Source organism: Nitrosomonas sp. Nm132 (assembly GCF_900100485.1).
Taxonomy (GTDB): domain Bacteria; phylum Pseudomonadota; class Gammaproteobacteria; order Burkholderiales; family Nitrosomonadaceae; genus Nitrosomonas.
In genome coordinates this window covers 1-57,671 of sequence record NZ_FNDH01000011.1, presented here as the reverse complement: position 1 = coordinate 57,671, position 57,671 = coordinate 1, and the positions used below count along the sequence as shown (strand labels likewise).

Here is a 57,671-nt window from a genome sequence, read left to right as displayed (position 1 = left end):
ACGATCCAGAAAATCGCTGAATACCGCAGGACTATTGGCACCACAAAGATTGAAGCGCTGATGCTTGGCAATATCCAGCGCTTCGAACAGACGCTTGACCAGATCGCTGAAACGCTTCTGGGCAAAATCGTTGCAACTGGCAGGCGTGACGGCAAGGCCGATGCCGATTTCGCCATAGGTATGCTCCAAGCACCAGTGATTGAACGTGCGCTGTACATTCTCAACCGCTTCACGCGTTTTTGCAGTATTGGGCGCAACAATGAGAAATTTACCAGCAGCATTGATGATCTGGCTGGTAGGGGGTAGTGCCAGCATATCCAGCAGCGTGAGCGCGGCGCATTCGGCCAGCAAGGCGACCTGGAAAGACCGTCCGCGCAACAGCTTGTGCGCATGTTTGTTGGTTTCGCCGCCTTCAGCGAAGATGAAATTCTGGATACCAAAGAAATCACCCTGGATGAGCAGGAATTTTTCTTTCTCCCAGCCATCTTTCAGATCGGCGACAGTTTGCTTATCCAGCTCATGATGCCAGCGCCAGAGCGCAGCAGCCAGCGCGGCGGTTGCCTTGGAGTGATCGTAAAGCGATACCTCCGGTTTAACGCCAAAGGCGGTAGCGGCCGGTATCGCGTGGCAGATGGCCAACCACAGCGTATCGAAATGATCGAGCCATAATGGCAGATTATCGCGGTGTGAGCGGGGAATGCGTTTTAAATCGTCTAGAAGTGCTTCCCATAATTGATGATATTGTGCACGGGCAGTGGCATCGTCGGACGGGGTGCAATCAGTGCGCGGAAACAGAAATTGGGGCGAGAGCAGTTCCAGCGGATAACGCCAATTAAGCTTTCCTTCTTCAATTTCTCTTTTGTCGATTTGCTCGAACAGGGTCAGCAAACGAGCACGATAATGGTTCTCACGTTCTCGTGCGCTGTTATATTGGCTATCGAATTCATCACGCTCGAAACCGGAGGCGACGCGGTCGGCGGTCGCTACCACCCATTGCAGGAAGGTATCCGGTTTATGATGTGCAGCCGCGGCATTGACAACCGAGTCTGGCAAGTTGGCATCTGTTTCGATCGATACAAAGGGAGGGCAGTTTCCCCTGAGATCAGGAAAATGACCGGTGGCTTCCAGCTCATCCCAGGCGATGCCGGTGTAGGCGGCATGGATATGGCTGTGATAGCCGCCATTATATTGCCAAGGGCAGTACAGGTTCTTGTGCGCATCAAGTCGCCCCTCATGATCGATGTTAGCGCGTTCCGCCAGCTTGCCCAGATCGTGCAAATATGCGCTTAGTGCTACGCGGGTAGTGGCATCAAGTAAATTCATGTTGCTTCCTTATTTGTTATTTTGCTCAGAATGCTTCTGGCGCGTTTTCCCTGCATTGTATTGCTTTGTTTTCCCGCATTATTAGGTGAATAGGCTGCTAGAAAGGTATTATTTGGAACGCCATCCAGTGATTTCCAGGTTAATTCAAGACTGCAATAACAAGCAATTCTGGCAAGCTTGCCACTATGGATCAGCCCGCAAATAGATTGAATTTCTTGCATTTTGCAAGTCTGATGATCTTTGGAAAAAGGTCATGCAAGAATACGAATTGCCGAGGAAGTTGGTTAAGCTACGCAGCGGTGAACAAAGCTTATTACACGCTGTGAAGCGCAAAGGGATGGCGAGGTTGGCGCCGTACAGACACAAATTTAGTATTTGATTTGCGATCAGAGGTTCGGCTTGTTTGAACGGTATGAAATGAAAAAAACCGCATGGTTAGCGGTTTTTGGTGGTTTTATGAAACTGGCTGATTCAGGATGAAATGCTATTCAATATTCTGAACTTGCTCGCGCATTTGTTCGATCAAGACTTTTAGCTCTACGGAAATTTTCGAAACTTCCGCGTCTACAGATTTGGAGCCGACAGTATTAGCTTCCCGGTTAAGTTCTTGCATTAGAAAATCGAGGCGCTTGCCAGCACGGCCGCCCTTAAGCAGCGTGTGTTCCACCTCATCCAGATGAGTTTGTAAGCGTGATAATTCCTCATCTATATCTATCTTGCTTGCAAATAGTATTAACTCTTGTCGAATGCGCTCATCATTACCATCTATTTTCGCTTCCTGTAAACGCGCCACTAATTTTTCCTGGAAATTTGCAAGTAACATTGGGATGCGCGGTGACAGTTCCGTAGTCAACTGACGTAATTGGCGCAAGCGTTCGAGTAGTGCATTTTTAAGTTTCTCTCCTTCACGCACCCGTGTAGCGGTAAATTCATTCAAAGTAGCTTGCAGTAATTCCATACAAGATTCATGCAATGCTGTAGTCGATAAGGTATCACTACTCAGTATGCCAGGCCAACGTAGAATGTCTGCTACAGTCAGGCTCTTCGCATCCGAAAGAGCTGATTTAACCGCATTGTTTAATTCCAGTAATTTGTTTAGTAACTGCTCATTGAATTTTTGTGGCAGATCTGTATTTGCGTAGGGTATGAAGGTCAAGCGGCAATCAACTTTTCCGCGTTTTAACTGAGTATTCAAAAGTTCTCGCATTGCGGATTCCAGTAAGCGGAATTCATCAGGTAAGCGGAACTGAATATCGAGATAGCGATTATTGACTGAACGTAGTTCTAGCGTTAAGGAGCCTTCCGGGATCTCCCTAGACATAACGGCATAACCTGTCATGCTGGCTATCATAGGTATTTCCTTTCCTTGAAAATAGTTTCGGCTAGAGATTAGAAATATGAGTATAGTGGGTTAGTCAATTGAAAGCCATGAATCTTTTGAGGTGTTTCTCAGGTACTCAGTTATAGCTGACGCAGAATTTTGACCGTAAGTTTAGCCCGAATATTTCATAAATTCGGGTTAGGGATTGGCTAGTTGTTGGAGGTAGCCGCGCCACCCGCCAAAACAACTGATATCTTTTGCATTTTCGATAGCGTAATGCTCGCAGAGAAAACCTTGCACTGTTTCACCATTTGCCAGGGTTAGGGTGCCGATTCCTAGCGGTGCTGGAATATTGGCCACAAAACTGCCCAATTCGTGCATCGGCAGTTCCCAGACCTCCACCTCGATCGCAACACCTTGCTCATTTGGATTGACTCGAATTAGCCCAGGGCGTTGCGGTGGTTCTCCTGGCAAAGCATAGAGTCTATAGTCTGCTGAGGTAGTGGTGCGTGCCACTAATCGCCCCTGGCGGCTGGTCAATTGTCGATTTAATGGCAAGCCAGATAAATGTGCGCCACAGACGGCTATTTGTACCTGACCAGACCGGGATGCGGCAGGAAAGGGAATGTTCTGAGGTAGTGCAATGCCTGTCGCACCCAGCGGGAGCGAATAAGCTTGCTGCAGCCGATGAGCAAGATGCAGCAACGGTTCGTCCTGGTGAGCCGGTGTTACCAGCGTGATGCCAAAAGGCAACCCATCATTCTGGAAGCCAGCAGGAACGGCAACCGCAGCATAGTCGAGCAGATTCATGAAATTGGTGTAGTAGCCCAAGTTGGCATTGAGGCGTATGGGATCTTGCTGTATGGCTTGAATGGGATAGATCGTCCCGGCAGTGGGCGTCAGCAGGCAATCAACATCTGCCCAAATCTGGTCTGTCTGTTGTTTGATTTGGCGTAATTGATAGCACCCATTGAAGGCGTCCGCGGCAGAGTGCCGTTTCGCAGTCGCGATGATTTCACGTACCGGTGCAATGACCTGTTCACTGTGCGACTCGAAGAATGATTGAATCGCTGCATAACGCTCGGCTACCCAGGGCCCTTCGTAAAGGAGGCGGGCAGCTTCGAGAAAGGGCTCAAAATCTATCTCGGTCGCTTCTCCACCCAGCACTTGCATGCGGGTTATTGCATCGTTAAACAAGCGTTCACTTTCACGATTACCAAAAAATTGCAGTTGCCGTTTACGCGGGATACCAAAGCGGAAATGTGGGGCAGCGCCAAAATCGAGGCCGTGTTCTTCTCTTTTCCTTGAATAGATATCCGCTGCGTCATAAGCAGCACAAATTGTCAGGACGCGCGCCGCATCCGCAGCAGTATATGCGAAGATGGATACTGTATCGAGAGAGCGGCAAGCCGGTACCATGCCATGCGCCGAAAGCCAACCTTTCGTGGGCTTATATCCGATCAGATTATTAAAAGCGGCGGGAACTCTGCCGGAACCTGCAGTATCGGTGCCGAGGCTGAAACATACCTGCCCCTTGGCGACAGCAACGGCCGAACCTGAACTGGAGCCGCCGGAAATATAAAGGGGATTGAATGCATTGCGGCAAGCCCCATAGGGAGACCGTGTGCCATTTAGTCCGGTGGCGAACTGATCAAGATTGGTTTTGCCGATGGGGATCGCACCGGCATCGATCAGTCTCTGCACGACAGTTGCGTTGCATGATGGCATGTAGGCAAAAGCTGGGCAAGCAGCCGTGGTTGGTATGTCTGCCAGATCAATATTGTCCTTGATGGCGAAGGGTACGCCATACAGCGGCAATGATGCCATCCCTTGTGCTTCCACCTTGCGAGCGTAACCTTGTAATGACTCCAGTGAAAGTGTGGCAATCCAAACATGATCTGGGTCATTTTTAATCTCGGCATGAATGGCTTCGACCATTTGGGTCGGGGAGAGTTTACCGCGCGCATAGCGTTGCAGCAAAGATGAAACGTCACCCAGCGGGAGAAGTTTTTGCATAGTTACTCCTTACTCCTGTTCCTGGATGATGAGCAGCACCTGCCCGGCAGATACATATCCGCCTTGTTTACAGAATAATTGCCGCACTGTGCCGGTGACAGAGGAATCTACCGAGAATTCCATTTTCATGGATTCGATCATGATGACAGGCTTGCCTGCTTCCACATGGTCGCCTTCCGTGACGAGTAACTTCCAAACCGTACCCGTTACTTGGGAACTGACAGCTTGTGCGCCTTCTGGCAAGTCCAGTTCACACTGTGTGTCTGCTTCATCCAGTGTATCTTCACTGACATAATGGGTCAGATTATTGGCTTGCCAGCGTTGCCGCTCGGCTTCGAAGGCAGCCTGTTGTCTGGCTTTGAATACATCAATGCTGGCAGCATGTTGTTGCAGGAAGGTATGGTATTGTTTCAGGCTTAGAACAGTCTCTTCCGTACGCAGCTTGAAGCGCCCGGCAATGAAATCTTTGCGCAGTTTGAGCAGCTCGCTTTCACTGACCGGATAGAAACGGATTTGATCGAAGAAACGCAATAACCACGGTTGGCCATCCTTGAAATCGGCTGTCTGGCGGTAACGATTCCACATTTGTAGGGTACGGCCAACAAATTGATAACCTCCCGGACCTTCCATGCCATACACGCAGAGATAGGCGCCACCGATCCCGACGGCATTTTCGGGTGTCCAGGTGCGTGCCGGATTGTATTTGGTGGTGACCAGGCGATGACGCGGATCGAGGGGGGTTGCCACGGGCGCGCCCAGATAGACATCGCCCAATCCCATGACCAGATAACTGGCTGCAAATACAATATGCTGAACCTCCTCAATGCTTTCCAGCCCGTTAATGCGGCGGATAAATTCGATATTGCTTGGGCACCAGGGGGCGTCGCTGCGTACCGATTGCATGTATTTTTCGATGGCTAATCGCGTGGCGGCATCATCCCAGGATAAAGGCAGATGGATGATGCGGGACGGGACTTCCATGTCATCGATCGCTGGCAGCTTGCTTTCACTTGCGATTAGAAGATCCAGCAAAGTATCGCGCGCCAGCCGGCGTGAATCAAAATGAATCTGCAGGGAACGAATGCCAGGGGTCAGATCCAGAATACCGGCAAGCTCGCCGCCGTTAATGCGCTGCTGCAGCCATGTCATCAGTGCATGAGCACGAAAGCGCAAATTCAGATCGAGTACGGGCGCTCCATACTCGATTAATAGGTATTTATCACCGGATTGACGGTAAGTCACCTGCACACGCTCTTTGCTCTCAGGAATGCAATGCAAAATAGGATTTTCTAGTTTTGCAGGTTGAGAATAGGTTGACGAGCTTCCATCAGCCCCCAGATGCTGGATCAATTGATTCTGTTGTTCTTCCAGTTTAAGCGCATCTTCCATCGATATCGGATGAAAGCGAATGCTATCACCGGGTTTGAGTTGTCCAATTTTCCACAACTCCGCATGAGCAATGGTGGCCGGACAGACGAAGCCACCTAGACTAGGGCCATCGGGGCCAAGGATGATCGGCATATCCCCGGTAAAATCGACTGCGCCAACTGCATAAGCATTATCGTGGATATTGGAGGGATGCAAACCGGCCTCACCGCCATCGGGACGCGCCCACTGGGGTTTAGGGCCAATCAAGCGTACCCCCGTTCGGCTGGAGTTATGATGGACTTTCCACTCAGCGGCAAAAAATTGTTCGATATCAGCTGCGGTAAAGAAATCAGGCGCGCCATGGGGTCCATACAATACTGCGATTTCCCAGCGATCCGTGTAATGAGGAATCGACTGCTGGGGTAGATATTGAGGTGCTGGGTGCTGGAAAGGCTGAATGGGTTGAATATGCAGCACATCCCCGGCACGCAGTACACGTCCTGCATGCCCGCCGAACTGACCTAGCGTAAAGGTAGATTTACTGCCAAGATAATCAGGTACCTGAAAACCACCGTGCACGGCTAAGTAAACCCGGTTGCCGGATTGTTTAACTTTACCAAACTGCAAGAGCGCACCCGCTTTGACGAAATGAGATTGCCACTGGGACAACGGTTCACTGTCCAGCAATATATCGATGGGCGCGCCGCAGATGGCAATGATGCTATCGCAATTAAAACGCAGCGTCGGGCCTGCCACGGTGATTTCCAGCCCAGCGCTATCTTCGGTATTGTTTACCAGCCGGTTGGCAAGACGAAAAGCCAAGCTATCCATCGGCCCAGAAGGGGGAACACCTACGTTCCAGTAACCAATTCGTCCCGGATAATCCTGTATCATGGTTTGCACCCCGGCATTCAGGATATCGATACTGTCCGCCAGATAATGAAACCCATTGAGGAATTGCGTGTTCGGTTGCCCACTACAGAACGCAGTGCTTTGCAGAATTTGTTTGAGGTAAGCCAGGTTGGTTTCAATCCCATGCAATGACGTGTTATCCAGTGCGGCGAGTAAGGTTGCGATGGCTTTTTCTCGATCAGGCGCATGCACGATGATTTTAGCCAGCATGGGATCATAAAATGCTGAAACTTCGATGCCGCGCTCGACCCAAGTTTCAATACGGGCTGCCGCAGGAAATTCTGCCGCAGTCAGTGTGCCGCTGGAAGGTTGGAAGTCTTTTGCAGGATTTTCCGCATACACCCGAACCTGGATGGAGGCACCGCTGGGTTTGATCGTGAAAGAATCGAGGGGAGGGAGATCCCCAGCTGCCTGACGCACCATCCATTCCACCAGATCTATGCCGGTGACTTCCTCAGTCACGCCATGTTCCACTTGCAGGCGGGTATTGACTTCGAGAAAATAAAACTGACCATTCGCGGCATCGAAAATATATTCGACCGTACCAGCGGATTGATAGTTGACGGCTTTGCCAAGGCGTACCGCCGTCTCAAGCAGTGCCTGGCGCAGATGCGGTGCAAGGTTGGGAGCAGGCGTTTCCTCGATGACTTTCTGGTTACGCCGTTGCATGGAACAATCACGCTCACCTAATGCGACAACCTGGCCTTTACCATCACCAAAAATCTGTACCTCAATATGGCGGGCCCGGTCGACATATTTTTCAAGAAAGAGACCGGCATCCTTGAAATTATTTTGTGCGAGCGTTTTGACAGATTCATAAGCGCCGATCAGCTCATCTTGATTCCAGCAGAGGCGCATGCCTATGCCACCACCTCCGGCGGTGCTTTTCAGCATGACGGGGTAACCAATATGTTTGGCTTGATGGCAAGCCGCTTCAATATTTTCCAGTAAGTCGGTTCCTGGCAGGAGCGGCACCTGATTTTCCAGCGCCAAGGCCCGTGCAGTATGTTTCAAGCCAAAGTTGCGCATTTGCTGCGGCGTAGGGCCGATAAAACAAATCCCATGCGCAGCGCATTGCTCGGCAAAATCGGCTTTTTCACTGAGAAAGCCATAACCGGGATGGATCGCTTGTGCACCGGTTTGCTGAGCAATCTCTAATATTTTGTCTGCGCGCAGATAACTTTCGGCTGCGAGACCACTGCCGATGCAGTAAGCCTCGTCTGCATCGGTGACATGTCGCGATAGGGCGTCGGCTTCCGTGTAAACTGCCACGCTTGTGACGTTCATGCGGCGGAGCGTACGGATAATCCGGCAGGCAATGGCGCCGCGGTTGGCAATCAGGATTTTATCGAACATAGCGTTATCCTCTTCCTAAGTGAAATGATCAGCCGAATTTAATTGCGCAGGGTATTGTCATTGCTGAGAATCCCAGATCAGTAAACGGATCGGTGTCGGGTTATAGGCATTACAGGGGTTGTTCAGCTGCGGACAATTCGAGATCAATACCAGCACATCCATTTCAGCTCGCATTTCAACGTATTTGCCGGGGGCGGAAATGCCGTCGACAAATTCCAGGTTACCTTCCGCAGTGACAGGAACATTCATAAAGAAATTGATGTTGCTCGGTATATCGCGCTTGCTCATGCCGAGCTGCTCGCAAGCAGCCTCGTGAGCCAGCGCATGAAGGAAGCTATCCCGGCAACTGTGCATGGGATATTTCTCCAGTGCATAACGTACCGTATTGCTTTCTGCTGCACAGGCACCCCCGAGTGTGTCATGACGCCCGCAGGTATCCGCGATGATCGTGAGCATGGCATTACCCAGATTGGAGCAGAGCTTGCTGCCGGTGGTCAGATACAGCTTATTCTGGGCACGTATCGTATCGGTTACGCTATAGCGCTCCAATGCGTGGTTGGCATTAAAAAATAGCGTATCGACAGCTTGATTGCCTTCCAGATCGACAATGCGGAAAATTTGCCCTTGTTTAACGATCTTGACCCAAGGCTCACCTGCCGCACAAATTTCATCGATGATGGCGAGATCGGGATTGAGTTTGCTTTCTATCAATAGAGACGTATTCATAATGCACCTCCACAGGGGTGATATAACCGATGAGTATTGTGTAATCCCCGTACGTTCTCAGCAATCTGCTGGCATTCCGAAACTGTTGCGACCGGTGTAGTAAATGCTACCAGATGGATATCGCCGGGTTGATAGGTTGTACTGGTATCAAGCGGATGAGGTGCAGCGGAAAGGATAACCAACGTATCCATTTCAAAACTCAGATTAACATAGTCGCCCGCTTTACTATGGTTACGATGAAACGTTAATTCACCCGCAGCGTTTGCGGATACTTTGCTGAAGAAATTAATGTTGGAGACGATGTCACGCATTCCCAATCCCCATTTACCGAGTTCGATGAGCATTCCATCCAGGCCACTGCGATACATTTGATTGCGATGCTCCTGGTAGCGGGCGGCACCATATTTTTGCTGGATCAGTTTGCGATCGCTCAGACCGCATGCGGTATCATGCCAACCTACCGTATCGGCAGTAATACAGCAGAATATTCGTCCCATATCGGAATAACAGGCATGCCCTTTAGTCAAACGGAAGGTATGCTGCGCCTTCAAGGTATCGGCCATGTTATAGCGCTCCAGTTTTTCTTCCTGGTTGAAAAACAAGACCGCAGCGTTAGCACCGCCAGCGACATCAGCTAAGCGTAAGGTTAGGCCACGGCGTATAATTCCTGACCAATGGCATCCGCCCGGGATATGTTCTTCCCACAGAAATACGTTATTTTGATTCATTTGCTCCTCCTTATCAGAATAGTCAATGTAGTTACTCCCAGAATGCTTCCCAAAACCAGTGGCACCGCCCAGAGCTGCCACCAGGGTGCATCAGGTGAAGCCAAATAGGTACGCGGCCAGGCTATGTTGATCAGCTCAAATAATGACCAGAGAAAGGCGGCAATGTTGATGATCAGACCCCATACCCCTAATCTCAGCTCACCGAGTGCCGGATCCCAGCGACCCGTCAGTCGAGTATATAAACCAACTCCCGTAGTCATGGAAAACATAGCATAGAGTCCTCCTGTACCAAAGGCGATGATGGTCGCGACGGCTTCATTATTCAGTCCAAACAACAGTCCCAGGCCTGCCAGAAATACTGTACAAAGAATCGCATTCCGGGGTGCTTTAGCAGCGGTTACGCGACTGAGCGATACAGGCATATTGCCTTCACGTGCCATGGAAAACACGATGCGCGAGGTATATTTGACGACGGACGCACCGCAAGCAAGAAAAGCGATTACGACAATCGCCAGAAAGGGCTTCTCGAACCAATCTCCAATATGCGTCGTAATTAGAGGAGTGATTGGATCAAACGTAGCACTGGTTTTTGCCAAGGTAGCATGATCAAATGACAATGTCAGTGCAGCAGAGTTGAAAACAACCACGGTACCTACCGCGCATAACGAGAAGAAAATTGCCCGTGGCACCATGCGTGTGGGTTGATGTGTTTCCTCTGAAGTCGTTGAACAAGCATCAAATCCGATGAATGCCCAACCGGCAATGGCAAGTGCAGCGAGAAAAGCAGATAGCTCATCTGGCGCTGTACCGGTACCCAGGTGCTGGAATAATTCAGAGAAGGGATGTTCTCTAAAGAACAGGAAAAGTAACAGAGCCATGCCGAACGATCCAATGATTTCGGCATATACACCGAGGGCAATGACCGACTTAAACACATTCACATGAGCAAGATTGAGCAGCATGCAAATGAGCAGAAAAGCCGCACCCCAAAGTACCATCATAGCGCCTGTTTCACTTGGAGAATCAAATAGAATGGCAAGCCAGATTCCCCCGGTGTAAGCGGTTGTTGTCAGCATAGCGATGGTTGAACTGATATAAATCGCGCCAGCATACTGGCCTAAAATGGTTCCACCGAGTTGACGCGCCCATTTGTAAGCGCCGCCAGCAATGGGAAATTGGGAAGATAATTCGGCATAGACGGTTGCAACCAGTAATTGCATGATTAAACAGCTCACGAGAGCTGGGAACCAGCCTCCACCAGTCACATTGGTTTGCACCCCCACAATGGCATAAAGTCCAACTACTGGAGAAACCACTGCAAAGCCAAGCGTAAAACTATTCCAGATACCCATGCTACGGTTAAGCATACTGGGATCAGCTGATTTCATTTCAGATGAAAAGCTTTTGGGATTTTGAGCGGTTGACATGCTATACCTCGTAAATGTAATGAAAGATTATTCAACCCAAGTCAAAACTTGCTGTTAACTGAGAACCTGATGGTCACTAAATGGCTTAGTCTTTATTGCCAGTGTTTCACAGGCATGAGGATAGTACGAGGAAAATTGATCGGTCAGGCACCGCTTATTGTTTCCTGACGAGCCATTAGCGCTGATTCGTATGAATAACCTATAAGCGGAAAATGTTAGCGCTTTTCCAGTGATACCGAGGGGAAGGTAGAAAAGAAATGAATATAAGATTTGCGCGTCCATAACGAAGTCTCCTTTAAGTCATCAGGTCAAGTACCGAGAGTTGTAATGTGCTGACACATTACACAATCTCCCGGGCTTTTATCCCTCCGTGGAGCTTCGTTATTACCGAAGCCAGAAACTCTTGGACCAGACACTCCTTATATAAGAAGTCGGAACCCTAGTTTGCTATTACATCAGCTGTATAGATCTATACAACTCAGTGACGCCTCTCAATAGTTAATAATACTAAGAAACGATTTCATAAATAAAACTAACATATCTTTTCTAGAAAAACAAATTTATATCGTTAAAAGGTATCTTATCAAGCTATAAGGGATAGCATGTTTTGGTATGATGATTACTTTCTTTATCTTGCTGAAGTGCAATGTTTCTAATGAAATAGCATTAGTGAAGAACGGAAATTTGTTGAATCAATACAGGGTTCTTTTGCATTAAAGCGATCACTTGATGAAGGATTAATGCTGGGTTCTTCAATTGACCGCTCCTCACATAATATGCTCAACCAGATAGATAAAGGTTAAGCAACACCATACTGTGCACGATAGCGTTTAATTGCCAGTAAATTATGCGCCATATCACTTCTGGTTTCTAGATAATCCGTAATATTATCTAGATTGATAATGCTGATGACTGGAATGCCGTGCGCCTGCTCAACCTCTTGTATGGCAGATGCCTGATGGCGACCTCGCTCCATACGGTCAAGTGCCACAACGACACCACAGGGCGTCGCCGCAGCAGCACGGATAAGATTGACGGATTCTTGTATCGATGTTCCAGCAGTGATGACATCATCGACTATCAGAACACGACCTGTCAGTGGCGCCCCTACGATATTGCCACCTTCGCCATGATCTTTAATTTCTTTACGATTAAAGCAGAAGGGGTGATTATGGTCGGTTTCAGCCAGTGCGATAGCAATAGCGCTGACGAGCGGAATGCCTTTGTATGCCGGGCCAAACAACATATCAAACGGAAGCTGGGCAGCCAAGATGGCTTTCACGTAGAATTGCCCGAGTTTATGTAATGAATTGCCATCATTAAATAATCCCGCATTAAAAAAATAGGGCGAAAGACGTCCTGCTTTGGTGATGAATTCACCAAAGCGAAGTACGTTGCGTTCAATGGCGAATTCAATAAAAGCTTGCTTAAAATCTAACATGGTTCTAATAACTCATAAAAATGCGAATTATAACGGCTAACTTGAATGGTATACGTGCTGCAGCTAATAAAGGTTTTTTTCAATGGATGCCTACGCAGCAGGCTGATATCGTGTGCGTTCAGGAACTGAAAGCTCAACCTGATGATATGACGAGTGAAATGAAAGTCCCAGATGGTTATCACGGTTACTTTCATTGCGCAGATAAAAAAGGCTACAGTGGAGTGGGATTGTATTCTCGTCATGAGCCTGACAAAATCATTGAAGGCGTAGGAATCCCGGAAATCGATTCAGAAGGACGATATTTGCGTGCCGATTTTGGTGATTTGAGCATCATATCGATTTATCTTCCTTCAGGGTCGAGTGGTGAACACCGGCAGGCTATCAAATTCTTTTTTATGGAGCGATTTTTCCCGATTTTGCAGGCACTGGCTCACAGTGGCAGGGAGATTATTTTGTGTGGAGACTGGAATATTGCTCACAAGGAAATTGATCTGAAGAACTGGCGCGCCAACCAAAAGCATTCTGGTTTCCTGCCGGAAGAACGTGTCTGGTTGACAACAGTTTTTGAAGAATTGAAATTCATTGATGTATTCCGGAAAATTGATCAATCGCCGGAACAATATACCTGGTGGTCAAATCGCGGGCAGGCATGGGCTAAAAACGTAGGGTGGCGTATCGATTACCAGATTGCTACACCCTCGATTGCCGACAAAGCGACCAGCGTTTCCATTTACAAGCAGGAACGCTTCTCGGATCATGCTCCGTTAATTATTGATTACGATCATCATCTATGATTAATACCACCGTTGCTAGCTGGTTGAGCATATGCCGTATCTATGCCCACCCCAGAGTGGTTGGAATGTTGGCATTAGGTTTTTCAGCCGGATTGCCCTTGTTACTGATACTGGGTACCTTATCCTTCTGGCTAAGAGAGGCAGGTATCGATCGTGCCACCATAGGTCATTTGAGCTGGATTGGTCTTGCTTATGGTTTTAAATGGATGTGGTCGCCCTTGGTTGACCGTCTGCCATTGCCGCTACTGACGCGGTTATTGGGTCGACGCCGTGCCTGGTTGCTGCTTTCGCAGATCACGATAGCGATCGCATTGGTAGGTATGGCCAGTACTGATCCACTCGAGAATCTATCACACATGGTTTTTTTTGCATTGGCAGTGGCTTTTGCCTCCGCCACACAAGACATTGCACTAGATGCTTATCGGATCGAAGCCGTTGAATTAAGGCTGCAAGGCGCAATGGCGGCTACTTACCAAGGAGGTTATCGTTTAGCGATGATACTGGCTTCAGCAGGTGTGCTGTGGATTGCGGCATCGCTGGATGCTTCCCCAACTGATTACGACTATCAATCATGGCAGATTGCCTATCTGATCATGGCTGCCTGTATGGCGATTGGCATCATTACTACATTGATTATTCAAGAGCCTGATGTTCCAATTAATCACCTTGCCGCAGAAAATGAAAGGCAGGCCAGTCAAATGATTACCCGTTGGAATTTGAATGCGCGCCTTACGCGATTACTGACCTGGCTATATAGCGCAATGATTGCACCTTTCCAAAACTTTATCGTGCGGCACGGCTATCATGCCTTCTTGATACTGACACTGATTGCTGTTTACCGTATCTCGGATGTAGTAATGGGCGTGATGAGCAACCCCTTCTATGTCGATATGGGGTATACCAAGGATGAAGTGGCAACTGTTTCTAAAGTATACGGTGTCATCATGACACTTTTAGGCGCGGCAGTAGGGGGGGTATTGACCGCCAGATTGGGTGTGATTAAAACTCTATTCCTTGGTGCAGTCTTATCCGCAGCGACGAATTTGTTATTTGTCTGGCTATCTCTGCGAGGGCACGATATCGTTGGATTAATATTTACTATTTCCGCAGATAATCTTTCTGCTGGCATTGCTTCTTCAGCGTTTATCGCCTATCTTTCGGGATTGACCAATTCTGCCTATTCAGCGACGCAATACGCGTTATTTAGTTCAGTGATGTTGCTGTTACCCAAATTTATTGCCGGCTTTAGTGGGCAATTTGTAGATGCTTATGGGTATGCGCTATTTTTTATGGGAACTGCATTACTCGGTTTGCCGGTGCTGATTTTGGTATGGATGGTGGGACGAATCGAATTTAAAACACCGGTCTCATCGTAAGCGTGATCTATATCATTCCTTAGGCAAATTATCTTCGGGTAAAGCGGTAAAATGCAAGCATTCCAAAAAGATTGGGGGCAAGGGTAATTTGCCGGTTACCACTCATAACCCGTCGTTCCAGAATATGCACCTCATGCTGATGACAAAATTGTTCAAAATCACCTAAGGTACATAAGTGAATATTGGGCGTATCAAACCACTCATAAGGCAAGGTTTGTGAAACGGGCATATGACCCAATAAAACTTGCAATCTATTTTTCCAGTAGCCAAAATTAGGAAAGGTGACGATACCTTCTTTGCCTGCACGGAGCATTTCCTGAATGATATTTTCCGTGTTTTTCATCGCTTGCAATGTTTGCGACAGAATAACGTAATCAAATGAATCTGATTCAAAACCTGATAAACCTGATTCCAAGTCGCTCTGGATGACATTAATTCCATTATTGAGGCACGCTAGTACATTGGCATCATCAATTTCCACGCCATAACCATGCACACCTAGCGTCTCTTGCAAATATTGGAGCAATGTGCCATCACCACACCCAAGATCGAGCACTTTCGATCCTGGTCTGATCCAGGCGGCAATGGTAGCAAAGTCAGGTCGCGAGAGGGAAAGGGAAGAGAGTATTTTAACCATTGAGTTTCCGTTGAAAGATTTTATATGATGATTTTGTTCATATAAGCCCGTACCAATTGGTGGTAGTGCTCATCTTTCATGAGAAAGGAATCGTGACCATGCCTGGTGTGTATTTCTGCGTAACTCACGTTAAGTTTATTATCCAGTAATGCCTTAACAATACTGCGTGAGCGCTCAGGTGAGAAACGCCAATCAGAACTAAATGAAAGCACTAGAAAGTTCGCCTTGGCACAATGAAAGGCTGCACTTAAATTGTCATCATAATCTCGTGCGGGATCAAAATAATCCAATGCTTTCGTCATGAGTAAATAAGTGTTAGCATCAAACTGATCTGCAAATTTGTCTCCTTGATAGCGCAAATAAGATTCAATCTGAAATTCAACATCAAAGTTGAAGCTAAGCGATCCTGTTCGCAACTCGCGTCCGAATTTCTCCGCCATGGAATCATTGGATAAATAAGTAATGTGCCCCAGCATGCGAGCAAGGCGCAGCCCCCTGCGCGGTAGTGTGCCATGAGAATAATAATCACCACCGTGAAAATCGGGATCGGTAATGATCGCTTGACGTGCAACATCATTGAATGCGATATTTTGTGCCGTCAATTTGGCTGCAGCAGCAATAACGATAGCATGCCGAATTCTTTCAGGCGCATGGAGTGCTAACTGCATAACCGACATACCCCCAAGACTTCCACCAACAACTGCTGCAAATTGTTCAATGCCAAGCTTCTCAGCCAATCGCACATAAGTTTCGGCCCAATCTATCGTTGTCACCATGGGAAAATCGGCACCATAATGCTTATCCGTTTTTTTATTGATACTCGCGGGACCGGTTGATCCATGGCAACCACCTATGTTGTTTACACCAATCACAAAAAATTTACGTGTATCAATAGGTTTTCCAGGGCCAATCATGTTATTCCACCAACCTACATTCTTTGGATTATCAGCATAAACACCCGCAACATGATGATTGCCAGAGAGTGCATGGCAAATTAATACAGCATTGGATCCGGTTGCATTCAATTCACCATAGGTTTCATAGACTTGCTCGTAATTATCCAAAATTGCGCCGCTTTCCAAACTAAGTGGTGTGTCGAAGCAAACCCGTTGTGGTGTAACGATGCCGATAGAGTCTGAATCATGCATGAAGATGAGAAGATTTTAGGAAGTTCTATGTAAAATTATCAAATACTTATATCAAGTAAGCATTATATCGTCAAAAATCCTTATAGGATTTAGCATTTTTAACGTCGTGATTATTTTAAAATAAAAAAGCTAATTATTTAACTTTGATAATAATCCATGAATTTTTTCAGATTCATCAGTTCTAAGAATTTTTTGGATTATCGGCATGATGTTTGGTAAATGACTTTTCAGAATCTCATGCTTAACATTTAGGATTTGTGCCGGATACATGGAGAATTGTTGTAATCCTAGTCCTAGCAGTAATCGAGTGTATTGAATATCACCTGCTATCTCTCCACAGATGGAAACAGGCATATTGGCGCGATTGGCAGTATAAATAATTCGTGCCAATAGCCAAAGTATAGAGGGATGCAATGGATCATAGAGATGAGCAACAGTGTCATCCGCTCGATCAATAGCCAGCGTATATTGGATCAAATCATTAGTACCAATGGATAAAAAATCCAGTTTACGCATGAACATTTCAAGGCATAGTGCTGCAGCTGGAATTTCAATCATTCCTCCGATCTTAATATTCTCATCGAAAGCTTTTTTTTCATCATGCAAGCTTTGTTTGGCATGCTCGATATGCTGTAAAGTCTGATTGATTTCATAATCGCTTGAGAGCATTGGGATTAGAATGCGAATCTGACCATGGGCAGAAGCTCTCAATATGGCGCGTAATTGAGTTAGAAACATGGCTTGCTCTACTAAGCTCAGTCTAATTGCACGTAATCCCAGCGCAGGATTGATTGCAGATCGATAGCTATTTTTAAGATTCTTATCAGCACCTAGATCGAAGGTGCGTATCGTAACTGGCAATCCACGCATACTTTGTGCGACAGTGGAATAAGCTTCAAACTGCTCATCCTCGCTGGGTAAATCATCTCGATTGAGAAAAAGAAATTCACTGCGAAATAAACCAATACCTGTGGCACCACTCTCTTTGACCTGCTCAACATCTTGAGGTAACTCAATATTGGCATGCAATTCTATAAAAGTACCATCGAGCGTCGTAGTGGGAATAGATCTGAGGCGTTTGAGCTTACGTTTTTCCAGATCCAGCTGGTTCTGCTTTAAACGGTATTCGGTAAGCACATATTTATCAGGATTAACAATTACAATTCCTTGACCACCATCTACTATTAAATTGTCATTATTGTAAATAAGTTGGCGTGCATGCTGCATTGCTACGATTGAAGGAATATTCAGGCTGCGAGCTATGATTGCAGTATGAGAAGTCACCCCTCCTAAATCGGTAAGAAAAGCAGCAAATTGATGCTGTTTATATTGCATGACATCTGCCGGGCTTAGATCATGGGCAACCAGGATACTGTTACCATCGTGCTTTAGGGGAGGGGGAATGTAACCCGGGTGCCCCAATAAAACTTTCAATACCCGTTCGACAACCTGAATAACATCAGTTTTGCGCTCTCGTAAATAAGCATCTTCAATTTCTTCAAACTGAGCAAGTAATACTTCCATCTGCTGAGTAACAGCCCATTCTGCATTACACTGCGTCTGAGCAATACAAGTGATTGCTGCAGAACTAAGTGTTGGATCATCCAGAATCATATGATGCAATTCAAGAAAAGCATTGAATTCAGCAAATGCGAGTCCTTGATTTGCCGACGATTGTAGTTTCTCCAGCTCTTTGCGTACAGTTGCGAACGCATTGGTCAATCGTGCTATTTCTTTGTCTATTTGGTTCTTAGGGATTAAATAATGTGCTACATCAAGTGCGGCAGGAGAAGCAAGATGCGCATGTCCAATAGCAATGCCGTCGGAGGCGCCTACGCCATGCAATATGAAGCTCATTCGCCTTCCCCAAAGTAATCATTGATGAGGGCAATCAATGCCTGCATGGCCTCAGCCTCGTCGGTTCCGGTTATTTCAATTTCAACTGTCGATCCTTTATTTGCAGCGAGTGTCATCACACCCATAATACTTTTTGCATTGACTCTACGACCGTTACGTATGAGCCATACCTCACTTTGGAATTGACTTGCTAAACGTGTAAGTTTTGCAGAAGCGCGAGCATGCAGACCGAGTTTGTTAATAATGGTAATTTCTTTAAGTAGCATCTCAGCATCCACGGAAAATATGCATGATCCCTTCTTTACCTCCAGCAAGTGCTTTCTCTACAACAACTGAAAGCGACTCATGCCGATAATTTAATGCGCGAACAAGCATGGGTAAGTTCATACCTGTAAGGCATTCTACTTTTCCAGATTGAATCAATCGACTAGCAATATTACAGGGAGTTGCGCCATAAATATCCGTCATTACCAATACACCATCACCTTGATCAAGCTCCTTAATCAATTCCTTAGCTTGAGTAACAACTTCATCAGGTTCATCTTGAATGGAAATAGCTTGATATATCAGTTTTTGTGGTTCTTCTCCCAGAATATGAGTTGCACAGTGAGTAAAACTTTCACCCAGCTTATCATGAGAAATAATTAAAATTCCGATCATCCAACCTTTTTATTTATGTTTAAAATTTAGAAACCAAGTTATGAATTTTATCATTGCCGAGATTATCCTATTCCGTCTTTAACCCGAATATTTCATAGATTCGCGTGATGATCACGCAGGATTTTGATTAATAGGGAAGTTTTGAGAAGGAGGGGTGTAGTGATTCATACACCCGACTGAGCAAAATCTTTCTTATTAATCAAAAGGAAAGTGAGGACACGTGCCAATTTATGAAATATTCGGGTTTAACATACCAAAAATTTTTATTTTTTATATGAAACGACAAGGTGCAGCCAGAAATAGTCAAACGGATAATTAACCACGCGGCATAAGCATTACGCATATAGCAACGGCCGTCTTATGAATCAGTCAGCCAGTACGAGGTGCTTATTACCAGAGATTGTGCGCTTGTTTCGATAAAGTACGCAACCTTGCTTGCCTGATCTATTCGATGCTAGCGAAACTGCTGCAAAGCTATATAAAGATGATCATTAATTGCTTATGCTTAAAGGTATTCCTTTCAGGGTGGGATCTACAATCATTTCTGGTGTTGGCGGGAGAAGGAAGCGGTGTAACCTGTTGGCAAAGATCCCGCCAGATCAACCACCAAGAGAAGGAACACGCCACTATGACAGATAGTAATCTTTTTAGGTTGAGTAAACCAGATGTGCATGATCTCCTGCAGAGAAATTCTGCGGGAAGGAGTCTGCAAGATGCTGGCTGTGGCCATTGAAGTTAAATTAACGTGAGTTCGACGTAAGAAAAGCTGTAAAAGAAATCCGAATTTCTTATGATGAATCGATTTTGGGAAAGAGCTTCATCACGAGAAGAGTCAGATTCCGATGGATACTATAGCGATTTTTGTGCGATTGACGACTTTTGTCAGGAGTTTGAGTCGTAGTAGGAGCAGCGCTTGCTGGAATCCTCGCTAAAGCTGCATCGGCAACGAGGGGAACTGTGTCTTAGTGAAGTCATGGCGATCGTGGTGGGGTTTCATCTGCCCGGATGCCGGACTAAGGACTATTACCTGAATCAGGTATTGAGGAATGAGCGGTCTTATTTTCCAGGGCTGGCGAGTTACAATCGCTTTGAAGAGGTAATCAGCAGTACCAAATAAAGGGAAAAACAATACCAAGTAGTGCGAGAATTTACACCTACTAAGTAGGGCGATTGTGGAGCAAATAACAGATTGGATTCATAAGTAACATATTGTTTTTATTGGTGGCCAAGGGCGGAATTGAACCACCGACACAAGGATTTTCAGTCCTCTGCTCTACCAACTGAGCTACTTGGCCTCTCTTACCTAATGCTACTATACAATAAAAATATAATATATTTCCTTATGACTATAACTAGTTAGGAAAAAAGCAAAAAGTGGCGCGCCCGGCAGGATTCGAACCCACGACCCCTTGGTTCGTAGCCAAGTACTCTATCCAACTGAGCTACGGGCGCTACTATACTAGTTTCCCTAACATGTTTCTACTGCTGCTCTTACGACTAGTTAACAGGACATCATTATATCAAACCATTAGTAAAAAATTAAAACATCCACCTTTAAATTCTTTACCAGACGATTCTTCGCAACAAGCCGGGAATGATGTTACATTTAGTTTTTTTTGTCAAGAAATAGCTCCTCACCTTCAATGTACAATGGAGTCACAATAATGACACCAAAATACTATAAAGAATGAGTCGCTAAAGGCCGTCATCCTGAGAGTTGCAATTAAATTAGTTTAAATGGAACTATAGTCGAATCTGGTGTATGGAAACTCAAGCGACTACTTGTTTCTGATCTCCTGTTTGTTTAATGCTGTCAACAAATTTAACGCTGGAGATGGCCTCAATTAACAGCTTATAGACTCTTAACCGAAGCCTTTCTTTCTGCGCTGTTTCCATTAATTTGAATGCCATAGCCAACATGGAAATTCTGTCTTTGTCCAGACACTCCATTGCTTTTGGCAGCTTTTCCAATACATTGGCAATCTCATGCACCGAGCAACGCTGCTGATCAGTTCTAGGCCAAAGCTTTGGCTTACAGGCTTCCCAACCCCAGCGCACCATCACCGACAGCCCATTTGGGTTAATAAGATAAGAGCATAAATTTTCACCTTAGCAAGTTTTCTGTAATTCCCCAAAATTTAATCTTTTATTTCGTTATTTATCGATTAGAACAAAATAATTTAATTTACAGCATACTTTGCGCATCCATACAAAATATAATGAACTTTTCTTTTCCTTCAATCCGGAATAGTGGATAATTGGAGCCTTTCTTTCCTGTCACATCAACAAGGAGCTATTTCATGACAGATCAGTACAAACAAAATGAAGGCGATCAAAACGAAAAAAGCAAAATTGAGTGGGCTAAACCTGCTTCACTATTTAATATACTGAGCGAGAAATTTGCTCCCATCGCTAAAATTCAGCATATGCAATTGCCAGCATGGTCGCTTTTGGTTTTTCTAGGGATACTATTATTAGTTTTCGCATGGAAACAAATCTCAGTCAATCAAGCTGAATCCCGTTTGGAAAAAGAGCGCGCCGAAATGACTCAGAGCCTTGAGACTGAGCGTTCAATATTGATTAGAAAAGCACGCGAGTATGCTGACAGTCAATATAACAAGGAAGAAACCCGCTTTGGTCAAGTTTTATCATGGGCAGTGCGTGGCGAATTGATTCGCAACAATCTTGATCAGGTCAGTCAATATTTGAATGAACTGGTTAAACTGAAAGATACGGAGCGCGTTGTTTTAATCAGTGATGAAGGTAAATTACTGGTATCGACAGATAAAAAGCTGGAAGAAGCAGAAGGGAAAGATCTCTATCCGGCCGATGTACTTCAACAACGTAAAATTACTGTCATGTCGGATGTTAATGGTAAGAAATTGCTGATTGTTCCAGTTATGGGGTTGAATACCCGCTTAGCTACAGTAGTTATTAGCTATAAGCACGCTCCATTATCTGGCAGCTAATACGTTTACTTCAAATTTTAAGAATCTAACCCCAGTAATTGATTTACTGGGGTTTTTTAGTTTATGCGTTCTATCTGCGCACCCAGTTGCGATAATTTTTCCTCGATTCGCTCATAACCTCGATCAAGATGATAAATACGGTCAATGACCGTTTCACCTTGTGCAATCAATCCCGCGATAACCAGACTGGCTGATGCCCGCAAATCAGTCGCCATGACACCCGCTCCATCAAGCCGAGGGATACCGTGCACGATAGCGGTATTGCCTTCTACCGTGATATTCGCATTCATGCGTTTCAATTCTTGCACATGCATGAAGCGGTTTTCAAAAATTGTCTCAGTAATGATGGCAGTTCCGTCAGCCACACTGTTGAGCACCATGAACTGAGCCTGCATATCCGTTGGAAAAGCAGGGTAGGGTGCTGTGCGCAAATTCACAGATTTGGGCGGCTTGTTCATGTTGAGATGAATCCAGTTTTCTCCTGAATTGATGATGGCCCCCGCTTCGAGCAATTTATCGATAACTGCGTCCAGTGTATCTGCCCGCACACCTTTAAGATGGATTTCTCCGCTACTGGCAGTTACTGCGGTCAGGAAGGTGCCTGTTTCAATACGATCAGGCATGACATCATGCGTGCAACCATGCAATGCCTTGACTCCTTGAATGGTGATGATATCTGTTCCTGCCCCTTCAATTTTTGCGCCCATTTTAATCAGACACTGCGCCAGATCGACGATTTCAGGCTCACGCGCAGCGTTTTCCAGTATCGTCACACCAGAAGCGAGGCTGGCTGCCATCATAAGATTCTCGGTTCCGGTTACAGTCACGATATCCATGACAATACGTGTTCCAGTCAATTTTTTTGCTTTGGCATGGATATAACCATGCTCGATCATGATTTCTGCACCCATGGCTTGCAAACCTTTAATATGCTGGTCTACAGGACGCAGACCGATGGCACAGCCTCCAGGCAAGGAAATCATCGCTTCCCCCTTATGGGCAAGTAGTGGTCCAAGTACAAGAATGGCAGCGCGCATGGTTTTAACCATTTCATAAGGAGCGGTTGGATTGGTAAGATGGACAGCTGACAATTCTGTTTCTGACTGGTCATTTGCTAAGATGGATACGCCCATTTGTTTTAACAAACTCAACATGGTCGAAACATCTTTGAGATCGGGGACATTTCTGAGCTTGAGCGTGTCATTTGTCAGCAATGAAGCGCATAGAGTAGGTAATGCTGCATTTTTTGCGCCAGAAATGTTAATTTCACCACAAAGTGGCTTACCACCGTGAATAACGAGTTTTTGCATGAATTTGTTTGAGTAATCAGAATTGCTGTAATAAAGAATGATTCATTGAAATATGATCAAGCATCTCAGTGAAAATTATTAACTGAAGTTATATTATCTTAATATTTGAGGAGATAGAATGAATAAACAAATTATCCAGACGACTGACGCACCGCAGGCTATTGGTACTTATTCTCAGGCAATACGCGTGAGTGGAGGAGAGACGGTCTATCTTTCCGGGCAAATTGGACTGGATCCATCGACTATGCAAATGGTAGAAGGCGTCGAATCACAAATTGTACGTGTCATACTCAATATGAAAGCAGTTGCAGTGGCAAGCGGCGGTAGCCTGAGTGATGTCGTTAAACTAAACGTTTATTTAACAGACCTTGCCAATTTTGCCAAGGTTAACGAAATCATGGCCAATCATTTTAGTCAGCCCTATCCAGCACGGGCAGCGATTGGTGTGGCAGCCCTTCCACGAGGTGCACTGGTGGAAATGGATGCGGTGATGGTGTTACCTAAATAATAAGGCGATAGTGCAACCATCCAGGCAGACAGGGAATAACGAAGAACGAAGAACAATCAAGCAACTCACTTGAATACGCCCGAAAGTAATCTCTTTTCTTGTATTAATCAGCAACTGCAGCAAAAGCTTCTCAAGCTGGGTATTCGTGATGAATTAGATCTGATTCTGCATTTACCCCTTCGCTATGAAGATGAGACAAGGCTTTATCCCATCAAGGATATCCCTGATGGGAAGACTGTTCAGGTCGAAGGGGTGATTATTCATTGTGAGATCATCACGCGCCCACGACGGCAGCTGGTATGCCAGATAAAGGATTTCACTGGAATCCTTTATATCCGCTTCCTTAATTTTTATCCTAGTCAGGTGAAAGCCTATTCGGTAGGAACTCGGGTAAGGGTGTTTGGCGAAGTACGCAGCGGTTTCTTTGGGTCAGAAATGATTCATCCCAAGTGTCGGATTGTTCATGAGCAAGCACTTCTGGCTGACACATTGACACCTGTCTATCCAACAACAGCCGGGGTTACGCAAACAACCCTCGTCAAACTGATTCAGCAAGCGCTGAAGAATAATCATGGCGCCGAATGCCTGGCAGAAACACTTCCGGAAACAGTACTGGCACAATATCGGCTGTCAGGATTTAAAGAGAGTGTCTGGTTGCTGCATCAGCCTGCTCCCGATGCCGCCATGACTTTACTGCAATCTCGCACTCATCCAGCCTGGCGTCGAATCAAGTTCGATGAGTTATTAGCGCAGCAATTATCCATGCGCATGCATTATCGTCAGCGACGAAGTTACCAGGCACCTGCTTTGCAGGAGAAAAATCATTTGACGCAAACCTTACTCGCATCGCTTGCTTTCAGCCTGACTGATGCGCAGAAAAAAGTGCTTGCGGAGATCAAGCGCGATCTTGCGACTGCAAATCCGATGCAACGCCTGTTACAAGGCGATGTGGGCAGTGGTAAAACGATCGTAGCTGCCTTGGCGGCGTTGCAGGCAATCGAAAACGGCTATCAAGTCGCCATTATGGCGCCAACCGAGATTCTTGCTGAGCAGCATTATCAAAAATTTCTGTCCTGGCTTACTTCACTCGGTATTACCGTCTCATGGTTATCCGGTAGCCAGAAAAAGAAGCAGCGTGAACACGAACTGGCGGAAATTGCTTCGGGTAATGCCATGCTGGTTGTGGGCACGCACGCCTTGTTTCAGGAGCAAGTCCAGTTTCTCCGATTGGGGTTAGTAATTGTCGATGAGCAGCACCGCTTCGGCGTTCATCAGCGATTATCTTTGCGGCTCAAAGGAAATCAGGCAAACTGGCTTCCCCATCAATTGATGATGAGTGCAACTCCCATTCCGCGTACGCTTTCGATGAGTTATTACGCTGATCTGGATGTATCGGTCATCGATCAATTACCACCGGGCAGATCCCCCGTCATCACTAAGCTGATCGATGAAAGCCGGCGTAATGAAGTGATTGCACGCGTTCGAGAAGCGTGCCATGCGGGAAAGCAGGCTTATTGGGTCTGTCCGTTGATCGAAGAGTCTGAAGTATTGCAGCTTAAAACGGCCGTTGAAACCTATGAAGTACTCAGCCAGACTTTTCCTGATTTAAAGATTAGTCTAGTACACGGGCGACTGAATGCCCAGGATAAATCAGCCATCATGACTGCATTCAACCAGGGAGAGCTTCAGCTACTGGTTGCGACTACCGTGATAGAAGTCGGGGTTGATGTGCCGAATGCTTCGCTGATGGTGATTGAGCACGCAGAGCGCATGGGATTGTCACAGCTCCATCAGTTGCGTGGCCGGATTGGCCGTGGCAGTGAGGCAGGGATATGTGTGCTGTTGTATCAGAAACCATTGTCTCAAATTGCGCGTGAACGGTTGCGCATCATTTTTGAGCATACCGATGGCTTTGAGATTGCCAGGCAAGATCTCAAACTGCGGGGTCCAGGAGAATTTCTCGGCACCCGCCAGAGCGGCATTCCGATGCTGCGTTTTGCCGACCTCCAGAAGGATATGGAGTTACTGGAAGCGGCGCGGGCTGCTGCTGAGTATCTGCTGCGTCATCATTCTGAAGCTGCGCAACGCCATCTTCAGCGCTGGCTGGGGGAGAAAAAGGAATATCTGCGGGCATGAACTTTAAGAGGGCCTGAATAACAGCGGTGAACATAATTTACTCTAGCTGTGTGAATGAATTATATGTTTATCAGAACTCATAATGTTACAGATGATGAGATATCCAATTATTTTTTTACCCTAAATTTTTCCAGTTTAATGAATTACTCCAGTATCTCAATACGCTGACGGATTGTTCCCCTCTCACCTAGACGGATAATTTTGTTGACTAATGAGCCGGAAAAGCCGGGATGAGAAATCACGTTGGAAAACAAGGCAATCCCTGTATCCTTCTCCGCAATTTCCTGCTGACGCTGTTCCGTGGATAAAGGCGACAATGTCTTGGCAAATAACCAGGCGGCATCCCGTGCTTTTTCCATACTGAAATTGATAATGGTTGTTTCCACGCTACCAAGATAACGGTTCAACGATCCCAGCAATGGCCATATCTCAGCCAGTTCGTTCTGAACGCCGCCCACCAGGCTGGCCAGTATCTGATTGATTTTGTCAAAATCGCCTTTCAGGTCGGGTAATTCTTCGGGCGGCACCGTTTCTGCAACGGCTATGCCCAGATCAAGGTTGATATGAGCGTTCATGCCCATTAATAGATGCTGCAAGACGATGGGCCACCAATGTTTGGTTTCATCGAAGGCACGTGCCCAGGACTGGGTTGGCATCCGTCCTGCCTGATATTGATAACAAGCGTGAAGATAGCGGTTGGCGAAAATCACAACCAGACGCGCCATGCGCGGCCCATCATCAAAAAAGCCCTGCTCGATTCCTTTTTTGGTCTGGAAAATGACTTTACGATAGAGCGCCGCAAAATAACCCAGGCGGGAATTATTTTGCTTTGACCATTCAATAATCGCGATTAATTGATGAGCGACATCATCGATCGTTTCTGCGGGTGTTGCAATTGAAGCCGGAAAACGTGTGTCAGACATATCACCTCTCTTTAACCTTCATCAGGTATTGGCTTTAAAAATTGACTAGTTGGTTACCTGTAGGTAGCCTTGCTGACTTCATAACGGAATTTACCCGATTTTCCTGCCGAAGTCTGGTTAACCCGAATATTTCATAAATTGGCACGTGCCAATTTATGAAATATTCGGGTTAACCTGCCTGTCCCATTTTATGGATAAGCGAAGTATTCAGTCTATATATGCAAAAAGCACAACGTATTGCGCCAGGATTGACTGTGCAGTTATGACACGATACCTTTGAATCATCGCCAACTTGCAACTCAGGGAGGAAAGTTGGATCATTTCGATTTCAAAACACCATGCGCGATCCGGATGGCAATGAATATCCAAACTGAGGCGCCTCTCTTAGAGTGATCAAGAACGAGCGCCCTGGTGGCTACCAACATCTATACCCACGCATGGCGCTATCGGCGAAGCCATGCATGACGGTAATCTTGACTTTTGAGAACAGGGATGGCAAGTTAGAATACACGGCATGGGTCTGGCATGGAACGATTGCTGATTGTGAGCAGTACGAAAAAATGGGTTTTTATGAAGGCCGGGCGCAATACCTGATCAGCGGACGGCTCTCCTGGCGCAGCTGTAATTTCGTTAGGCAGGTTGGAGGAACTCATCTGCCGAACCAGGTATCATTTGATGAATCTTAAATTCAAGGAGCTACCATGCCAAACACTGTCATCCAACCTTATCTATTTTTCGGTGGGCGCTGCGAAGAGGCGCTCGATTTCTACCGTACAGCACTCGGTGCACAGGTGGAGATATTTTTGCGCCACAAAGACAGCCCTGAATCTCCCCCGCCCGGCATGCTTCAACCAGACTTTGAAAACAAAATCATGCATACTACTTTCCGTATCGGTGGAAGTACACTGATGGCTTCCGACGGATGTCAGGAAGGTTCGAAGTTTAGTGGCTTTTCCCTGTCGCTTACCGTACCCACAGAAGCCGAGGTTGACCGTGTTTTTGCTGCACTTGCCGATGATGGTGAAGTACAGATGCCGCTGACCAAAACGTTCTGGTCATCGCGTTTCGGCATGCTCACCGACCGCTTTAGCATCAGCTGGATGATTAACGTTGCTGCTGAGTCGTCTTAATCAGGTATGTGAACAAGGACATAACTCAGTTTTTTTACACTTTCCAAGAGGCAGAAATAGGAAATGGCATGTTGTTGCAATTAAGGCATTCTCGTCTGATGGGGGTAGTTGCTTCAGTTGTGAATCTTAAGCAGGTTGATACAGCCAGCATGGCTTTTGCTCGATTCAGAAAAACGTCATTAATCGCTTGTTTATCAAGGATGAAACGCCATCACTGCTGGTTCCGTATGGTGTGGTTACTCCCGAGCTTGTTGATGGTATCCTGCGCCATGGGACCCGATTATTCACGGCCTCGTCTCGATACCGCCGATAATTTTCGTATGACCCGGACGGAAGGACAGTCCATCGCCAATCTCCCCTGGTGGGAGCTTCTCCATGATGAAGAACTGCAGCGGCTCATCAACCAGGCTTTACAGGAGAATAAAGATCTCAAGCAGGCCGTAGCGAGTGTTGAGGAGCTTCAAGCCCGTCTAGATACTGCGCGCATGGATTTTCTGCCCAAAATAGAAATAGATGCCAATGCTCCTGCGGCAGGTAAGCTCGGAGGATTCTCTGTTCCCGGATTTGCGACACCTTTCAATTATTACGGTCGGGCAACCCTTAATTGGGAGCTGGATATCTGGGGCAGGATCCGTCGCTCCAATGAGGCCGCTCGTGCCGATCTGCTGGCGCGTGAGGAAAACCGCCGTGCAGTCATTCTGACGCTAATCAGCGCAGTGGCGCAGGCTTATTTTGATCTTTTGCAATTTGATATGCAGCTGGATATCGCGCGGCGCGCATTGTTTTCGTGGGAAGAATCGGTGGCCATTTCCCGAGCGCAGTTGCAAGAAGGGGTCATTTCCCGCCTCGATCTGGATCAATTCGAAGCGGAGCGTGCGAATGCTGCCGCGCGGGTAGCCGAACTCAAGCGACTCATGATTCAGAAGGAAAATGAACTCAGTGTGTTGCTGGGAAGGAATCCGGCGTCGATTGCGCGCGGCTATCCCCTGACAGAACAGCTGATACCACCCGAAGTGCCGGCGGGTTTGCCTTCCGAGTTGTTGCAACGGCGTCCTGATATCCTTCAGGCCGAACAAACCTTGGCGGCTGCCACTGCCAGAATCGGCGTGGCCAAAGCGGAACGATTTCCCAAGTTTTCGCTGACAGGTTTTCTGGGAGTGGCCAGCCCGGAGTTATCCAATCTGTTACTCTCTGATAGCGAGTTCGGTGTGGGTGGAATTGGGCTGGCCGGTCCACTGCTGAACGCACAAAGCCTGGGTTTTGAGCAACGGGCTGCGGAAGCGCGAGCGAAGCAGGCGCTGGCACAATACGAACAAACCATTCTTGTGGCGTTCAAGGAAGTGGAAGATGCGCTGGTGGCCATTGGTACCGCCAATGATCAGCGTAAAGCGCAGCAAGAACAGGTCGAGTCGTTACGCTCAGCCTTGCGTGTAGCCGACCTTCGTTACGAAGGAGGAATTACTAGTTATGTGGATGTGCTCCTTGCCAAGCGTACGCTATTCGATGCCGAATTCGCGCTCATGGCAACGCACCGTCTTCATTTGGTATCGGTCGTTCAGCTTTATAAAGCCTTGGGTGGCGGATGGATGCCGTGATGATGGGGAGTAGTCGAGTTGAACTTTACCAGAAGCTGATATTTTCGACAGATATTTGATTATCATATAACCTGTCTTTCAAAGATCTTTTCTTTTTCAAGAATAACTAAGAGTTGAATCTATGCATCAAACTATTCAATGGCTAACCGCATTAACCGCTCGAATAGGGCGTGCCATGACAGGCATGAGTATCGGGTTGTTCCTGGTTCTGCTTGCTGGTTGCTCAGAGAAGGCGTCTACAAGCACATCCCCACCTGCTCCTCAAGTGGGGGTCATTACTGTGGCTGCCCGGGCGATTGAAGATGAAGCGGAATTTATCGGGCAGACTGAAGCTTTCCGCCCGGTGGAGATTCGCTCGCAGGTCAGTGGCATCATCAAACAAGTTTATTTTACCGAGGGCCGGAATATAAAAAAAGGAGACCGGCTGTACCTGATTGATCCCGTGCCATTTAAAGCCATTTACCTCAGTAGCAAAGCCAAAGTGGCCGAGGCTCAGGCCCGACTGACTCAGGCTAAACAAGATTTGGCGCGTGTGAAACCGCTGCTTGAGAAACAGGCTGTCAGCAAAAAAAATGTTGATGATGCTCAGGCGGAAGTGCTGGCAGCCAAAGCTGCTCGGGAGGCTGCACAAAATGATCTGATCAAGGCAAAATTCGATCTCGACAATACCCTGATCTCTGCGCCGGTGAACGGCCGCATCGGCAGGAGCCATTTCTACGAAGGGCGATTGATCTCTGCCCAGACCACCCTGTTAGCCACGATCGATCAGCTCGATCCCATGTATGTCAATGTGAGCGTTCCTGAAAGCTATCTCCTGCGGCGCCGTCGCGAACTTGCTGCACTTAAAGTCCAGAGGCCCGATCTCTTTCAATTACGCGGGGTGATGACTTTTTCGGATGGGAGCGTGTATCCAGAGGAAGGCATGCTGGATTTCTCGGATGTTGCCTTGCGACCTGAAACGGGTACCCTGCAAGGGCGATTCAAATTTCCCAATCCAGAAGGAGCAAAAGAACCTGGACAGTCCTATTTTTACCCTGGCCAGTTCGTCAAGATTCGTATCAAGGGCTACATTCGGAGCAACGCTATTCTCATCCCCCAGCGTGCCGTTCAGCAGGGAACGAGTGGTTCATTTGTCTATGTGATTGACGAGGAAGAGAAAGCGGAGCTCCGGCCGATTCAAGCCAGCGCGTGGCATAGTAACGAATGGTTGATCGAAGCGGGGCTGTATGTAGGAGAGCGGGTGGTGGTAGACGGCTTTCATCGAATCCTGCCAGGAACGCGAGTGGATGCCATTGAAAACCAGAAAGAAAAAATCTCCTCTTCCATTCATTCGGAAGAACCAATTACCCAAAACGTGCCATGAGTTCACACTTTTTTATTGACCGGCCTATTTTTGCATCGGTCTTATCGATCATCATTGTCCTAATGGGTCTGGTTGCGTTGCAGGCGTTACCCATCGCACAGTTTCCGCAAATTACCCCGCCCATGGTGCAAATCGATGCGGATTATCCCGGTGCCAGTGCAGAAGTGGTCGCAGAAGCCGTAGCGCGCCCAATTGAGGTGCAACTGCCTGGTATCGATAACCTTCTGTATTACGAATCGACCAGTACGAACGATGGGCACATGACAATGAAGCTCACATTCGAGATCGGAACGGATGTGGATATTGCCCAAGTGCAAACGCAGAACCGGCAGCGTCTTGCCGAGCCTCAACTGCCGGATGAAGTCATTCGTCAGGGCATTACGGTAAAAAAGACATCGCCTGATTTGCTGGCGGTCATTGCGTTGAGCTCCACCGATCCTAAGCATGATACTGTTTATCTGTCGAATTATGGGCTGCTGCGAATTCTCGATAACGTGAAACGGCTGCCTGGCGTCGGCGACGCCATTATTTTTGGTGGTCAGAATTATTCCATGCGGTTAATTCTCGATCCTATTCGTATGGCGCAGCTTAATCTTACACCGACCGAAATTGCGGCTGTCGTTCGAGAGCAAAATCGGGATTTCCCGGCTGGCAGGATAGGCCGTGAACCTACGCCGCAAGGGACAGAACTTACTATCCCGGTCATTACGCGCGGCCGGATGAGCGAGGTCAAGGAATTTGAAGACATGATTATTCGCGCTTATCCGGATGGCTCCATGGTGCGAATGCGCGATGTCGCGCGGGTGGAGCTGGGGGCGCAATCCTATGATCTTGCAGGACGGTGGAATGGAAAACCCAATACGTTTATTTTGACTTTTCTTTCCCCGGGCGCTAATGCGCTCGATACCGTTCAGCGAGTCCGCCAGGAAATGGACAAGCTAACCAAAAGTTTTCCGGCAGGCGTGTCCTACGACATCCCCTACGACACTACTGCATTCGTTGATGTTTCCATCAAAGAGGTCGTGAAGACCCTCAGTGAGGCGTTGCTCTTAGTCATCCTGGTCGTCTTTCTTTTTTTGCAGAGTTGGCGTGCGACGCTCATTCCGGCTCTTGCCGTTCCTGTTTCGCTGATTGGAACGCTCGCGGGTATGGAAGCGCTGGGGTTTTCTATTAATACGCTTACTCTGTTCGGTATGGTCCTGGCCATTGGTATCGTGGTGGACGATGCGATTGTGGTAGTCGAGAATGTTGAGCGGCATATGGCCAAGAGTGGGCTATCGCCAAAGGATGCAGCAAAAAAAGCGATGGGGGAGGTGACCGGGCCGGTGATTGCGATCGTTCTGGTGCTGACTGCTGTGTTTGTACCCGCCGCCTTTTTGGGGGGAATTACCGGTGAATTGTATAAACAATTTGCGATTACCATTGCGTTGTCCGTTGCGATTTCCGGGCTCGTGGCGCTAACCCTCAGTCCTGCTCTGTGCGCCTTGGTTCTCAAGCCGAGCCATGGTTCCTCCAATCGGTTCTGGGAAATATTTAATCGGTCATTTGATTGGATGCAAACACGCTATGTCGGGGCTGTCAGCATCATCCTTAAGCGGTCGGTGATGTCGATAGCCATTTTTTTGGTATTGATATTCATTATCCTTGGCCTATTCAGAACCATTCCAGGTAGTTTTCTTCCGGAAGAAGACCAAGGTTATTTTATTACCATCGTCCAGTTGCCAGACGGTGCTTCTTTGACGCGAACCACTGAAGTACTGAGTAAGATAGAAAGCTACTTCCAATCGATTCCGGCAGTGCATTCAACGGATACGCTGGCTGGTCAGAATTTTGTGTTCGGAACCCGTGGAACCAATCAGGCAACGATGTTCATCCCATTAAACCATTGGGATACCCGCAAAAATGCGCATGAGCAGGTCCCCAGTCTGATTGCGGCAGCTTTTCAGGAGTTTGCCAAAATCCCTGAGGCCTTGATCCTGGCCTTTAATGCGCCCTCGATCAGTGGGCTGGGTTCTACTGGAGGTTTCTCGGTTCAATTGCAAGATCCGAGTGGGGGCGATTTTTCCGAATTTGCTGCGGTCGCTCAGGAATTTGTGACTAAAGCCATGGAACATCCTGCGATCGCCGTTGCCAGCACCAGTTTTCGTGTAAGCGCCCCCAGGCTTTACGCTCAGGTAGACCGGGAACGGGCCAAAGCATTGGGTGTACCTATTTCTGAAGTTTTCGATACTATGCAGGCTTATTTTGGAAATCTGTATATCAATGATTTTGTGAAATTTGGCCGCATCTACCGGGTGCAAACGGAAGCATTGCCCGAATACCGGTCTAACCCGGATGACATTAGTAAAATCTATGTACGCGCCCAGGATGGCACGACAAGCACCATGATTCCGCTGAGTTCCGTTGTAACCACTGAATTTAACAGCGGGTCAGACCCGGTGACCCATTTCAACGGCTTCAATTCAGCGCTCGTGCTGGGAGGCGCTGCGCCCGGTTATAGTTCAGGGCAGGCGCTTGATGCACTGGAGCAGGTAGCGAATGAAATTCTGACTCCAAAGGGCTACACGCTTGATTGGAGCGGGATATCCTTCCAGGAGCGCAAAGCTGGGGGACAATCTGTGCTGGTATTTTCTTTTGCGCTACTCATGGTCTTTCTGGTATTGGCTGCTTTATACGAAAGTTGGTCTATTCCATTTGCGGTTATTCTTGCGATACCTTTTGGGATTTTTGGAGCGCTGCTAGCCATCTGGACGCGAGAACTGAGCAATGACATTTATTTTCAAATCGGCTTAGTCACCCTGATCGGACTGGCTGCTAAAAATGCAATCCTGATCGTCGAGTTTGCCAATCAACGCTATGCCGAAGGTGTATCCCTAGTCGACGCAGCGCTTGAGGCGGCACGCCTTCGTTTCCGGCCTATCATCATGACCTCCATGGCCTTCATTCTCGGTGTATTTCCGCTGGTGATTGCATCGGGAGCGGGCGCAGCGAGCCGGAACTCCATCGGAACGGGCGTATTCGGCGGTATGTTGGCCGCCACATTTCTAGCGATCTTTTTTGTGCCGCTATTTTTCGTATTGATTGGAAAAATCAAGCGACAAGCTGAACATTCCGTGTCTGAAGCAGTATCTGAAACCAAACAAATTGAGGCCGATGATTCCTTTTCTGCAAAAGAAAAATCAGAGTAGTTATTTGTCAAAAGATGATGAAATGAATACAAAGGAGTTCATTGGCAGGTAAATAGTGATGTATAAATACGAAACTATTATTTATTCGAGTGAAAAAGACAAGCTGTTTATTGCCGAAATACCTGAATTACCAGATTGCATGACTCAATGGCGTATCGTCAGATGACTCCATATAGCTTAGCGAGGCTTACGTAAAAGGATAAGGAGCACAGACAATGAAATCCCATTACTTGAAAGTGATCATAATCAGTCTCGTCACCTCCATCCTCTGGATATCGATTGCCAAAGCGGAAGATTTCTGGAAACCAGCTACCTTGGTTGACCTTGCTCAAGTTCAGGAAGAGATCTCGGTCGCAGCGAAGATAGACAAGACATTGCTTCACCAACCCATGATTCTGGCCTACAAAACTGCGCTCTATTTAGCAACTGAATCAATGGGCACAGCCATAGCAGGGCGAGAGCAAAAAATCTTGGCGAAATTTGGAAAAGGAGAAGAACCCTACTCTGAAGCCGTTGTGACAGTAGAGTTCCTGGGATATGCTGATGATTCACTGAATGGGGAACAATTTATACTTTACCTTAAGGTGGGGAAAGATGGACTTTGGCAGGTAAGCAAGGTAGAGCGTGCTGCTTACGGTAGAGGAGATCACCGCTAGGCTCGGGATCATTCCAATAGGAGGCAATGAATGCACAATGCACTCATGAATACTTTTTTCTTAGCATGACAATGCTTGGTTTTCCTGTTGTGCTGGTCTCAGTCTTTTGTTTGTCATCTGGCGCAGCTCTTGCTGATATCCCATCCTTCGACTGTAGGAAAACGAAGAACGGCAGTATCGAAGAGATAATCTGCAAGGATGAAGAATTGGCTAAGCTGGACCAGAAGCTTTCTGAGGCTTACGCTGCGGCGTCCAGGAAAGCAGTCAATGAACATCCGCCTGTACTTAAGGCGGAACAGCGTGGTTGGGTCAAGGGACGGAACGATTGCTGGAAAAGTGAAGATCAGCATAAGTGTGTCGAGGATAGCTATCAGCTTCGCATTGCCGAGTTGCAAGCAAGATATCGCCTGGTTGCCAGCAATGGACCTTTCTTCTATGCCTGTAATTCCGATTCAAAATATGAAATTGTGACCACCTTCTTCCAGACCGATCCTCCTACGCTGATTGCTGAGCGCGGTGATCAGGTATCGCTGATGTATCTGCAGCCGAGTGCCAGCGGCTCGAAGTATCAGGGCCGTAACGAGTCCCTATGGGAGCATAAGGGGGAGGCGCTCATCACTTGGGGATATGGCAGCTCAGCAGTACGCTGCATCAGGAAATCGGAAGCACATGCACAAAGCAGATAGAAAAACCTCCGCAGCTAGCCCGAATATTTCATAAATTGGCGCGTGCCCTCACTTGTCTTTTGATTAATAAGAAAGATTTTGCTCAGTCGGGTGTATGAATCACTACACCCCTCCTTCTCAAAACTTCCCTATTAATCAAAATCCTGCGTGATCATCACGCGAATTTATGAAATATTAGGGTTAGAGTATTACTTCTGTTCTGAGTAGTAGTAGTCGTTGGTTGGATTCATGAATAAATATTACAAATAATCTTGGAGCGAACAGGTAAAGTTAACCGAGGACTGTCGAAGCCGATCTACTCTCGTTTTGCTCAATCATACTGAAAAGTATAGTACAGATCGATTGCATTATCGTCACCTGCGCGGGTCACTAGAGTAATATTTCGTGTCAGGCTGTAGGTGAGTTTGGTGATACCCGCGGCTGCGGTGGTGAGTCCTCGTTCATAACTAAGATAGGCACGCGAGCTAAGACGCTTACCGACAACGCCGATCTGGCTGCTTAATGCGCTGTCGGTTGTACTCCCGGTCGCCTGCTGTTGTCTAATCGAAAACTCATCGACACCCAGCGCTTGACCGATTTGATCAATCACACCACCGCCGGATTGCCCACCTAGAATAGAGCTAGCAGCAGCGATCAGCAATGAAGTATCCACGCCGCTGGCATCAGGCGCACGTCCCAATACGATCCAAGATAGCTTTTCAGAATCGGGGACGTTGGGGGTGGATACCAGCTTAATAATCGGATGGCGTACCGTACCCGTGACTTGAACACCTGCTTCCACAGCCAGATCCTTGCGGGCTGACAGTGCGTTGAGCCCGGGGCTATCAGAGCTAGCGATGCTGCCTGCGCCCAAGCGTCGATCATAATAGGCGCTAGCATCTGCGTTCACAGGTAAATCCTTGCGGACTGCCAGTACGTTCAGTGCTGGATCGTCGAGGGGGCCATCAAAGCTGACGATACCGCGTTGCACCGTTAAGCGTTGGCCATAAGCATTAAAGAGCGTATCACGAGCAGCAATCGTTCCGATTGCATGCAGTGCTCGTCCAGGTTTGCTGCTTAAATGCAATTGCCCAGCTAATCGGCCTTCTAACCCAGACGCGCGCAAGTAGAAATGTTCCCCTAAATCCAATGTAGCGTCCAGATTTACCAGAATCTTCTGAGAATTGGCAGGGAGAGCAGACTGCCCAATGATGACCACATCATCAGATAATTGTGGTTGTCCAGCTTCAGGCTGGAGTAAAAAACCGGCATCGGTTGTCAATTTTCCATCGATCGTGAGTTGTTGCTTATTTAGGCTCACCTGGCCATTTCCAGAAGCCACGATCCACCGATCAGGCTGTTGCGCTAAGGGGAGGTGATCTATGTCAATCGTTAAATGACTGCGTTGGTCTTGATAATCGATGGCCCCCATTACCGTAAGTTGTCCTGACTCTTTGGGCAATTTTATTTTGGATAAGAGGGGATCACCGGGTGGAGATTGATGGGGGGCAACGAAAGTAAGGGTGTTGATTTGCAATAAGGTTTGATTGAAATGGGCTTTGAGGCTTCCTTGTTGCAGATGCATACCTTGATCCAGCAGGGCAATCGCCAGTTCTTCTCCAAGGATAGAGCCGTCTAGGCGAGGGTGATTAAACGTGCCGGCTACATTGGCTTGGATGGAAAATCGACCATTACTTTTCAGGTTACTGTTTACTATTGGCCCAATCCAGGATAAATCTGCAACATTGACGTTTATTTTGCCACTCAGCGGCAGGTCATGAGCTATTTGCCAGACGCCATCTTTATAGACTAAAGGGATAATTCCGTTTGCCACTGTTTCCCCAATTCGTTCACCATGAATTACCAAATCTGCTGACAAGCTACCATTCTGGGCACGCGCATCGAATTGAAATTGTTGCAAGCCCAGTTGAAGGGGAGAGTCTTCGAGCAAGAATGCCCAGTCGCCCCTTTCGCGAGCGATGCGTAGATGACCCCTCAACTGCTTGCTGGCGGTGATATCCCATTCACCTCCCATTTGCAATGCTTGAACGCTTTGAGGCAGTGCATTTTCTGATTTCAGGGTAATACCCGCTAATGTTCCACGGGTTGACCATTGCTGTGGGGTCCAATGGGTGTCGAGTATGTTGATTTCACCTTCAGCAACAGAAATTCTGGCCGGCCCCAAGGTAATCCGTTTTTGACTGATGCTGAGTGTGGGCTGGTTTAAGAAGTGAAAGGGCAGCAAGCCAGTCGCCGATAATTTTTCCAGTTCGCCATTCCATTGAAAATGCTGTGGGTTTTCTGTAGGAAGAGCGAGTTTTCCTGTAGTCTGAAATGCAAGATGTGAATCCTTTGGTAAACCCGTTTCTATGCTTAGCGTATGCCGGGCCTTATTGCCGGACAATGTGATCGTTAAGCTTTTCAGATAATCTTCGGTATCCAAACGATAGTTTTCAGTTTTGATATCGAGTGCCACAGCTGTTTCGTGCAGATTTCCTGTGATGGTAAAATTCGATAGGTGGTGGTTGCTAATCATCAAGCGCTTCGCGCTGCTTTCAATGAGTAGCCGGGGAGAATCTAAGGTATCGGCCAGGGTTACCTGTGCATTGAGATCGCCTTCCAGCCCTAACCCCAACTGTGCCAGTGCGGGTGCGGCAATATTCAGTAATAACCGATCCCCTTTGTTACCAAAAGCACCTTGAGTGCTGAGTTGATTGCTGCCAATTTGTAAGCTGACTTCGCTTTTGATTCGCTTGGTATCATCAAACGCTAGCTGACCTTTACCTATCACTGGCTGCTGGGCGAACTGGCTTTTCGTCACGGTGAAACTCGCGACGCCACTGATTTGTGGGGCAAGTTTTCCCGAAAATTTGAGTGTTGCGTTCAAATTTGAGGGCGGCGCCTGCATGAACGAAGCCAAATTAAACTGACCGAGCATACCTTCAAAATGAAAAGATTGAGATTCTTTCAGATTCAGTTGACCTCGCCCAGTCAGCGTAGAGGTATCATGGCGCAGCGTCAATTTTTCCAGACTGACGGCAGCTTCTGTGCGAGTTAGACTCGCTTCAAGGGATAGTGCCTTATCGCGGAGAGAGATCATCCCTTGCTGCGTTGCGGTATCACCCGCGAGTTTGAGAGAGCCATTGATTTTTGCAGCTTTCAGTCGTGTATCCAGTGCGGCGGGGTTGAGCTGATTGACTTTGAGATCCGCAGATCCTGTCGCTTGAGCTATTTGCCAGGCGAAATGACCCGTAATACTGGCATTATCGGCTAATTTCAGCAGTATACCGTCAAGCTGGATTTCCTCCATCGAAATGGAAGACTGCGCGCGGACTTCCATCACAGGCAGGCCATTCTGATCAAGTGGTAGTGGAAGACCATTTTTGATGATCATGCTTCCCTGCAGCTTTCCGGCAGTATTCTCAAGCAAATGGGCATCAATGGACAGATTGGCTTTGGGCATATCAACCCAAAAGGCTTGAGGATTCAGTTGGTCTAGCGATAGCTGAAGCTTGGCAAGCGGCATGGTTGCAAACGGGCGCACTACAAATTCTCCCTTACCTTGAGCACCTGCGCTCATTCCGGTGATGGTTCCATTGATTTCTTCCAGGTTGCCGATCAGATTGATTGAGACAGAGGCTTCAGGTATAGCGCTATTGGCAGCGTGTTGCTGATTATCGAGCGTAATCTGGGCATTCAGATTAAAAGGCCGATCTGGGCTCAGCTGAACTAACCCAGTCAGTTTTCCAAGTTCCAGATCAAGCGAAATTTTCTGCAGGAGATGGCGGTGAGCATCACTTTCGACGCTTGCTGCTATATTTGTGACCGTCAAATCCGGCGTCTCTTTTCCGATGGTCAATATCTGCAAAACGCCAATTTCCAGCTTTTGGATGGCTATTGAGAGAGGCAGCCGCAAACTTTCCGGCAAAACCGATGGTTCTGTGGAGGGCGAAGACTGCAACTCAATCGCGTTGACTGCCAGCATATCGATCGATAATTGCTTGGAGAATAATAACTGAGGTTGCCAATGTAGTTCGATGTCGTCAATGGTGGAGCGCAAATCGTCACTGGTATAGCTAATCTTTTTTATGCTCAAAGCACGTAATGTGCCATTAACGTCCTCAAATATAATACGCTCACCACTGAAGTGGGACACCGTAGACAGCAGGAATCTTAGGCCAGTGGTGCTGGTGGTTACCCAAATGCTGCTTGCTGCCAGAGTAAGCGTCAACGAGAGAGAAAAAATGAATAACCAGGATTTTTTGCTATTTTTCCTTGGTTTCGGATTGGTATCATTATTCTGCATTTTTTCAACTAACTAGAAAGCTACCGCAATCGAGAAATGTACCCGCAGCGTGCCGGTGTCATGCCGTCTGGCTAAATCGAGCGCCAGCGGGCCAGCGGGACTGCGCCAGCGAATACCGCTACCATAGCCGAGTGATGGGTTGAAAGACCGCCAAGAGTCTGCCGCATCACCCACATCCGCGAACAAAGCGGTGCCCCAATTCTCAGTAAACCAGCGCACATATTCGAGTGTCCCCGTGCCCAGTGTGCGTCCACCCACAATGGCATCGCCTTCACGTACCCCCAAGCTTAGAAAATCATATCCCCGTACTGATTGAATGCCGCCCGCACGAAATAAATATTCCTGAGGAATGCCATCACGTGATGAAGCCAGGGTATAACCCACTTCAGCACGTAGAAACAGCACGTCACGCGCTCCAATTGGCCACCAGTGCTGATGTCGTGCGTACGTGCGCACAAAATCCCGTTTTGAAAGCAGATATTGGCTGCCACCGCCAATGCGCATTTCTGTAATATGGCCACGTCTGGCATGTAGAGGGTTATCTACATTATGATAACGCCACCATGTGTCAAGTGCTAATGCATGGGCTGTGGTATCGGGTGCGCCTACCGGCTGCCTTTCTTCCCTTTGCCAAGCGATACCGAGCTGTGTTCGCATTTTTTCCATAGTTCGGTCTCGGGTGAGGCTGACTTTTTGATTGAATGTTCTTAGATCCTCGATGTCGGTCCGCTCGACTCGTGCTCCCAGGCTATAGAGATAATTGTTTTCGTCTGGGACCGTGTCGATTTTTGCCGAGAAGATCTGCCGCTTTTGTTCATAACGGAGCAGGCTGCTCATATTCAATGCCCGGTTCAGGAAATTGTAATTACGATAATTGATTTCTCCTCGAGCGCCAGTGTTGGTGCTATAGCCAGCACCTATGGCGATCCGCCGGGAATGCGCCTCGGTCAGTATGACTTCTACCGGAATGGCCTGGTGATACGCAATATCGGGACGGATACTGACTGAGGCAGAGCTAAGGTGAGGGATATTCTGTAACGCGGCCTGGAAAGCGAGCAGTTTATCCCGGTGATAAGGATCACCCTTTTGGAAAGAAGCATAGTTGCTTATCAGGCTTTGATCGTATCGTTCCAGCCCAGTAATCTGTAAGTCACCGAAGTAGAATACTGGTCCAGAATCGATCACTATGCGCAATTTTGCATTTGCTGCCGCAGGATCAACTTCAGCCTGACTGCTGACAATTTGGGTAGCCGCATATTCACGCTCGGCTACGCTGGATAACAAGGCTGCTTTGGCTTCTTCCCAGGCAGAACTACGAAAAAATTTGCGTGGTGTTAATAGCCAGCTAGCGCGTAACTGCTCGATTCGCTGGTGATGCTCAGGTGTCTCTACTGCCAAATCCCCCTGAAATTCAATCGTTACTTCAGTCACTCTAGTGCGCGGCCCAGGAACCACTTTCAGGGTGGGTTTTTCTCCAGTTAAATGATCTTCTAGTGTAACAGTAGCAGTGAAATAGCCTTCAGTTGCTAGTAATTCTTTGATCTCCTGCCTTATCTTGCGAACAAAAGCTGCCTGCGCAATGTCATGGGCAAAGGGTTCCTCAGGAAGGGGGATGTGTTTTTTTATGAGCTTCTTGACGGACTTCGGCGCAGAGAGTTCGACTACGGCAGCCGATTCTGATTCGCTGTTTGAGTTTTGATTGGCTTGGGCTGCGATAACGACAGGACTAAGCGCGCATAAGCATAAGACAGCAAACAGCGTAATAAATAGCCAACATACACCATAAAAGGAGATCGGAAAGCTAACAGGAGATTGGGTCGGATAATCGATCGCCATTTATAAAGGGTGGCAATTCAATATCGATCGAATTTAATCTCCAATTGTTCATGTCAATCCAGATAACTTAATCTTTCAGTTTGTTAAATTGTTTCAGACACGTTCGATATATTCGCCATTATCAGTGTTGACTTTAATCTTTTCGCCTTGAGTTACAAAAGAGGGTACCATGACGACCAATCCGGTTTCCAGAGTTGCAGGTTTATAGGAACTGGTAGCCGTTGCACCTTTGAGATTGGGTTCGGTATCCACGATGGTGAGTATGACACTCGGGGGAAGTTGCACACCAATCGGGCGATCATGATGGAAGTTAACCAGCACATCGGTATTGGGAAGCAGATACTCGCTTTGTCCTTCAAGGAAATCTTGCGACAAACTCATTTGTTCGTAGGTTTGCTTGTCCATGAAAATATAGTCGTTCCCTTCCTGATAAAGAAAGGTCATTTCCCGTGGTTCGATAATGGCACATTCGACTTTATCTTCAGTGCGAATACGCTGATTGGTTTTAGTACCGGCTTCGATATCCTTCATCTCAACCTGCATAAAGGCACCGCCACGACCGCCGACATGAACATGGTAACATTTCAGTACACGCCAGATCCGTTTGTCCCATTCGATCAAATGGCCAACACGAATTTCAGTTGCAAGAACTTTTGCCATTGCTTTTTTCTTATAAAAATGACCATTCTACATCAAAAAGCTTGTAATCCCACACCCGCTTCTTTTCTTGAGAAGTGCCGGCAGTGTACTCGCCTGGCTGAATTTCTGGATACGGTCAGAATCCAATATCCAGACTACCATGCCAAACCGGTACCGGCATTCGGTGATTTATCCCCTAAGCTGCTGATCATTGGTCTCGCCCCAGGTATGCATGGTGCAAACCGTACGGGCAGGCCTTTTACCGGTGATTTTGCCGGTATTCTGCTTTACCAAACGCTTTATAAGTTTGGCTTGGCCAGTCATTGCGAGTCGATTTCAGTGGATGATGATTTACGTTTGCTCAACTGCCGTATTACCAATGCTGTCAAGTGCTTGCCACCTGCAAACAAGCCGCAACCCAGCGAGGTACGGCAATGTAATGTCTATTTGTCGGCTGAAATAGCCGAGTTTGCAGCGCATGGTGGACAGGGCATCCTGGCTTTGGGTAATGTGGCTCATCAGGCGGGATTGATGGCGCAAGGATATAAAATAAAAGACTTTCCTTTCAGTCATGGGGCTATACACAGTCTGCCCAATGGATTGAGACTCTATGACAGCTATCACTGTAGTCGTTACAATACACAAACCAAACGCTTGACAGCGGAAATGTTCGAGCAAGTCATTGCCAGAGTGTGTGCAGATCTGGCATTACCAACCTGATCAATTTATTTTGGAGAAACTGAGATGCCCTATGTCAATATCCGTATTGCCGGCACATGGAGCCGAGAACAGAAAAAGCAGATTGCCGAGGAAATTACCGATACTCTGGAGCGTGTAGGCAATAAACCCAAGTCTTATACCTATATTTCTTTTGATGAAATGCCCCATGAAAACTGGGCGATTGGCGGAACTTTGCTCGGTGATGATGAATAACAGGAAATAAGCGTTTTGTCAGTAACAGCATTTGACGGCAAGGTCTTCTCATCGACTTTGCCCGCTCTGCCGGGCGTGTACCGTATGCTGAACGCAGCTGGGGAAGTTATTTATGTCGGTAAGGCGATTGATCTTAGGAAACGGGTGTCGTCTTATTTTCAGAAATCCAATCTGAGTCCGCGTATCCAGCTCATGGTTTCGCACATTACGGGAATCGAAACGACCGTGACGCGTTCGGAGTCGGAAGCCTTGCTGCTTGAGAACAATCTGATCAAGAGCCTGGCGCCTCGCTACAATATCTTATTCAGGGATGACAAGTCTTATCCCTATTTAATGCTGAGTCAGCATGCTTATCCCCGATTGGCCTTTTATCGGGGCGCGCTGGATAATCAGCATCAGTATTTCGGCCCTTTTCCCAATGCGGGTGTTGTCAGAGAAAGCGTTCATCTTTTGCAGAAAGTGTTTCGCTTGCGTACCTGCGAAGATAGCGTGTTCAATCACCGTACTCGACCTTGCCTGCTTTATCAGATCAAGCGTTGTAGCGGACCTTGCGTCAACCTTATTTCACCAGAGGATTATTGTGAAGACGTCAAAAGCGCCTCGCTTTTTTTACAAGGCAAGCAAAATGAGGTGCTGAAAGATATCGCTGAAAAAATGCAGATCGCATCCGATCGTACGGAATACGAGCAAGCGGCAATTTTCCGCGATCAGATGCAGGCACTGCGAAAAATACAAGAAAAACAGTTTGTGGATAGCGGCAAGGCATTGGATGCGGATGTCATCGCCTGCACTTCCCTGCATGATGGTGCTGAGGAAGTTTGCGTCAATCTGGTCATGATCAGAGGGGGGCGGCATTTGGGTGATAAGAGCTTTTTTCCACAAAATGTGCAGGGCTATGAGCTACCGGATGTCCTGGAAGCGTTCATTACACAGCACTATCTCAATCGACATGTTCCACCATTGATTGTAATCGGTGAAAAAATCCACTTGGATATTCTGCAACCTTTGCTGTCCGAGCAGGCCGGCCGTAAGATAGCGATCGTGCTCAACCCAGTCAGTGAGCGGCGTGTATGGCTGAATATGGCGACTGAGAATGCTCGGTTAGCGCTGAAGCAGAGGCTGCAAAGGCAAGCCAGTCAGGAAGAGCGCTTGCAAGCTTTACAGCTTGCCTTGAATTTGCCGAGCCTGGCCCGTATCGAGTGTTTCGATATCAGTCATACCATGGGTGAAGCAACGGTGGCTTCCTGTGTGGTTTATGACAATTTCTCTCTACGCAATAATGAGTATCGCCGTTACAATATCGCTGACATCATGCCTGGTGATGATTATGGGGCGATGCGGCAGGTGCTTCTACGGCGCTATGCAAAAATGGCTGAGGAGGAGAGCAAGCTACCGGATCTGATTCTGATCGATGGTGGAAAGGGGCAGGTAAGTGTGGCGCAGGAAGTATTGATTGAGCTGGGACTCAATGACATACCCTTTCTTGGCGTAGCTAAAGGGGGGGGGCGTAAACCCGGTTTGGAGCAATTGATTTTTCCGTCGACTGAAAAGCCGTTAAAATTACCGGCAGATCATGCTGGTTTACATCTGATTCAGCAGATTCGCGATGAAGCACATCGCTTTGCCATTCAGGGGCATCGCGCCAGACGTAATAAATCACGTACTGTTTCAAGCCTGGAACAGATTTCTGGCATTGGTGCAAAACGGCGCCAGAGCTTGCTGGGGCGATTTGGAGGACTAAAAGGCGTACTGACTGCAAGCGTTGAAGAGTTGCAACAGACAGAGGGCATCAGCCGGGCGCTGGCAGAGAAGATTTACCGTGAACTCCATTGAGCTTGCCCCTAAAATAAACGTAGTGAAGTGGCTGCTGCATATTAAACAACAGAACTGATATTTTTATATTTATGCCAATGAATCTTCCTAATCTGCTGACATGGCTACGGATACTCGCGATCCCCTTATTTGTCGGGATTTTTTATTTGCCGCCGACCTGGTTATCGCCGTTTGGCCAGAATCTGATTGCTACCATCATTTTTAGCGGGGCAGCCATCACTGACTGGCTAGATGGCTATCTAGCCCGTACGCTTAATCAGATGTCAGCCTTTGGTGCTTTTCTTGATCCAGTCGCAGATAAATTAATGGTCGCAGCCGCCTTGATCGTGCTGGTGCATCTGGAAAGACTGGATGCGCCGATTGCACTGATCATCATTGGTCGTGAAATTACCGTCTCGGCCTTACGTGAATGGATGGCGCATATCGGTAAAGCCAAAAGCGTTGCCGTTTCCTTCCTGGGAAAAATAAAAACAGCTTCGCAAATGATTGCGATTCCGCTATTGCTCTATCACGAAAAAATCGGCGAGCATTTTGATTCGCAGGTCATTGGTACCTGGCTGATTTACCTGGCTGCAATCTTGACACTGTGGTCGATGATTTATTATTTGAAAGCAGCTATTCCGCAAGCGCTGAAGCATTCCCCCTAGAAATCGACCATCATTGCCCTATTCAGGCGATGAGCTCAACCCTGCCCGTTTTAAGATGGTAAAACCCGCCCACGATGCGTATTTTTTTGCGATCATGATAATAATCTAGTATGGGCGTTTTGGTTCTCAGCTTTTCGACCGTCATGATGACGTTAGCTTTGATCACATTGACCAGGCGGCTGCTGGAGGTATCGGACACCGCTCTGACGGCAGGCGCGATCGCACTCGCCAGTAACTGGATGTGACCAGGAAAATCCTGGTGATGATCGACCGCATCGATTGCCGCTTTGACTGCGCCACAACTTTCGTGACCGAGCACCATGATCAAAGGGGTTTTCAGCACTGCGACTGAATATTCCAACGTGGCCAGATTATCGTGCGTCAGATAGTTGCCTGCGACACGCGCGACAAAGAGATCGCCGAGTGCCTCATCGAAACAATGCTCGGGACTAACTCTTGAATCGGAGCAGCCTAAAATGGAGGCATAAGGGTTCTGTCCTTTGGTGAGCGGGGTTTCCACATCATGAAAATCCAATGGCTCCGATTTGCCCGAGACAAAGCGTTCATTGCCAGCTATCAATCGTTCCAGCGCTTGATCAGGTGTTAGGATATTTTCAGGTTTGGGGATTAACGGGGTAGGGGCTTCGGAGATAGTTTTATCTTTGTCACCGGCAAGACCTGCGCTTGCGAAACCCAAACTCAGCGCAGTGACGGCAGCTTGTTTCAAAAATAAGCGTTTGCTCGGGTCTTTCTGTGCATAATGAATTTGATCATGATAGCTTTTTTTGAGATTACGAGACGTTGCAGAGTGGCATTTTTCACACATGCTGATAATTCCCCTCAATTCAGATCAAATAGTGGCTAGAAGAAAGTTATTCCATTTCTAAATCAAAACTGACTTTGTCGGCATCTCCTTGCCATATTATTTATACTGTCCGCGGCTCGCCTTCGCGTCAGTTTTGATTTGGAAATGGAATTAGACGGATTCAATTCTACTCGCAGCGGAATGAAGAATGAGCTTATCACTGTTTTGTCATTTTTAAGCATGCCATTGCGAGTTTGACACCTCATCCGGCTTTGCTTATATTGCACACGTAGAAAAGGTCTATCATCGTATTTTTTAGTTGCAGGAGTTCATTCCATTGCCTTAAGGGTTCAAGGCTTCTTTTATAGTCTTCTTACGTGCTCCTCGAATTTTTGGCTCAGTTTTTTGCCAGCGCTCGTGATCGTCGCAAGCCAACAAAGGAAAGGGAGTAGCTATGCGCATTGCCATATTGAAATACAATTTTTCTATAGCTTCTCTCTCTTCTGGTGTTATCAATCTCCGATTCAAGAATGCTTTTTCACGGTTACAATCCGAGCATGCAGCTTGAAGATTTGTAGGATCATTGGATGATCCTTTGATGTGGTCAATTTGTTGGGCTGCTTTCTTGCCGCAAATACGGCAGGTATAATTATCGCGTTTGAAAATTGTTTCGCGTAATTCCTTTGATAAAAGCCTATCACGTGCAGGATAGCCGCCATTAGGTAAATGGTTTAGTCGATCGCCAAGCCCTACTTGAAATTCAATCTCTGATTCTCTTTGGTTAATACGACCACGCCGAACATATCGGATAGTTCCTGCAATTTGTTGACAATACTCTGAGCAATATATTACAGAGCCTTCGATATTGATTTCTTTGCTGCAATTGACACATTTTAAGGTATCCACGAATTCAGCGATCTCTCGATCAAAATCCAAAGATTCGTCGTTTACATATGCACTCACCGCTTCCAGATCTCGGACATATGTAAGCAATATTAATGCTAGACGGCGACCATGCTCAAGTAAAGGATTATCTAAATCATCCAGATAATCACGTTCTCTTCTTTTAATTGTCATTTTCCATACCTCTGTATACGGTTATTTTCGCTGTGCTCAATCGTTTGCCTAAGTAGTAAATTATATTCGTAGTGAATGCATGTTGATATCAGGTAAAAAGGCAAAGAAAATTTCCGTACTCGTAATTTTTCTTACTCAAGTTTAAGGATTCTTTTTTTGATAGAAAGCAGTAACTTCTCAAGATACCCGGACAAGCATATAACGGAAGTTGCGTACGAGGAGATAAACCCAAACAGTTTTTATAGTCAGCAATGCTTGATGGTGAACATCGGAGGCATAAGAGGCCAGATCCAGAATTCTTATTCTTGCGCACAATAACCCCAATCGTCGTTGGGCGTAATTGATAAAACGCTCTGATTTCTCGCTGGCTGTATGCGCCTGTTTTGTAAGCAGCAATAATCGCCATTTTGTGGTCTTTGTATTGCGTCGCAATTTCAGGCAAAGGCTTTGCAATCGGCCGTTCTTGCTGCTTGAGTATATTTAAATCATCTTTTTCCTTTCCTATTCTTTTCTGCTTTTCAGTTACAAAAGCTTCTTCCCTAAATAAATCTGATTTTTCAAATTTAACCACATCACGCTTACTGCCCAGCGTATCCTTGACCGCTTGCTGCTCGGGATCGAGATCATCCAAGGTAGAAGAAAGATAGACCTTCATAATCAAAGACCCTGCCAACAAGGTGAGAAAAGCTCAGATCTGCCAGTCTGTGGGTAAAGGAAAATACGCTTTCTCATAGTCAATGAATGGACCTCTTTGGAGAATCCGTCGATAGCGGAAAATTTTAGTCCCTTTCCCCCATTCAAAACAAATCGAACCAATTTAAAATAGGCTTCTCTTAGAAAGCTGTTTCACGAAAAATATTTAGATTCACGCAGACTGGCATGAGCGATCTTAGATGTGTCTGTCATGATATTTGCGGAACGTAATCATTGATTATTGATTAATTAGGTTGAATTTTGGAAAAAACTGAAGATATTCTCCAGGCGGGCAGCAGCACTGAGCGAATTGAGTGCGGTATTAGCCCGCAGCGGCCAGTCATGCGGGAACAGCCTATTCTGGCTGTGTTGGTAGGTGCGCATTTCATGCATATTATGGATTTCATGATGATGCTGCCTTTGGGTCCGCAGTTCATGAAGTTGTTTGCTATTACGCCGCAGCAATTCGGCACACTCATTTCGGCCTATGCATTCAGTGCTGCAATATGCAGTTTCTTCGCTTCATTTGTCATTGATCGGTTTGATCGCAAGATCATCTTGCTGTTACTTTGTGGCGGCATGGGCATTGCCACGCTGATCTGTGCGCTGGCAATCGATTATAAAATGCTCCTGCTAGCGCGTGCGGTAGCAGGCGGTGTTAGTGGCATCCTGAGTGCCATTATCTTTGCGATTGTTGCGGACGTTATTCCAGCGCAACGGCGGGGTGTGGCGACAGGTACCATCATGTCGGCTTTCTCAATGGCGGCAGTGATCGGCATGCCAATAGGCATGTTGCTTGCCAATCTGATCGATTGGTGCGCTTCCTATTTTCTGCTGACCGCTCTCAGCTGTGTAATGGTGATCGTGGTGCTGCGTGTGTTGCCGCCACTACGCGGTCATCTGCTCCATCATCAGGAACGCCACCCATTCCGGCAGTTACGCGCAATCTTCTGGGTGCGCAATCACTTATATGCCTTTGCTTTAATTGCTACGCTGATGTTTGCTGGCTTTTCTGTGAGCCCTTTCATCAGCACTTATATGGTGATCAATATAGGTATGGCAGAAGTCGATTTGCCTTATCTTTATTTTTTTGGTGGATTAGCAACCTTCTTTACTGCCCATTTCTTTGGGAAGCTGGCTGATTACCACGGCAAAAGAAAAATATTTGGGGTGGCGGCGGCCTTGTCAGTTTTTCCTATCCTGATGGTGACGCATTTATCACCGGTGCCAACAGTTTTTGCGGTGGGTATTTCGACACTGTTCATGATGCTGGTTTCTGGCCGGTTTGTTCCGGCCATGGCGCTGGTGACTGCAAGTGTGACACCTCATCTGCGGGGCAGTTTTTTGAGCTTCAATATATCGGTGCAACAATTGTCAGCAGGTTCGGCTTCGTTACTTGCTGGTTCTATCATGGGAATTTCGGCAAATGGCGCGCTGACCCATTATGATTCAGTAGGAATCATTGCGGCCATTGCAACGATACTCAGTATTTTGCTGGCAGTTAAAGTCAATAATCATCAGGAATGATGATGCGTTCTCATTCAGATGAGTGGGTTTCAGGCTTTCTGCAGACCTCGCCCATGTTCGAGCCCGTGCGTGAAGCGGGGAAATCGTTCGAGAAGCTTGATCATTGGCCTGGAATTGAATGCCTGAATCAATTGAATACTGATCCCATTAGGGCGATTGCAACAAAATCAGGCAAGCGAATACGTTTTGTTCCACAAGCAAAAGCTACGCGCGAATTTGTGCAACGATATGAACCTCGAATCTATTTGACTGGAGAAATACAAACCCGCGAACACAACTGGCATGATCTATTCAATGCCCTTGTCTGGTTAACTTACCCACGTTCTAAAGCAGCATTGAATCAGTTGCATTATCGTGCTTTGCTGCAGGAGAGCGTGCATCAGAAAGTAATGCGTAGTCCATTGCGTGATGCGGCTACGCTCCTTGATGAGTCCGGAGTCATCGTCGCCAGTAGCAACGATGACTTGATCACACTACTAAAAAATTTTGAATGGAAAACCTTGTTCTGGGAGAAACGTGATGCAGTCATTGAACAAATGAAGTTTTTTCTGTTTGGCCATGGGTTGTACGAGAAAGCGCTATGCCCTTATCTCGGTATGACAGGCAAAGGTATTCTGTTTCATGTCAATGAAGCTTTTTTTGAACGGGGATTGATCGATCAGATTACCATGATTGATATTTGGCTTGATAATTTTCTAGCGCGCGAATATTTGACATCGGCTGATTTAACACCCGTGCCTGTGTTAGGCTATCCAGGCTGGTCATCTGATAATACTGATTCATCGTACTATGATAACCAGCGTTATTTTCGTCAACGAAAGATGAAAAAAGAGTCAAGATCAAGCAATTTTTCTTGAGAATTTATAAAGGAGGTTGAAATGACTGATATTGCCGGATTATTGGGAGGTGAAGCAGATAAACTGCTCAATCACGTATGTCAGGGTATTCCTAAGGCAGGATTGCATGTTCCTGGGCCAGATTTTGTCGATCGGGTAGTAGCCGCTGGTGATCGTAAGCCGGGTGTGTTACGGAATCTTCAGGCTTTATACAATCATGGTCGCTTGGCAGGAACGGGTTATTTATCTCTTTTGCCAGTCGATCAGGGTGTGGAGCATTCAGGAGGAGCTTCGTTTGCTCCCAATCCCATGTTCTTTGATCCTGAAAATATCGTCAGATTGGCGATTGAAGGGGGATGTAATGGAGTGGCTTCCACACTGGGTGTGCTAGGGATGGTGGCACGCCGCTACGCACATAAAATTCCTTTTATTCTTAAGATCAATCATAACGAATTACTGACCTACCCTAATAAGTATGACCAAACCTTATTTGCGAGTGTAGATCAAGCATTCGACATGGGGGCATGTGCGGTTGGGGCGACGGTATTCTTCGGTTCAGAGGAGTCACGCCGGCAGATACAGGAAATTTCTGAAGCATTCGCGCATGCGCATGACCTTGGAATGGTAACGATCCTGTGGGCTTATATGCGCAATGCTGCTTTCAAGACCGCAGAAAAAGACTACCATGTTAGCGCCGACCTGACGGGCCAAGCCAATCATCTTGCCGTGACGATCGAAGCGGATATCGTTAAACAAAAAATGGCAGAAAACAATGGTGGCTTTACTGCGCTTAAGTTTGGTAAAACAAGCACCAAGGTATATAGCGATCTTACCAGTGATCATCCCATCGACCTGGTGCGTTATCAGGTAGCCAACTGCTATATGGGTCGTGTCGGGATGATTAATTCAGGCGGAGAATCTGGAAAAGATGACTTGCATCAGGCAGTGCGTACGGCTGTAATCAATAAACGAGCAGGCGGAATGGGACTGATTTCCGGGCGTAAGGCTTTCCAGAAACCCTTCGATGAAGGTGTCAAATTGTTGAATGCCATCCAGGATGTGTATCGATCCCAAGAAATCACTGTCGCCTGAGATGTTGTGAAAACGAGTTTCGATAATATACTGCGCACCCTGATCGCTGTGTTGGCAGTGCTTGTTTCCCTACCCATCATATTTGATATGGGATTTCATCGAAATTCATCTAAACTTACCCTATTCGTTTTTTTGTCGCTGCGTTCTGTCCGATTTGTGCGTGGGACACTCGCTACCGATTTCTTCACACCATCTGAGAGGCAATAGGAGAAAAACATGCCAAACAAAAATATTCAAGATCGTGCCATGGGCGCCATCATGGGTGCGTTCATTGGCGATGCTTTGGGTCTAGGCCCTCATTGGTATTACAATCTCGACGAACTGCGTAATGATTACGGTGATTGGATTGATGGTTACACTGATCCCAAGCCCAATCGCTATCATGTAGGCTGTAAGGCTGGTCAATTATCACAGGCAGGTTTTATTCTGGCTTTGACGGTTCGCTCGCTGGTCGATTGCGGTGGCTACGATCAAGATGACTTCTGCCAGCGAATGGATGAAGAGCTGTTTCCACTGCTCGATGGCACGCCCGTGTGCGGGCCGGGCGGTTACACCAGTCAATCGATCCGTGAAGCATGGCGGCGCCGCGTACAGCAGAAGCGGCCATGGGGACAAACAGGTAGTCATGCGGATACGACCGAAGCGATCGAGCGCACGTTGGCGATCGCTGTGCGCTACGCTTTTCAACCAAGTCAGCTCGCAGCAGCTATTACAGGCAATACCACGCTAACCCAGGTTGATGATACGGTGGTTTCGATGACCGTAGCTTATGGTGCTGTGCTGGGTCTTTTGGTTCAAGGGCATGCGCTTGATACTGAATTGTCAGGAAAGCTTATGGAGCTAGTGAAAAATGGTGCACTACCTTTTCATGCAGTGACGCACGACGATTTGCAGCCGCCACGCCTTGGCGATCCTGATCCTCCACGCGCGGGCCGCTTTGCTTCTCCGGATGCATTGCTTACCCCTTCTTATATGGCCGCAGCTGTAGCAGATCCAGAAATCCGCATAGCGCCCGCGTGGAAAGTGTCCATTGTCTATGGCATGCCGTGCGCTATCTATCATCAGTTACCGGCTGCTTATTACTTGGCGGCCCGGTTTCATAATGATTTTGAATCAGCCGTCCTTCATGCGATTAATGGCGGAGGGCAAAACCAGGCGCGTGCGATTCTAACGGGCGCGCTCACAGGTGCCCAAACTGGTTTATCTGGAATTCCTCAGCGCTTTCTTGATAGTCTTGAAGAGGGCGCGAGTCTTGTAAAACTGGCTGAAGATCTGGCTTCGAAAGTGAGCGTTGCTTCTTGAGAATACGCTGGTGATGATCGCTATCTGGTCATTTAGCAAGCAATTTAGAAAATGAGGGGAGTTACTTTATCAGTATGCTTAATGCGGTTAATTTCTGCAGCTATGGACTTTCTGCAATATTTATGTGTGGTTTCGTTATAATATCGCTTTGCAAAGGATCGTTAACATGCGACTGATTCAGAAAGCCCTTACCTTTGATGATGTTTTACTCATTCCTGCTCATTCAGCAGTTTTACCCCGAAATGTAGATTTAACTACTCACTTAACCCGCAGCATTAAACTCAAGATTCCACTGGTATCCGCAGCAATGGATACCGTTACCGAGGCGCAATTAGCTATTGCCATTGCGCAGGAAGGGGGTATCGGCATTATTCACAAAAATATGTCGATAGAAACACAAGCCGCACACATTACTAAAGTTAAACGTTTTGAGAGCGGTGTGGTGACGGATCCTATAACGATTCCCCCCAATATGACAGTGCGAGGGGTGCTTGAGTTGATCCAGCAACATAAGATATCCGGATTGCCTGTCGTTGAAAATTCCAAAGTAGTGGGTATTGTGACTAACCGGGATCTTCGATTTGAAACCAATCTGGATCAGCCCATCAAAAATATCATGACACCTAAGAAACGCTTGGTAACAGTAAAAGAAGGCGTTTCCCGTGAAGAGGTTTTGACCTTACTGCATAAGCATCGGCTGGAAAGAGTTCTGGTGATCAATAATGAATTTGAGTTACGTGGACTGATTACCGTCAAAGACATTACTAAAACAACAGAATACCCAAATGCCAGTAAGGATGAGCAGGAACGGTTGCGGGTAGGTGCGGCAATAGGCGTCGGTGAGGGTAGCTACGAACGAGCAGAAGCACTTATAGAAGCTGGGGTGGATGTTTTGGTGGTCGATACTGCGCATGGGCATTCTCAGAGCGTGCTCGACCATGTACGCTGGGTTAAGGACCATTTTCCTAAAATCCAGGTTGTTGGCGGTAATATTGCTACTGCGGCGGCAGCCAAGGCACTGGTTGATAACGGAGTGGATGCAGTGAAAGTTGGTATTGGTCCTGGCTCGATCTGTACCACTAGAATTGTTGCCGGAGTAGGGGTGCCACAGATTACGGCCATTGAGAACGTAGCAAGGGCATTGGAAGGAACAGGCGTACCGGCAATAGCGGATGGGGGTATTCGTTATTCAGGCGATATCGCCAAGGCGATTGCAGCAGGAGCCAGCACTGTTATGTTAGGTGGATTATTTGCTGGTACGGAAGAAGCACCCGGTGAAATTGAATTGTTTCAAGGAAGATCATATAAGAGCTATCGTGGTATGGGTTCACTTTCTGCCATGCAACAAGGGTCGAGCGATCGCTATTTTCAGGATAGTAAGCTTCAAGATACCAATAAGCTGGTTCCAGAAGGAGTGGAGGGACGTGTTCCCTATAAAGGGCCGATTTCCTCTGTCATTCACCAGTTAGTGGGGGGAGTGCGTTCGAGCATGGGCTATCTGGGCTGTAGTACTATTGAAGAAATCCATACTAAAGCAGAGTTTATTGAAATTACCTCCGCTGGCATACGTGAATCTCACGTTCATGATGTGCAGATTACCAAAGAAGCACCTAATTATCAGGTTGAATAAAAGCAAATCTCTTTATGCACCAGAAAATTCTTATTCTGGATTTTGGTTCCCAATATACCCAGTTAATCGCTCGTCGTGTTCGAGAAACCAATGTTTATTGTGAACTACATCCTTATGATGTCAATCCTCAGTTTATTATAGATTTCTCTCCCATAGGCATTATTTTGTCGGGGGGGCCTGCGTCTGCTTTCATTGAAGATACTCCGCGCGCGCCACAAATTGTTTTTGAGCTGGGTGTTCCTGTTTTGGGCATCTGCTATGGTATGCAGACAATGGCTGCGCAATTGGGCGGATATGTAGAAAGCGCTAAAAAGCGTGAATTTGGCTATGCCGAACTATATCTCCAAGATTGTAAATTCTTTGATGAAGTTCGTGATCGTACCAGCCCAGAAGGCCAAATAGTCCTCGATGTATGGATGAGCCATGGGGATAATGTGGTTGGATTACCCACGGGTTTTAAAGTCATTGCAAGTAATGCTGCGACACCGATCGCAGCGATGGCTGATGAGGTGCGGCAATTTTACGGTCTGCAATTTCATCCGGAAGTAACGCATACCTTACAGGGCAAAGTTATTATTGAGCACTTCGTTCATAACATTTGCGCCGCTGGCTATGATTGGAATATGCCCGATTATGTAGAAGAATCGATTAGCAGAATTCAGGCTAAGGTTGGCAACGACAAAGTGCTCCTGGGCCTGTCAGGCGGTGTCGATTCTTCTGTAGCAGCCGTACTGATTCATCGGGCAATTGGCGATCAACTCACATGTGTCTTTGTGGATAACGGCTTATTACGCTTGCATGAAGCTGAACAGGTCATGGAAATATTCACCAAGAATCTCAATGTTAAAGTGATTCACATTGATGCGAGCAAACAATTCCTGGAGCAATTACAGGGTGTTACTGATCCCGAGCAAAAGCGCCGTATTATAGGTCGGGAATTTGTCGAGATATTCCAACGTGAATCAGCAAAAATTACCGATGCCAAATGGTTGGCGCAGGGAACCATTTATCCTGATGTGATTGAATCAGCAGGCAGTCAAACCAAGAAAGCACATACCATCAAGTCTCATCATAATGTAGGAGGGCTCCCGGACACGTTACACCTTAAATTGCTCGAACCACTGCGTGAGTTATTTAAGGATGAAGTTCGTGAATTAGGTTTGGTACTGGACTTACCTCACGATATGGTCTTTCGTCACCCCTTTCCGGGACCTGGATTAGGCGTCAGAATTTTGGGTGAAGTGAAACATGAATATGCCGATCTGTTGCGCCAGGCGGATGCGATTTTTATTGAAGAACTCCAAGCTTCTGGTTGGTACGAACGAACCTCACAGGCCTTTGCGGTATTTCTGCCAGTAAAGTCAGTAGGGGTAATGGGCGATGGTCGAAGTTATGAGTATGTCATCGCACTGCGTGCCATCCAAACTCAGGATTTTATGACTGCTCACTGGGCAGAATTGCCCTATACCTTGCTAGGTAAGGTTTCTAACCGAATTATTAATGAAGTACGCGGTATTAACCGGGTTGTCTATGATATCTCTGGCAAACCGCCCGCTACAATTGAATGGGAATGATTCCTAGTCTGGCAACTACTCGCATATAGAAGCAAGAAATCACTGAAAAACCCCGAGAAATCGGGGTTTTTTGTGTTTGGCAATTTTCGGAAATTAGAAGCATCCTTAAGTGCTCATTTTTATTGGTATTGTTGATGGCATCCCAAATTGTTGATACCATAAATTTAATGCATACTATCACCTGAATTTGGCATAAGTGATGGTATTTTTTTATATAATATTTTGAAATTAAAATAAAAAATTAACAAAAAGACGGTATTCTGAATGACTGTGGTTAAACTATTTGGAAACTAATCTGTTAAATGATATTTCTGCGCTGCAGAATAAATCAAACTGCTGGAATGGTCTGACCAATATTTAATACCCAATAAAAAGATAATGCTGGAGCTGTTATGAAAGCGGTATATTTTGAAAAAGGTGGTTCGTCTAGTGTTTTGCAGTACGGTGATATAGAGACTCCCAGTCATTGCGGTAAGAATCAAGTTCTTGTTCGTATCAAAGCTATCGGTGTCAACCCGATTGATACCAAGATTCGAATTGCGCCCGAGCGCTTTCCTGTTTCTTTTCCCGTTATTCCAGGTTGTGATGGTGCAGGCATCGTGGAATCTGTTGGCTTTCTTGTGCAGAATTTCAAAGCCGGGGATGAGGTTTATTTTTCACAGCCGGGTTTTAATCAACGCCAGGGCACTTATGCCGAGTATGCGCTAGTAGATGCTAGTTTGCTGGCATTGAAACCACGTTCTTTATCATTTGTACAAGCGGCTGCAGCACCGCTGGTTTTTATTACTGCGTGGGAAGCCTTGCATGACCGAACCCACGTAATCAGTGGCCAAACAGTATTAATTCACGCAGGTGCGGGTGGTGTAGGTCATGCGGCCATTCAGTTGGCAAAACTTGCCGATGCTAAAGTAATAACAACAGTGAGTAGCGAAGAAAAAGCTGCCTTCGTGGCACGATTGGGTGTCGACAAAATAATAAATTATAGAACACAAGATGTGGTGGCAGAGGTAGCGCAGTGGACTGCTGGTAATGGTGTGGATATTGCATTTGATACGGTCGGTCCGGATGTATTACAAAGCTGCTTTAATTGTGTCAAGCCTTATGGTGACGTAGTAACCATTTTACAGCCTACGCCTGCTACCGATTGGAGCGAAGCGCGGAAGCGCAATGTGCGTTTCAGTCTTGAGCTGATGCTGACACCTGCGCTGATGGATCTGGAAGAGGCAAAGCTGCATCAAGGTGAGATATTGCGACACTGTGCGGCTTTATTCGATGAAAATAAACTAACGGTTGAGATAGCACATACCTTTAACCTAGTACTCAGTCATTCTTCTAAAGTCGGGTAAAGTTTCTTCAATTTTACCCGAGCGTCATCATTCGTAAAGCGCCACTCCATGGGACGTGCGGA

The 57,671-nt window shown here is 46.9% G+C and carries 48 protein-coding genes, 2 tRNA genes and 1 riboswitch (1 of these 51 running past the window's edge); of the genes, 24 read left to right on the top strand and 26 right to left on the bottom strand.

Annotation, left to right across the window (positions count from 1 at the left end):
- The 9 genes from cas10 to pyrE all read right to left on the bottom strand — a co-directional run.
- Positions 1-1,323: the 5' portion of a type III-A CRISPR-associated protein Cas10/Csm1 gene (gene cas10 / locus BLP80_RS06270; protein WP_090541423.1), read on the bottom strand. 1,326 nt of this gene lie to the left of the window's left edge; the window shows 1,323 of its 2,649 coding nt (coding positions 1-1,323); its start codon is at positions 1,321-1,323; its stop codon lies beyond the left edge, outside the window.
- Positions 1,320-1,544, bottom strand: a complete 225-nt coding sequence (locus BLP80_RS06265; protein ID WP_090541421.1) for a hypothetical protein — start codon at positions 1,542-1,544, stop codon at positions 1,320-1,322. The genes cas10 and BLP80_RS06265 overlap by 4 nt, the downstream gene beginning before the upstream one ends.
- 263 nt (positions 1,545-1,807) lie before the next feature.
- Positions 1,808-2,674 carry a YicC/YloC family endoribonuclease gene (locus tag BLP80_RS06260; RefSeq protein ID WP_090541419.1) on the bottom strand — a complete coding sequence of 289 codons (867 nt, stop codon included), beginning with the start codon at positions 2,672-2,674 and terminating at the stop codon, positions 1,808-1,810.
- Between the two features lie 168 nt (positions 2,675-2,842).
- Positions 2,843-4,660: an allophanate hydrolase gene (gene atzF / locus BLP80_RS06255; protein WP_090541417.1), complete on the bottom strand. Its 1,818-nt coding sequence runs from the start codon at positions 4,658-4,660 to the stop codon at positions 2,843-2,845.
- A 9-nt stretch (positions 4,661-4,669) separates the two neighbouring features.
- Positions 4,670-8,296, bottom strand: coding sequence for an urea carboxylase (gene uca / locus BLP80_RS06250; RefSeq protein ID WP_090541415.1), 3,627 nt, complete (start codon positions 8,294-8,296; stop codon positions 4,670-4,672).
- Between the two features lie 57 nt (positions 8,297-8,353).
- Positions 8,354-9,022, bottom strand: coding sequence for an urea amidolyase associated protein UAAP2 (locus BLP80_RS06245; RefSeq protein ID WP_090541413.1), 669 nt, complete (start codon positions 9,020-9,022; stop codon positions 8,354-8,356).
- Positions 9,019-9,750 carry an urea amidolyase associated protein UAAP1 gene (locus tag BLP80_RS06240; RefSeq protein WP_090541411.1) on the bottom strand — a complete coding sequence of 244 codons (732 nt, stop codon included), beginning with the start codon at positions 9,748-9,750 and terminating at the stop codon, positions 9,019-9,021. The genes BLP80_RS06245 and BLP80_RS06240 overlap by 4 nt, the downstream gene beginning before the upstream one ends.
- On the bottom strand, positions 9,747-11,177 hold the full coding sequence (locus BLP80_RS06235; protein ID WP_090541408.1) for an APC family permease: 1,431 nt from the start codon (positions 11,175-11,177) through the stop codon (positions 9,747-9,749). The genes BLP80_RS06240 and BLP80_RS06235 overlap by 4 nt, the downstream gene beginning before the upstream one ends.
- A 347-nt stretch (positions 11,178-11,524) precedes the next feature.
- Positions 11,525-11,631, bottom strand: a riboswitch (guanidine-I (ykkC/yxkD leader).
- 345 nt (positions 11,632-11,976) lie between these two features.
- Positions 11,977-12,618 (bottom strand): orotate phosphoribosyltransferase, encoded by a 642-nt coding sequence (gene pyrE, locus BLP80_RS06230; RefSeq protein ID WP_090541405.1) that lies wholly within the window; start codon positions 12,616-12,618, stop codon positions 11,977-11,979.
- 20 nt (positions 12,619-12,638) lie between these two features.
- Between pyrE and BLP80_RS06225 the strand changes: the two genes are divergently transcribed.
- Both BLP80_RS06225 and BLP80_RS06220 read left to right on the top strand, forming a co-directional pair.
- The gene (locus tag BLP80_RS06225) at positions 12,639-13,412 is read left to right on the top strand and encodes an exodeoxyribonuclease III (RefSeq protein WP_090541402.1); all 774 of its coding nucleotides are present in this window, start codon (positions 12,639-12,641) and stop codon (positions 13,410-13,412) included.
- Positions 13,409-14,788: an AmpG family muropeptide MFS transporter gene (locus BLP80_RS06220; protein WP_090541399.1), complete on the top strand. Its 1,380-nt coding sequence runs from the start codon at positions 13,409-13,411 to the stop codon at positions 14,786-14,788. Before BLP80_RS06225 ends, BLP80_RS06220 begins: the two co-directional genes overlap by 4 nt.
- A 28-nt stretch (positions 14,789-14,816) precedes the next feature.
- On the opposite strand, the gene metW is transcribed toward BLP80_RS06220, so the two are convergent.
- The 6 genes from metW to BLP80_RS16180 all read right to left on the bottom strand — a co-directional run bounded on the left by metW (position 14,817) and on the right by BLP80_RS16180 (position 19,763).
- Entirely contained in the window at positions 14,817-15,425 is a 609-nt protein-coding gene (metW, locus tag BLP80_RS06215) for a methionine biosynthesis protein MetW (protein ID WP_090541394.1), read from the bottom strand.
- Positions 15,426-15,445: 20 nt separating this feature from the next.
- Positions 15,446-16,573 carry a homoserine O-succinyltransferase MetX gene (locus BLP80_RS06210; protein WP_176754290.1) on the bottom strand — a complete coding sequence of 376 codons (1,128 nt, stop codon included), beginning with the start codon at positions 16,571-16,573 and terminating at the stop codon, positions 15,446-15,448.
- Positions 16,574-16,702: 129 nt separating this feature from the next.
- Complete coding sequence (gene ptsP / locus BLP80_RS06205; RefSeq protein WP_090541388.1) at positions 16,703-18,430, bottom strand: phosphoenolpyruvate--protein phosphotransferase; 1,728 nt, start codon at positions 18,428-18,430, stop codon at positions 16,703-16,705.
- Complete coding sequence (locus tag BLP80_RS06200; RefSeq protein WP_090541453.1) at positions 18,427-18,696, bottom strand: HPr family phosphocarrier protein; 270 nt, start codon at positions 18,694-18,696, stop codon at positions 18,427-18,429. The genes ptsP and BLP80_RS06200 overlap by 4 nt, the downstream gene beginning before the upstream one ends.
- 1 nt (position 18,697) lies before the next feature.
- Entirely contained in the window at positions 18,698-19,090 is a 393-nt protein-coding gene (locus BLP80_RS06195) for a PTS sugar transporter subunit IIA (RefSeq protein ID WP_090541386.1), read from the bottom strand.
- Between the two features lie 538 nt (positions 19,091-19,628).
- Positions 19,629-19,763: a hypothetical protein gene (locus BLP80_RS16180; protein WP_256324977.1), complete on the bottom strand. Its 135-nt coding sequence runs from the start codon at positions 19,761-19,763 to the stop codon at positions 19,629-19,631.
- A 240-nt stretch (positions 19,764-20,003) separates the two neighbouring features.
- Here BLP80_RS16180 and BLP80_RS06190 point away from each other — a divergent pair, with 240 nt between their 5' ends.
- Positions 20,004-20,207, top strand: a complete 204-nt coding sequence (locus BLP80_RS06190; RefSeq protein WP_090541382.1) for a hypothetical protein — start codon at positions 20,004-20,006, stop codon at positions 20,205-20,207.
- Between the two features lie 102 nt (positions 20,208-20,309).
- Here BLP80_RS06190 and BLP80_RS06185 read toward each other — a convergent pair.
- The 3 genes from BLP80_RS06185 to BLP80_RS06175 all read right to left on the bottom strand — a co-directional run bounded on the left by BLP80_RS06185 (position 20,310) and on the right by BLP80_RS06175 (position 21,151).
- Positions 20,310-20,385, bottom strand: a tRNA-Phe gene (locus BLP80_RS06185).
- 80 nt (positions 20,386-20,465) lie between these two features.
- Positions 20,466-20,542, bottom strand: a tRNA-Arg gene (locus BLP80_RS06180).
- Between the two features lie 318 nt (positions 20,543-20,860).
- Positions 20,861-21,151 carry a hypothetical protein gene (locus BLP80_RS06175; RefSeq protein ID WP_176754289.1) on the bottom strand — a complete coding sequence of 97 codons (291 nt, stop codon included), beginning with the start codon at positions 21,149-21,151 and terminating at the stop codon, positions 20,861-20,863.
- Positions 21,152-21,390: 239 nt separating this feature from the next.
- Between BLP80_RS06175 and BLP80_RS06170 the strand changes: the two genes are divergently transcribed.
- The gene (locus tag BLP80_RS06170; protein ID WP_090541378.1) at positions 21,391-22,059 is read left to right on the top strand and encodes a hypothetical protein; all 669 of its coding nucleotides are present in this window, start codon (positions 21,391-21,393) and stop codon (positions 22,057-22,059) included.
- Between the two features lie 56 nt (positions 22,060-22,115).
- On the opposite strand, the gene murA is transcribed toward BLP80_RS06170, so the two are convergent.
- Complete coding sequence (gene murA / locus BLP80_RS06165; RefSeq protein WP_090541375.1) at positions 22,116-23,369, bottom strand: UDP-N-acetylglucosamine 1-carboxyvinyltransferase; 1,254 nt, start codon at positions 23,367-23,369, stop codon at positions 22,116-22,118.
- 118 nt (positions 23,370-23,487) lie between these two features.
- Between murA and BLP80_RS06160 the strand changes: the two genes are divergently transcribed.
- Complete coding sequence (locus tag BLP80_RS06160) at positions 23,488-23,877, top strand: RidA family protein (protein WP_090541371.1); 390 nt, start codon at positions 23,488-23,490, stop codon at positions 23,875-23,877.
- A gap of 69 nt (positions 23,878-23,946) precedes the next feature.
- Positions 23,947-26,013: an ATP-dependent DNA helicase RecG gene (recG, locus tag BLP80_RS06155; protein WP_090541368.1), complete on the top strand. Its 2,067-nt coding sequence runs from the start codon at positions 23,947-23,949 to the stop codon at positions 26,011-26,013.
- A 143-nt stretch (positions 26,014-26,156) separates the two neighbouring features.
- Here recG and BLP80_RS06150 read toward each other — a convergent pair whose 3' ends face one another.
- Complete coding sequence (locus BLP80_RS06150) at positions 26,157-26,936, bottom strand: DUF5995 family protein (protein ID WP_176754288.1); 780 nt, start codon at positions 26,934-26,936, stop codon at positions 26,157-26,159.
- Positions 26,937-27,325: 389 nt separating this feature from the next.
- On the opposite strand from BLP80_RS06150, the gene BLP80_RS06145 reads away from it, so the two are divergent.
- The 7 genes from BLP80_RS06145 to BLP80_RS06115 all read left to right on the top strand — a co-directional run bounded on the left by BLP80_RS06145 (position 27,326) and on the right by BLP80_RS06115 (position 35,554).
- Positions 27,326-27,622 (top strand): SRPBCC family protein, encoded by a 297-nt coding sequence (locus tag BLP80_RS06145; protein ID WP_176754287.1) that lies wholly within the window; start codon positions 27,326-27,328, stop codon positions 27,620-27,622.
- 15 nt (positions 27,623-27,637) lie between these two features.
- Entirely contained in the window at positions 27,638-28,066 is a 429-nt protein-coding gene (locus BLP80_RS06140) for a VOC family protein (RefSeq protein WP_090541362.1), read from the top strand.
- A gap of 68 nt (positions 28,067-28,134) precedes the next feature.
- On the top strand, positions 28,135-29,661 hold the full coding sequence (locus BLP80_RS06135; protein ID WP_256324976.1) for an efflux transporter outer membrane subunit: 1,527 nt from the start codon (positions 28,135-28,137) through the stop codon (positions 29,659-29,661).
- A gap of 121 nt (positions 29,662-29,782) precedes the next feature.
- Positions 29,783-31,024 carry an efflux RND transporter periplasmic adaptor subunit gene (locus tag BLP80_RS06130; protein ID WP_090541359.1) on the top strand — a complete coding sequence of 414 codons (1,242 nt, stop codon included), beginning with the start codon at positions 29,783-29,785 and terminating at the stop codon, positions 31,022-31,024.
- Complete coding sequence (locus tag BLP80_RS06125) at positions 31,021-34,212, top strand: multidrug efflux RND transporter permease subunit (RefSeq protein ID WP_090541356.1); 3,192 nt, start codon at positions 31,021-31,023, stop codon at positions 34,210-34,212. The genes BLP80_RS06130 and BLP80_RS06125 overlap by 4 nt, the downstream gene beginning before the upstream one ends.
- A gap of 215 nt (positions 34,213-34,427) precedes the next feature.
- Positions 34,428-34,868 (top strand): hypothetical protein, encoded by a 441-nt coding sequence (locus BLP80_RS06120; RefSeq protein ID WP_090541353.1) that lies wholly within the window; start codon positions 34,428-34,430, stop codon positions 34,866-34,868.
- A 26-nt stretch (positions 34,869-34,894) separates the two neighbouring features.
- Positions 34,895-35,554, top strand: coding sequence for an MliC family protein (locus tag BLP80_RS06115; RefSeq protein WP_218120394.1), 660 nt, complete (start codon positions 34,895-34,897; stop codon positions 35,552-35,554).
- 310 nt (positions 35,555-35,864) lie between these two features.
- Here the strand turns inward: BLP80_RS06115 and BLP80_RS06110 are convergent, their stop codons facing one another.
- The 3 genes from BLP80_RS06110 to efp all read right to left on the bottom strand — a co-directional run bounded on the left by BLP80_RS06110 (position 35,865) and on the right by efp (position 42,335).
- A complete protein-coding gene (locus BLP80_RS06110; protein ID WP_090541350.1) occupies positions 35,865-39,839 on the bottom strand; it encodes a translocation/assembly module TamB domain-containing protein in 3,975 nt (1,324 codons plus the stop codon).
- A gap of 12 nt (positions 39,840-39,851) precedes the next feature.
- Complete coding sequence (locus tag BLP80_RS06105; protein WP_090541347.1) at positions 39,852-41,675, bottom strand: autotransporter assembly complex protein TamA; 1,824 nt, start codon at positions 41,673-41,675, stop codon at positions 39,852-39,854.
- Positions 41,676-41,768: 93 nt separating this feature from the next.
- Entirely contained in the window at positions 41,769-42,335 is a 567-nt protein-coding gene (gene efp / locus BLP80_RS06100; protein ID WP_090541344.1) for an elongation factor P, read from the bottom strand.
- Between the two features lie 18 nt (positions 42,336-42,353).
- On the opposite strand from efp, the gene BLP80_RS06095 reads away from it, so the two are divergent.
- The 4 genes from BLP80_RS06095 (at position 42,354) to pgsA (ending at position 45,727) form a co-directional block, all read left to right on the top strand.
- Entirely contained in the window at positions 42,354-43,034 is a 681-nt protein-coding gene (locus tag BLP80_RS06095; RefSeq protein WP_090541342.1) for a uracil-DNA glycosylase, read from the top strand.
- 24 nt (positions 43,035-43,058) lie between these two features.
- The gene (locus BLP80_RS06090) at positions 43,059-43,247 is read left to right on the top strand and encodes a tautomerase family protein (protein ID WP_090541341.1); all 189 of its coding nucleotides are present in this window, start codon (positions 43,059-43,061) and stop codon (positions 43,245-43,247) included.
- A 15-nt stretch (positions 43,248-43,262) separates the two neighbouring features.
- Positions 43,263-45,080, top strand: coding sequence for an excinuclease ABC subunit UvrC (gene uvrC / locus BLP80_RS06085; protein WP_090541337.1), 1,818 nt, complete (start codon positions 43,263-43,265; stop codon positions 45,078-45,080).
- Between the two features lie 71 nt (positions 45,081-45,151).
- The gene (pgsA, locus tag BLP80_RS06080) at positions 45,152-45,727 is read left to right on the top strand and encodes a CDP-diacylglycerol--glycerol-3-phosphate 3-phosphatidyltransferase (protein WP_090541335.1); all 576 of its coding nucleotides are present in this window, start codon (positions 45,152-45,154) and stop codon (positions 45,725-45,727) included.
- A gap of 22 nt (positions 45,728-45,749) precedes the next feature.
- On the opposite strand, the gene BLP80_RS06075 is transcribed toward pgsA, so the two are convergent.
- From BLP80_RS06075 to BLP80_RS06065, 3 genes are all read right to left on the bottom strand, one after another.
- Complete coding sequence (locus BLP80_RS06075) at positions 45,750-46,553, bottom strand: carbonic anhydrase (RefSeq protein ID WP_090541332.1); 804 nt, start codon at positions 46,551-46,553, stop codon at positions 45,750-45,752.
- Positions 46,554-46,874: 321 nt separating this feature from the next.
- Complete coding sequence (locus tag BLP80_RS06070; RefSeq protein WP_090541329.1) at positions 46,875-47,609, bottom strand: HNH endonuclease; 735 nt, start codon at positions 47,607-47,609, stop codon at positions 46,875-46,877.
- An 88-nt stretch (positions 47,610-47,697) separates the two neighbouring features.
- Entirely contained in the window at positions 47,698-48,264 is a 567-nt protein-coding gene (locus BLP80_RS06065; RefSeq protein WP_090541326.1) for a hypothetical protein, read from the bottom strand.
- 299 nt (positions 48,265-48,563) lie between these two features.
- Between BLP80_RS06065 and BLP80_RS06060 the strand changes: the two genes are divergently transcribed.
- From BLP80_RS06060 to BLP80_RS06030, 7 genes are all read left to right on the top strand, one after another.
- A complete protein-coding gene (locus BLP80_RS06060) occupies positions 48,564-49,829 on the top strand; it encodes an MFS transporter (protein ID WP_090541323.1) in 1,266 nt (421 codons plus the stop codon).
- Between the two features lie 2 nt (positions 49,830-49,831).
- Positions 49,832-50,686: a DUF3025 domain-containing protein gene (locus BLP80_RS06055; protein WP_256324975.1), complete on the top strand. Its 855-nt coding sequence runs from the start codon at positions 49,832-49,834 to the stop codon at positions 50,684-50,686.
- A gap of 21 nt (positions 50,687-50,707) precedes the next feature.
- The gene (locus tag BLP80_RS06050; protein ID WP_090541320.1) at positions 50,708-51,757 is read left to right on the top strand and encodes a class I fructose-bisphosphate aldolase; all 1,050 of its coding nucleotides are present in this window, start codon (positions 50,708-50,710) and stop codon (positions 51,755-51,757) included.
- Positions 51,758-51,973: 216 nt separating this feature from the next.
- Positions 51,974-53,059, top strand: coding sequence for an ADP-ribosylglycohydrolase family protein (locus BLP80_RS06045; RefSeq protein WP_090541317.1), 1,086 nt, complete (start codon positions 51,974-51,976; stop codon positions 53,057-53,059).
- Positions 53,060-53,225: 166 nt separating this feature from the next.
- Positions 53,226-54,689, top strand: a complete 1,464-nt coding sequence (guaB, locus tag BLP80_RS06040) for an IMP dehydrogenase (RefSeq protein WP_090541314.1) — start codon at positions 53,226-53,228, stop codon at positions 54,687-54,689.
- Between the two features lie 14 nt (positions 54,690-54,703).
- On the top strand, positions 54,704-56,263 hold the full coding sequence (gene guaA / locus BLP80_RS06035) for a glutamine-hydrolyzing GMP synthase (protein WP_090541312.1): 1,560 nt from the start codon (positions 54,704-54,706) through the stop codon (positions 56,261-56,263).
- 392 nt (positions 56,264-56,655) lie between these two features.
- Positions 56,656-57,609: a zinc-binding dehydrogenase gene (locus tag BLP80_RS06030; protein WP_090541309.1), complete on the top strand. Its 954-nt coding sequence runs from the start codon at positions 56,656-56,658 to the stop codon at positions 57,607-57,609.
- Positions 57,610-57,671 lie beyond the last annotated feature (62 nt).

Excerpts from the sequence above, each read along its gene's own strand:
- BLP80_RS06130 (WP_090541359.1), top strand. The coding sequence starts at position 29,783 with ATGCATCAAACTATTCAATGGCTAACCGCATTAACCGCTCGAATAGGG.
- BLP80_RS06225 (WP_090541402.1), top strand. The coding sequence starts at position 12,639 with ATGCGAATTATAACGGCTAACTTGAATGGTATACGTGCTGCAGCTAAT.
- BLP80_RS06090 (WP_090541341.1), top strand. The coding sequence starts at position 43,059 with ATGCCCTATGTCAATATCCGTATTGCCGGCACATGGAGCCGAGAACAG.
- BLP80_RS06075 (WP_090541332.1), bottom strand. The coding sequence starts at position 46,553 with ATGTGTGAAAAATGCCACTCTGCAACGTCTCGTAATCTCAAAAAAAGC.
- BLP80_RS06195 (WP_090541386.1), bottom strand. The coding sequence starts at position 19,090 with ATGATCGGAATTTTAATTATTTCTCATGATAAGCTGGGTGAAAGTTTT.
- BLP80_RS06125 (WP_090541356.1), top strand. The coding sequence starts at position 31,021 with ATGAGTTCACACTTTTTTATTGACCGGCCTATTTTTGCATCGGTCTTA.
- BLP80_RS06030 (WP_090541309.1), top strand. The coding sequence starts at position 56,656 with ATGAAAGCGGTATATTTTGAAAAAGGTGGTTCGTCTAGTGTTTTGCAG.
- BLP80_RS06055 (WP_256324975.1), top strand. The coding sequence starts at position 49,832 with ATGCGTTCTCATTCAGATGAGTGGGTTTCAGGCTTTCTGCAGACCTCG.
- ptsP (WP_090541388.1), bottom strand. The coding sequence starts at position 18,430 with ATGAGCTTCATATTGCATGGCGTAGGCGCCTCCGACGGCATTGCTATT.
- BLP80_RS06045 (WP_090541317.1), top strand. The coding sequence starts at position 51,974 with ATGCCAAACAAAAATATTCAAGATCGTGCCATGGGCGCCATCATGGGT.
- atzF (WP_090541417.1), bottom strand. The coding sequence starts at position 4,660 with ATGCAAAAACTTCTCCCGCTGGGTGACGTTTCATCTTTGCTGCAACGC.
- BLP80_RS06170 (WP_090541378.1), top strand. The coding sequence starts at position 21,391 with ATGACAGATCAGTACAAACAAAATGAAGGCGATCAAAACGAAAAAAGC.
- uca (WP_090541415.1), bottom strand. The coding sequence starts at position 8,296 with ATGTTCGATAAAATCCTGATTGCCAACCGCGGCGCCATTGCCTGCCGG.
- BLP80_RS06160 (WP_090541371.1), top strand. The coding sequence starts at position 23,488 with ATGAATAAACAAATTATCCAGACGACTGACGCACCGCAGGCTATTGGT.
- BLP80_RS06220 (WP_090541399.1), top strand. The coding sequence starts at position 13,409 with ATGATTAATACCACCGTTGCTAGCTGGTTGAGCATATGCCGTATCTAT.
- guaA (WP_090541312.1), top strand. The coding sequence starts at position 54,704 with ATGCACCAGAAAATTCTTATTCTGGATTTTGGTTCCCAATATACCCAG.
- BLP80_RS06245 (WP_090541413.1), bottom strand. The coding sequence starts at position 9,022 with ATGAATACGTCTCTATTGATAGAAAGCAAACTCAATCCCGATCTCGCC.
- BLP80_RS06095 (WP_090541342.1), top strand. The coding sequence starts at position 42,354 with ATGACCATTCTACATCAAAAAGCTTGTAATCCCACACCCGCTTCTTTT.
- BLP80_RS06115 (WP_218120394.1), top strand. The coding sequence starts at position 34,895 with ATGAATGCACAATGCACTCATGAATACTTTTTTCTTAGCATGACAATG.
- BLP80_RS06070 (WP_090541329.1), bottom strand. The coding sequence starts at position 47,609 with ATGACAATTAAAAGAAGAGAACGTGATTATCTGGATGATTTAGATAAT.
- BLP80_RS06240 (WP_090541411.1), bottom strand. The coding sequence starts at position 9,750 with ATGAATCAAAATAACGTATTTCTGTGGGAAGAACATATCCCGGGCGGA.
- BLP80_RS06105 (WP_090541347.1), bottom strand. The coding sequence starts at position 41,675 with ATGGCGATCGATTATCCGACCCAATCTCCTGTTAGCTTTCCGATCTCC.
- BLP80_RS16180 (WP_256324977.1), bottom strand. The coding sequence starts at position 19,763 with ATGCACATCTGGTTTACTCAACCTAAAAAGATTACTATCTGTCATAGT.
- BLP80_RS06050 (WP_090541320.1), top strand. The coding sequence starts at position 50,708 with ATGACTGATATTGCCGGATTATTGGGAGGTGAAGCAGATAAACTGCTC.
- pgsA (WP_090541335.1), top strand. The coding sequence starts at position 45,152 with ATGCCAATGAATCTTCCTAATCTGCTGACATGGCTACGGATACTCGCG.
- BLP80_RS06175 (WP_176754289.1), bottom strand. The coding sequence starts at position 21,151 with ATGGTGCGCTGGGGTTGGGAAGCCTGTAAGCCAAAGCTTTGGCCTAGA.
- guaB (WP_090541314.1), top strand. The coding sequence starts at position 53,226 with ATGCGACTGATTCAGAAAGCCCTTACCTTTGATGATGTTTTACTCATT.
- BLP80_RS06135 (WP_256324976.1), top strand. The coding sequence starts at position 28,135 with ATGTTGTTGCAATTAAGGCATTCTCGTCTGATGGGGGTAGTTGCTTCA.
- BLP80_RS06150 (WP_176754288.1), bottom strand. The coding sequence starts at position 26,936 with ATGTCTGACACACGTTTTCCGGCTTCAATTGCAACACCCGCAGAAACG.
- BLP80_RS06200 (WP_090541453.1), bottom strand. The coding sequence starts at position 18,696 with ATGCTACTTAAAGAAATTACCATTATTAACAAACTCGGTCTGCATGCT.
- efp (WP_090541344.1), bottom strand. The coding sequence starts at position 42,335 with ATGGCAAAAGTTCTTGCAACTGAAATTCGTGTTGGCCATTTGATCGAA.
- BLP80_RS06140 (WP_090541362.1), top strand. The coding sequence starts at position 27,638 with ATGCCAAACACTGTCATCCAACCTTATCTATTTTTCGGTGGGCGCTGC.
- BLP80_RS06120 (WP_090541353.1), top strand. The coding sequence starts at position 34,428 with ATGAAATCCCATTACTTGAAAGTGATCATAATCAGTCTCGTCACCTCC.
- BLP80_RS06260 (WP_090541419.1), bottom strand. The coding sequence starts at position 2,674 with ATGATAGCCAGCATGACAGGTTATGCCGTTATGTCTAGGGAGATCCCG.
- murA (WP_090541375.1), bottom strand. The coding sequence starts at position 23,369 with ATGCAAAAACTCGTTATTCACGGTGGTAAGCCACTTTGTGGTGAAATT.
- BLP80_RS06265 (WP_090541421.1), bottom strand. The coding sequence starts at position 1,544 with ATGCAAGAAATTCAATCTATTTGCGGGCTGATCCATAGTGGCAAGCTT.
- BLP80_RS06110 (WP_090541350.1), bottom strand. The coding sequence starts at position 39,839 with ATGCAGAATAATGATACCAATCCGAAACCAAGGAAAAATAGCAAAAAA.
- BLP80_RS06210 (WP_176754290.1), bottom strand. The coding sequence starts at position 16,573 with ATGCATGATTCAGACTCTATCGGCATCGTTACACCACAACGGGTTTGC.
- BLP80_RS06235 (WP_090541408.1), bottom strand. The coding sequence starts at position 11,177 with ATGTCAACCGCTCAAAATCCCAAAAGCTTTTCATCTGAAATGAAATCA.
- pyrE (WP_090541405.1), bottom strand. The coding sequence starts at position 12,618 with ATGTTAGATTTTAAGCAAGCTTTTATTGAATTCGCCATTGAACGCAAC.
- BLP80_RS06065 (WP_090541326.1), bottom strand. The coding sequence starts at position 48,264 with ATGAAGGTCTATCTTTCTTCTACCTTGGATGATCTCGATCCCGAGCAG.
- metW (WP_090541394.1), bottom strand. The coding sequence starts at position 15,425 with ATGGTTAAAATACTCTCTTCCCTTTCCCTCTCGCGACCTGACTTTGCT.